A 57,671-nucleotide genomic window follows, 5' to 3' on the forward strand; every position below is an offset into this window, starting at 1 on the left:
ATAGATTTCTTCATAGCTAATCTTAGTATGTTTTTATTCCTTTACAAGCAATATTTCTATTGTTGATAGGATATATTTTATATTTGCTACCTCAAACTTTTTATAGAGATAGTATGAATAATTCTAAAATAAGTTGTTTATCCATATAAGATGATTTTAGTTTGTAGTCAGTCTCTGCACAAGCGTTTATGATGTTAAACAAACTTTCTAGTTTATAATGACGGGATTGATTGAGTGCTAGTTTTACTCTATAAGGATGTGCATTTACAGTCTTTGCAATTTGTTGCCCACTATAGCCTTTTTGACTAAGAATTTTACATTGATAATATAATCTATAATTACTAGTAATTAATGCCAGTAATTTTATAGGTTCCTCTTTCATAATAATTAAGTCATTGACTAATTGTATAGCTTTATTCTTTTTACCTTTTTGAATGTATTCAGTTAGTAGAAAAACATTTTGCTCTAAACTTCTATTAATAATTAGATCGATATCTTCTTTATTAATTATAGGTCTTTCGCCTATGAATAAAATTAACTTTTCCAATTCTTGAGAAACAATATTATAGTTAACACCAGTTAATTCAATAAATAATTCAAGAGCATCTTGCTTAATATCTTTATAATTATTGTTTAGTGTATTTTTAATCCAATGCTTTAATTCCTTCTCAGACATTTGTTCAATTTTCTTAAGTTGTGCATTTTTCTTTAATGTTTTCGTGAGTTTTTTTCGCTCATCTAGTTTAGACTGATGCACTTCAAAAATAATGAGATTTTCACCATCATATTTTTCTAAAAATTTTATAAGCTCGTCAGAATTGTGATTTAAATCTTTAGAAAATTTTTCCCCTGTAAAAACATATGAGTTTTTAACAACAATTGCTTTTTTATCCGAAAAAAAAGGCATAGTAAGTGTCTCTTCAATAATCGGAGTTAGGTCACTCTCGTACAAATTGTATTTTACATAATTAAAGTCATCTATCTCTTGTCCTAGATAATCATTAACAATTTCTTTTGTTTTTTTTTCGACTAATTCTGGTACTTCACCGTAGACAGTGAAGATATGGTTGCTCATACGTACACCTTCCTCTATATATCATACGCATGAATTATATCACTTTACGATATACTTTCTCTAGCTAAACTCTTTTGATTTAAAATATCACGGTAGACTATGTAAACTTCTTCATCTAAATTTATAGTTAATTCCCCGTTGTCTTGAGTATCAAAAACTTTACTACCATAATATTTTAATCTTTGAATAACATCCAAATTAGGTAAATGATACTTATTATTTTTACCACTAGATATAAGACTGATTTTAGGTTCAATATCTTTAATAAATAATTCCGAACTACTTGTCCTACTTCCATGATGACCAACTTTTAGAATATCTATTTTTGGTAAATTATATCTCTTCATAAGAATGTCTTCATTATTAACAGTTGCATCTCCCATCAGTAAAATATTAATATCATTATATTGAATTAATGTAACAATAGAATGTTCATTTTTATCATCACTTAATGATATAAAACTATTTAAAAAGCTTATCTTACTATTATCAATTTCTATTTTTTTAACTTGGTTTACATCTATGATCTTTATCTCTTTCTCCTTGCATTTTGTCGTAACCTCTTTAAGTAATTCTAATGGGAAACTTTCAATATTTAAAACGATATTATTCACATTAATATTATTTAAAAAATATATTAATTCACCCATATGATCAGCATGAGGATGTGTAATTACTAAATAATTTATAGTGGTAATACCCTTTTTCTTAATACTGGGTAAAATTTTATATTTGGCAATATTATTATGTTTAAAACTTACATTTTCATTTCTTTTCCCTCCTGTATCAATCAAAACATTTTTATTTGACTTTGTTTTGAATAAAATGCTATCTCCTTGGCCCACATCAAAAAGTGTTAACTCGGCATAATGTGGTCCAATTAAATGTGTAAAAATGATTAAAACAATTAAAAAACTTATTACGGATGTAACAATCCCTCTATAGACAAGTATGTAAAGAAAAATTAACGTTAGTATAATCAAAATAAGTAAACTATATTGGTTTAATTTAGGAATGTACCACTTAAAATGATTTAAATTTAAAAATAAATGAACTATCCAATCGTGAATTTTAAAAAGTATATTTATATAAGTATTTAATAGGAAGCTATGTTGAAAAATATGAATTAAAATAAAGTAGATAATGACAGAAGGAAATAATATAAAAGAGTAGAATGGAACAAATATAAAATTAGATAGCAAACCTATCCATTGAAATTGATTAAAATGATAGGTATTAATTACAATTGAACCTAATTGAGCCAAAAAGCTAATAATAAATAAACATTTAAGTGGTTTTAAACCACTTATATATGGTTTTGTCAATATAATAAATAAACTTATCAAAAAAGAGAACTGAAAACCAATATGATTAATAAATTGAGGATTTAAGACAATCATTAACACAAATATAAATGAAAGCACATGTATAGAACTTTTCCTAAAATGGATTGGCATAATAAGTATGATGATTGCAATTGAAATAGCACGCATGGCACTAGGTACAAATCCAGTATAAACAGCGTAGATTAATAATAGTAAAATAGTTACACCTTTAATGAGAACTAGAGGTATATTTAAACGTACTAACAGTTGATAAACGAGGACAATAATTGTACCAACATGTGTACCACTTATAGCTAGTAAATGGTAAATACCTATATCTCTGATGTTAGATTTGTAGTATTCATCAATTAGAGAGGTATCACCAGTTATCAACGCTAATATTCTTTCAGGATGCGTGACTCCAGATTTATGAATAATTTTGGTGATATAATTTTGATGATGATATATAGGAGTGAAAATACTGTTTTCCTGGCAAGACTTAAATTGAACTGTTGAAATATTCAACAAGAGAAACTCTTTATCGAATTTAAATTCTCCTTTAACTCGACAACTTTTATGAGTTAAATCTTGCTTCAAATTTGACTTTAATGCTTTATAAAAGTATCTATAGTCTTTATTTTTATAATTTAATATGCCAGTATAGTATGTTGATTTAGGTGTAAAAGATTTAAAACTAACAAAATCATCAATAAAAGGTTCACTAAATAAACTATTTAAGTTTTTAATTTCAGTTTGGTTATAGGAACTTATTAAAAAAATGAACTTATAGCTGAAATAAACATTAATGATAGTATTATAATATTAAGCCTTTTAATCATAATTAGTAACAAAAGCGTTAATAATAAGGAGATAGAGATTACTTTGAATTTTATCCAAAGTACCCCTACCAAAAAAGAAAGAGCAATGTAAAACATTGGTTATTCTTGTGTCAGATATTGAGCAACATATTCAGGTGAAAACGGAATTTTTTTATATTCAATTCCTGATTGCTTCAATAATTTAATGGCATAGTCATGATTATGATAATCTTGTGCATAGTAAATCGTTTTGATACCTGCTTGTATTATTGATTTCGTACAATTTAAACAAGGGAAATGAGTAACGTAAATCGTTGCACCTTCTGTTGATACACCCTGTTTTGCACATTGTAGTAGCGCGTTCATTTCTGCATGAATAGTACGTATACAATGTCCATCTTCAATCAAACATCCCTCATCAATACAGTGCACTTCTCCAGCTACTGAGCCGTTATATCCACCCGCTATTATTCTATTATCCTTTACGATTGTAGCACCAACTGATAATCTTCTACACGTTGATCTTAATGCCAGTAAATGACTCTGGGCCATGAAGTATTCTTCCCATTTAATTCGTTCCATTAACTATGCCTCCTTAAAATAAGTAGTTGTAATATTTATAGCTTAATCATTTAGATTTAATATTGCAATAAATGATGATTTAAATAGTAAAATGTTCTTTCAGTTTTTCAAATGTCTTCTTTCCAAATCCTTTTATTTTCATTAAGTCATTGATACTATTAAATCCATTATTTTTTTCTCTGTAATTTAAAATATCTTTAGCTTTACTTGGACCTATACCTGGTATGTTTTTCAATTGTTCTTCAGTAGCAGAGTTTAAATTCAAAGGTTGATTCGTGTTGATTTTTACGTCACTCGAATTCAATGCTGCTTGCTGTGAGTCTATTTTCATACTATTCTCACCCTTTTTAGGAACATAGATAAGTTTTTGGTCAACTAATTTTTCAGAAAGATTTAATTGTGATAAGTCTGCATCCTTTAATACCTCTGCTTTATTTAAAGCATCAATGACTCTATTCGAAGAAGACATTTCATATACATTCGGATGTTTAACAGCACCTTTAATATCGATAAATATTTTAGTTTCTTTTGTATTATCTTTTTGAATAGACACTTCTTTTTTATTTAACTTTTTGTTGTTTGTTATTTGCTGGTCAGATAATTTAGATTGTCCTTCCTGACTATTCTGTTTCAAATCACTATTGTTATCGTTGAACAAGTAAAAAAAGAATGTTATTAACATTATTAATATAATTAAGATGTACAATTTCCATTTCATAAAAAAATCGATATATCGCCTATTAATATTAAACACAAAAAATCACTCCTTCAGTATTATTAACGTACTGAGAAGTGATTTTACTTTTAAAAATTTATTTTTTAGCAACAAAAAATAAACGATGGGCATCTTCTTCATGACTGTGAATGTTAAAGTCTGTAAAAGTTTTAACACTATGATACCCAACATCTTGTAGTAAATTTCGATAGATTTGTTCGTCATATGTTCTTTGATAATGTGATTCGTCAAAGCGTCGATACAATCCATTTTGCTGTGATACAAAGAAAGTCATTTCATGATAAACACTTAATGGTTCTTCCCCACATATTGCATCCCAACCTACAAAAACATTATCAGATTCATCAAGATAACTTTTATTATTAAATAATGTTTTCATTTTATGAACAGTATGTACATCAAAAATAAAAACACCATTTTTATTTAAATGCTGATACACTCTTTCGAATGTCATTTTTACATCATTTAATGTTTCTAAATAATTCAGTGAATCACAAAATATTGTAATCATATTAAATTTTTTGTTCAAATTAAAGTGAGTCATATTGCCTTCGATCCACTTCACCTGATTTGTTTTTTGGCTAGCTATTGATAACATATCTACACTAATATCCATACCAGTAACTTCACCTAGTGACGTTAGTAATTGTGTTAAGTTGCCAGTACCACAACCAATATCTAACAAATCATGACTATCAGAAGGTAAGAAATGTTGAACAATATTAAACCACGAATGATACGGTTGATCTTGAGTAAGTTGGTCATAAACTAAACTCATATCTTCATATTGATTCATGACTAAAATACTGCCTGACCATATTCTTTAATAGGTGCATCTTGATACAATTTCTCTAAATTGTAGTAGCTTCTTTCATCTTTATGAAACACATGAACAACTACATTTGCTAAATCAATAAGTATCCATCGAGCTTCTTGATAGCCTTCCATACGTTTAACTTCAATATCATGTTTATGTGCCACTTCTTTAACAGATCTAGCAATGGACTGAACTTGACGTTCATTGTTACCGTGACAGACTACAAAATAATCTGTCATATCACTAATTTCATTCATATTGAGAGAAATAATATCTTCTGCTTTCTTATTCTCCGCAGCTTCGACAGCAATATTTAATAATTCTTCTGAATTCATTTAATCATCCTTTATTCTTTCATCGCTATAATTATAATAATTTAAACACGCAATTGTGGCGTCATATACAGTAATATCCTTTTCTATTAAAAATAATACAGTGCGCTTAGAAATCTCATAAATTGTCTTATCTAAGCTACCTTGATTGTATGCCATATCTCTAATTTCTTCAACTCCAGGCGTTTTTCTACCAGGCTCTATATAGTCTGCAATAAAAACAAGTTTCTCAGTTTTAGTCATTTGTTGACGTCCAGTCGTATGATATTTTATAGCAAGTAAAACTTCTTCATCATTTACACCAAATTCATGTTTCATAATTGCCGCACATACTGGTCCATGAAGAATCTCTCCACCATAACTAAGCAAATCACTTTCAAGGTCATATTGTCTAACAATTTGATACATTGTACTTAAGTCTTCGTATTTACAGTAATCATGTAATATACCTGCCAACTCAGCTTTTTTGATATCACCATCGTATATTTCTGCTAACTTAACTGCGGTATCCGCCACTCGTAATGAATGTTGATAACGTTTATCAGGCAGTTTTTCTTTTACCAGTTCTTTAGCTTTACTTATCTCCATATAACCCCTCCTCCTTTATATAATTCTCTACCCCTTTGGGTACTAAGACTTTTATAGATTGGTTCATTTTCACTCTATTTCTAATCATTGTGGAGCTTATATCTATTCGAGGTATCTTTATAGAAATCATCTCTTTACTTACATTTTGGTTATCAGTTTCTCTATTCACAACAATAAAGGTTACAAGTTTTTTTAATTCATTAATTTTATACCACTTATCCAATTGTTTATACTGATCTGTTCCAATAATAAAGTATAACTGTGCATTATGATATATTTTTCTGAGATGCAAAATGGTTTCATACGTATAGCTTGGACCTTTTCTATCTAAATCAGTAGTGCAAATTTCACCAAATCCAATCTCTTTAATAGCGAGCTGTATCATTTTTACTCGTTGTACAGAATATAATTGCGTATTATGATGCTTTAAAGGGGCCATATAACTAGGCAAAAAGAAAAATATATCTGGTTTAATAGCATGATAAACCTCACTTGCTACTGCTAAGTGAGCAGTGTGAATCGGGTTAAATTGACCGCCAAAGAGAACGATTTTTTGATTCATTATGGCAATTTGATTTCTTTATTTTCTTCAGACTCTTTATATAACACAATCATTGACCCGATTATCTGTACCAATTCACTTTGCGTTTGCTCAGCTACTAATGCTGCTAAATCTTTTTTATCATCAAAATTATTTTGTAATATATGAATCTTAATTAATTCTCTCTTTTCTAATGTTTCAGAAATTTGTTGAATCATATTTTCATTAATACCACCTTTACCTATTTGGAAAGTTGGATCAATGTTATGAGCTAAACTACGTAAATATCTTTTTTGCTTACCAGTTAACATCATAATTCTCCTTTCAATTCATGAATTACTACGTTTTTCATTGCTTCTATATCTGGTTCTAGATTAGTCCAAATTTTAAAACTTTCAGCACCTTGATGAACGAACATATCGAGACCATTATAGATTGGATTTCCTTTTTGTTCGGCTTCTATCAGTATTGGTGTTTTATATGGATTATAAACAATATCACTTACTAATGTATGAGAAGCTAAACGATTTAAAGAAATTACAGAATCTTTATTTCCGTACATACCAGCAGGTGTAGTGTTTATTATAATATCAAATTCATCTAAATGGCGTTCTGCATGGCTTAAATTTATTTTGTTAATATTTAACGACCAATTATTAAAACGAGACATCGTTCTATTTGCGATTGTTATAGTAGGACGAACGATTTTATATAATTCATTTGCTATGCCTTTACTTGCTCCACCTGCACCTAAAATTAATATATAAGCGTCTTCTATACCTTCATATATTTGCTTTAAACCATTGACATAACCAATTCCATCAGTATTATAACCAATCCACTTACCATCTTTAATTAAAACTGTATTTACCGCACCGACAGATTTCGCTTGTTCATTAATATCATCTAGGTACGGAATAATACGTTCTTTATGTGGAATAGTAACATTGAATCCATCAATGCCCTTTTCTGAAATTATTTTTTTAATGTCTTGCAATTGATTAACTGGTACATTTATCGCTTCATAAGTGCTTTCCAAATTTAAAGATTGAAAATTTGCATGATGCATCAATGGCGATAATGAATGAGAAATGGGGTTTCCAATTACTGCAAATTTCACTTTTATCACCTCATTTTAGAGAATTGAATTTCTTAAAATAACATCTACATGTTTTGGAACACGAACTATCACTTTTGCACCAGCATCAATAGTTATGAATCCTAAACCAGATATCATTATGTCACGTTTAGTTTTACCGGTTTCCAGTCTTACTGCTTTTACATCATTAAGATTAAATTGTTGTGCATCTTGAGGTGGTGAAAGCAATGCGCCTAATTGGGATTTCCATAAATCATTAGCTTTTTCGGTTTTAGTTCTATGAATATTTAAATCATTAGAAAAGAAACAAACAAGTGGTCTTTTACCACCAGATACATAATCAATGCGTGCCAATCCTCCGAAAAATAATGTCTGTTTTTCATTAAGTTGATACACACGTTGCTTTACTTCATTTTTAGGTATGATGATTTTCAACTCATTTTCAGATACATAGTTTGTCATTTGATGTGATTGAATGATACCTGGTGTATCAAACATAAATGATTTTTCGTCTAATGGAATATCTATCATATCTAAAGTTGTTCCTGGAAAGCGTGATGTAGTTACTACATCCTTTTCTCCCACACTCTGTTCAATTAATTTATTAATTAATGTAGATTTTCCAACATTTGTTGTACCTACAATGTATACGTCATCTTTATTTCTTACATGGTTTATAGATTGCAATAATTCATCAATCCCCCAACCTTTATTTGCAGAAATAAGAACGACATCTTCTGCTTCTAATCCATATTTACGAGCAGATTTTCTTAACCATTCTTTTACACGTCGATGATTAATTTGTTTAGGTAATAAATCTATTTTATTTGCCACTAATATAATTTTTTTATTACCAACAATCCGTTGTATTGCATTGATGAATGACCCTTCAAAATCAAACACATCTACTACATTGACAATAATTCCTTTTTTTTCAGATAGTCCAGTAAGTAGATTTAAAAAATCTTCACTTTCCATACCCACATCTTGAACTTCATTATAATTTTTCAATCTAAAACATCTTCTACAGATGACATCTTCTCGAAACATATTATGTTCTGGAACATAGCCGGGTGCGTCTTTATTTTCTGACTGTAGGGGTGCACCACATCCAATACATTTTAGTATTTCATTCAATCAATTTTCCTCCCATTTAATATAACCTTTTTTTCTAAAATGATTTAATAATCGTCTTTCAATTAATCGATTAAACTTTGTAATTAATCCATCAGTCCGTTTAACAGGTACTACCATAATTGTATATAAACCATTACAATTGCCACCAAACACATCAGTAAGCATTTGATCTCCTACAACAACAGTTTCTCTCGGTTGGATTTTCATTTTTTTTATAGCCATCTTAAAGGCTTTCCCCATTGGTTTACGTGCTTTGAATATATAATCTACACCTAAACTACTAGAGAAACTTGATACACGACTTTTATTATTATTTGACACAATTGTAACAGTTATTCCTAAATCTTTAGCCTTAGCAAACCACGATTTAACACCGTTAGTAGGTTCTTTAACATCCCAACCAACAAGTGTATTATCTAAATCAGTTATGATACCTTTAACACCACTATCGGCAAGTTTTTCTATATCAATTTCAAATATTGATTTCACATATGCATTTGGCATAAATAATTTTTTTATGATTCCCACTATCTTTTCACCTTTACCTTTATAATGATTCTACTAATAATGAAACTGTCTCACTAGATGATAAAGCTGCTTTATCTAAAAATTCTTCAAAAGAAATATCGGCTTTACCGTTTGCTAAGTCAGAAACAGCTCTAGTTACGATAAATGGTACTTTAAATTGGTAACATGTTTGTGCAATTGCAGTTGCCTCCATTTCGACAGCCATAGCTTCTGGAAATTGTTGCTTAATTTTTTGTCGCTGCTCTGAGCTACCTATAAAACTATCACCACTAACAATCATACCTACTTTACCATTCAGTTGTTGTTGTTCTAATACATGCATTGTTTTTTTCAACAATGTAGGATCAGTAGTATAAGTTTTAGGCATTTGAGGTATTTGTCCAAATTCATAACCAAACGCTGTAGCATTAGCATCATGATATAAAACATGGTTACTCACTAATATATCTCCAATAGATAGTGTTTGATCTAATGCACCTGCTGATCCAGTATTAATGACGACTTCAGGATTAAATTTTTCTAATAACAAAGTCGTTGAGATAGAAGCATTAACTTTACCTATACCACTTTGTGTTAAAACCACTTCTTTGTGGTTTAGCGTGCCAACATAGAATTTAACATGCGCAATATTTATTTCATTCATATCATTCAATTTACGCTTTAAAATCGTCACTTCTTCTTCCATTGCTCCAATAATTCCTATCATATATCTTTTTACACCTCATTTATAAAGCATTAGCATAAGTATTTTATCACATTTTAAATATCTCCACGATAGCTAGTTTTAAAGTATAAATGCTTAAATCGCTATGGTTAAATAATATCTATTCTTATTTATAATTAAAAACTACCCTGCAATTGATTTAAAAACAGTTGCGGGTAGTCATAGAACTTTATTATAAAATTAACCTTTCCAAAGACTTGCTAAATCTTGTAATGAAAAAATACCAGTCATTATCGTGACAATGACGGCTATAATACCAAAAACAAGCATCCATGTTGGGTGTTGGTAATCACCAACGATAGATTTTTTCCTACTTGCAATGAGAATTGCACCTAATGTGATTGGTAGAATCCAACCATTAATCGCTCCAGCTATTATAAGTAAACTCACCGGTTTACCAATAAATAAGAAAATAAAAGTTGAAATTACAATAAATATAATAACGATAAGATTATTTTTATGGAGTAACGATTTGTGTAGTGTTTTTAAAAATGTTGCGCTTGTATATGCAGAACCAATTACGGAGGACATTGCTGCTGCAAATATTACTACACCAAAAATATTTTTACCTATAGGACCTAATGCATGTTGGAAAACCGATGCTGGTGGGTTATCTGAACTAAGCGTAACGCCAGTTACAACAACACCTAGTACAGCTAAAAACAATAAGGCACGCATAACACCAGTTGTTAAAATACCTGCTATAGCAGAGCGATTTACGAAAGGAAGGTATGTCTTACCTTTTATACCAGAATCTAGAATTCTATGTGCACCTGCAAAAGTAATATAACCCCCTACTGTACCACCTACTAATGTAATAATAGGTAATATAAGTTTGAAAGGATGTTCAGGTGCAAATGTATGTACTAATGCATCTCCATAAGGGGGATTTGAAATGACCATGACATAAGCTACTACTAAAATCATTACGATACCTAGAATCATACTAATGACATCCATTATTTTCTGACCACTTCTACTAACAAAGATAAGAATCGCAAAAATAGCTGTTATTGCAGCCCCCCATTTGACATCAAGACCAAATATTGCATTTAAACCTAAACCTGCACCAGCAATATTACCTATGTTAAATGCGAGACCTCCAAATGCAATTAGAATGGAGATAATAGTACCAAGTCCAGGTAATACTTTATTAGATATTTCTTGTCCACGTAATCCAGTTACCACTAATATTCTCCAAATATTTATTTGAGCGCCTATATCTATAATAATAGAAATTAATATTGCGAATGCAAAACTAGCATAAAATTGTGCAGTAAACACTGCAGTTTGAGTAAGAAATGCTGGACCAATAGCTGATGTAGCCATTAAAAAAACTGAACCATATAATAATCGTCTATGCTTTTCTGTGAATTTAAAATTTTGTCCTTTTTGATTGAAATCTTGTTTTGTATTTTCCCCCATCTTTTGACCCCCTATAAGGATTGAATATCAATGCCTTCTTTCATTAATTCATTTCTAATTTGCGTAACAAATTCTAATGCGTGTTCACCATCTCCATGAACGCAAATTGTATCTGCTTTCAAATCGATGATTTTTCCATTTTTACTTATAACTTTATTTTCCAAAACCATTTTTAATGCTTGTTGGATTGCTTCGTCTGTATTAGTGATAGTGGCATCGGTTTTTTTTCTACTTACCAATTGTCCATCATCTTCATAACGACGGTCAGCAAATACTTCCGAAGCTACCCTAAGCCCAACTAATTCAGCTTCCGAAATAAGTAATGTATTCGCTAAGCCGACAAATATTAGATTTGAGTCGAAATCAAAAACTGCTTGAGCAATTGCATGTGCAATTTCTTTATTTCTAGCCCCCATTTGATAAAGAGCACCATGTGGTTTAACATGCTTCATTTTTACATGATTGATTTTACAAAAGCCACTTAACGCACCTAATTGATATACAACTAAGTTATAAATTTCATTTGGAGTAAGATCCATTTTACGACGACCAAAGCCTTTCAAATCAGGAAGACCTGGATGCGCTCCAATACTTATATTATTTTTTTTCGCTAATTGAACGGTTTCATTCATAACATCTTCATCACCTGCATGATAACCACAAGCAATATTAGCAGAAGTTATTAATGGTAAAATATGCTGATCTCCACCGAATGTGTAATTACCGAAAGCTTCTCCTAAATCACAATTTAAATCAATTTTCAACTTCATTTCACCTCTTTAATGATTTGATGTTTTTCAAGAAATTTAATATCTACTTTACTTGCATCGCCTTTTGCATATATTGGATAATTTAAAACCGCATATAAAAAGTCAGCTGTAGTAGTAAAACCTTCGATGACCAGTTCATCTAACGCAACTTTTAGTTTGTTAATAGCAATTTGTCTATTAGAATCCTTTACAATCACTTTAGCTACAAGTGAATCATAATAAGGAGAAACTTGATAACCTGTGTAAAGTAAAGAATCTACACGTATATTAAATCCTTGAGGTAAGTGTAATTTATTAACTTTTCCTGGAGTAGGTAAAAAATTTTTTTCAGGATTTTCAGCATTTATACGTGCCTCAATTACATGACCATTAAATAAAATATCTTTCTGAGTGAATGGTAATTCACCGTGTGTTAATAAATATAACTGAGCTTGTAATAAGTCTCTATCAGCACGCATTTCTGTAACTGTATGTTCAACTTGAATACGAGCATTCATTTCAATAAAGTAATGTGCATCTTCTGTAACTAAAAATTCTATTGTTCCAGCACTACGATATCTTGAAGCTTGAGCTACTTTAACTGCATCACTACATATTCTTGTTCTTCTTTGTTCAGTTAATGCAGCACAAGGCGCTTCCTCTATTAATTTTTGATTCTTTCGTTGAACAGAACAGTCACGTTCACCTAAGTGAACATAGTTATTTTTACCGTCTCCGATAATCTGCACTTCCACATGTTTTGCTACTGGAATGAATGCCTCTACATACACTCGATCATCATTAAAATATTTTTGTCCTTCACTTTTAGCCTCTTTCAATGCCTGATCCAATTGAGATGCTTCTTTAACAATTCTGATACCTTTCCCACCACCACCACTAGCTGCTTTTAGTACAACTGGAAATCCAATTTCTTTGGCTAATAATTTAATTTCATCTACACTTTGAACAGCATCATTAGAACCTGGTATAACAGGTACACCTGCTTGTTTCACAGTTTGTCTGGCAGTAATTTTATCTCCCATCATTTCCATAGTTGTCTTACTTGGTCCAATAAAGTGTATATGGTTGTCTTCAACGGCTTTCGCAAAATTCGTAGATTCCGATAAGAAACCATAGCCAGGGTGAATAGCGTTTGATTCTGTAACTTTTGCAGCAGATATAATACGATCAATATTTAGATAACTGTCTAATGGATTTGCTTCACCTATGCATATTGCTTGATCGGCTAAACTTACATGTAAGCTAGTTTCATCACCTTTTGCATAAATGGCAACTGTCTCAATGTTAAGCTCTCTACAAGCTCTTATAATCCTTACTGCTATTTCGCCTCTATTTGCAATCAAACATCGATACATCAATGAATTCCTCCTATTTAACTCTGACTAGTAGCTGATCATATTCAACATTGTCTCCATGTTCTACTAATATTTCTGTGACCTCACCTGAAACATCCGTAGTTACTTCATTCATAACTTTCATAGCTTCAATGTAACCGATAACATCTCCTTCAGTTACTGTATCGCCAACTTTAATCTTAGGTTCTGTTAATTCTTTACTATCTTGTAAGAAGAATGTTCCAACCATAGGAGATTTAATCTCTTGCTGGTCATTTGATATGGATTCTTGTTTTTCATCATAGGATTTAATATTATCTTGTTGAATATCTTGAGATAACTGTTGTGAATATTGTTGAGATGCTCCATTAGTAAAATCAAGTTCTATTTCATTATCAGCGTCCTTATACTTAAATTTTTTTACATCATTAGCTTTTACCAATTTAATGACTTTCTCAATTTTTTTAATATCCATTTAACTATCCTCCTTAATTATTTCTGCAATTTTATTAGAAGTATGTCTAATATGATTTAGGTTAAACAATGGTTGCTCATCAAAACGCTTTAATAATTGTTCAAATTTAGACTTAAATTCTTTAAGCCTTTTAGAAGCTTCTTCAACAGTTATCCATTCAAACTGTATAATGTCTCCAGGCTTCATCTGTGCTAATTTTCTTAAATCTAATTGTGTTACCGTTGCAATTTTTGTATAACCACCAATTGTTTGTTTATCATTTAAAAGAATAATGGGATTACCGTCGCTAGGTACTTGAATACTGCCCAAAGCGACAGGTTCAGAAATGATATCAGCACTATTTTTAGGTGCTACTGTATTACCTTTTAATCTGTATCCCATTCGATCTGATTGATCAGAAATTTTGAAATCACTATTTACGAATTTAGCTATCGTTTCTTCATCAAATTCATTGATTTGAGGTCCTTCAATGACGTGTATGTAATTATTATCAGGTATAGATGAGAAATCAATTGTTTTTCCTAAATTAGTTTTATAGTTATGATTAACTTGAGTTGCAATAACATCGTATTTCTTTAATGCACGACCTTTAAATCCGCCCATTCCACTCCTAACATGTGTAGAATAGCTTTGAGCCACTTTATTAATTTTAAGTGGGTGTCCAAAAACAATATATCCTCTTGCTCCTTCAGTGATTTGACCAATGTCTAATTGATCTCCGTTTCTTACATGATAAACGGTTAGTAAATCAATTTTGTTACCATTAAGTTTCGGTTCTGAATCACCACCGACAATGGCAAAAGTATTGTCTGTTAAAAATTCTATCTTAGGACCTGCTAACGTATATTCAATTGCTGGTCCTTGATTTCCGATAAGTTTTTGTGCAATAGAAAAACTATAGTAATCTAAAGCACCTGCTTCAGAAAATCCTAAATCCTGATACCCAATTCTACCTATATCTTGAATTGTTGAAAACAGACCAGGCTTTAAAATTTTAATACTCATCTTGATATGTCACCCACTTATCTATATCAAATTTTCCTTTATTAATATCGTTTGATATTTTTTCAAACTCTTGATAATTAATACTATAAAATTGTATGTAATCACCAGCTTCATATAACGTCATTGGTGACCTATTTAAATCGAAAACTTTTATTGGTGTGCGACCAATAATCTGCCAACCACCAGGTGAGTCCATAGGATATAAACCTGTTTGATTATTTGCTATTCCAACAGAACCAGCGTTAATTTTGATTCTAGGTTCAGATCGTCTAGGTGTGTGCAACTTAGCATCTAATCCACCTAAGTAAGGGAAACCCGGCATAAACCCAAGCATATAGATTAGATAAGGTTGTTGTGTATGTATTTGAATAACTGCTTCCTGACTTAATTTATTAACGTTAGCTACTTCTGATAAATCTGGACCAAAATCTCCACCATATAATACAGGTATATGAATGATACGCTGTTTAAAATGTGATTGTTTTCCACTGTTCAAACCTTCATCAAATTCTAAATTTTCTAATAATTCAGCTCCATTTATCTCTGAGTTATCAAAGTAAATTAGAATAGCACGATAAGAAGGTACAATGTTTGTTATTTCTGATAAATTTTTCGATTTTATGTATTGAATTGTTTGTTGTACCTTTTTGAACGTAGATTCACTAATTTCATTTTCAAAGTAAATCATAATTGTTTGTTCATTAATAAATTGTGTCCTCAAAACAAAATCCCTCCTTTTAAAAATACTAAGGAATTATTTGTTACAACAATTTTATTGTACCATTGTAATAAAGATGTTGTTTAATAATTAATTCAAATAGCTAATAATAACAAATAATAAATTGAATTAAAGTTATTAGGTTATCTTAATTATTGCAAACTTCTAAACATTAAATTTCTATTATCATTTAATCATATTGATGACAGTTTGTCATACTGTGTTGTATAAAACCTCATCAAACATATGTTTAAACTATTCTCAAATTACACAAAAAAAACCTGAGACATCAAAAATAGTCTCAGGTTTTAAAGTGCATTGAAGTGTAATCATAACTATCAAAATACAAGAATAACACTTTTTAAATGATATATTAGAATCTTATATATACAAGGTTCTACTCAAAATTTCTCTATATTACTATCCGGAATCGAGTTTAGAAAGTAATTCAATGATTTTTAAGTTTGACTTCCCGCATTTAGTAAATTATTTACTTAATTTCAACGATTTTAACGTTCATTTCGCCACCGTTAGGAAGTGGAACACGTACTTGATCATTTAATCCTTTACCAATTAATGCTATTGCCATTGGAGATTCGTTAGAAATTTTTCCTTTAAATGCGTCAGCTTCAGCAGACCCAACGATTTGATAACTTTCTTCTTCATCTCCAGGTAATTCAATAAAAGTAACTGTTTTACCAATTTGAACTACATTGTTATCACCGTTATCTTCAATGATTAAAGCATTTCTAATCATGTGTTCAATACGTTGTATATCTTGTTCAATAAAGCCTTGTTCATCTTTAGCAGCATCATACTCAGAGTTCTCAGATAGGTCTCCAAATGAACGGGCTACTTTTATTTTTTCAACTACCTCAGGTCTTTTAACCGTTTTTAATTCTTCTAATTCTTGTTCAAGTTTCTCATAACCTTCTTGAGTCATAGGATATTGTTTTTGGTTTTCCATAAATCTCATCTTCCTTTACTATAAAAATTACTATTTTTTGCTTACGAGTGATTGGATTTTAGTAGTCATAATATCTATGGCAACTTTATTGCTGCCTCCTTCAGGAATTATGATGTCAGCATGCTTTTTTGTAGGTTCAATAAATTGCTCATGCATAGGTCTAACTACATTAAGATATTGATTAATTACTGATTCCATTGTACGACCACGCTCTTTAGTATCTCTAGTAAGTCTGCGTAAAATTCGTAAATCAGCATCAGTATCAACATAAATTTTCACATCCATCATGTCTCGTAATGTCTTGTTTTCTAAAGCAAAGATACCTTCTACGATAATAACATCTTTTGGATCAAATGCAATTGTTTCTTTACTACGTGTATGTTGAGAATAATCATACGTAGGTACCTCAACTGGTTTGCCATTTCTTAAATCTTTTAAGTTATGAATAAGTAAATCATTATCAAATGCAAACGGGTGGTCATAATTTGTTTCAAGCCGTTCTTCAAATGTTAAATGTGATTGATCTTTATAGTAATAATCTTGTGCTAAGAGTGCGACACTATGACCTTCTAAATTCTTCATAATTGCATTTGTAACTGTAGTTTTTCCAGAGCCCGAACCCCCTGCAATGCCAATAATCGTTGTCTGATTCATTAGCCAATTTCCTTTCTCATCATGTTGTTAGAATAAATAGGCTTATCTACTTTAATTTGTACAATTTGTAATGGATGACGTGCTGCATCTAAAGAATTACCTTCTTCGTCGTAAATCGCTTCAACAACTTGTTTAAAACTATCAATTTCTGGGCCGAAGAACTCAATTTCTTGTCCTGGTTTAAAATGATTTCTCTGTTGTATTGTTGCTAATTGTGTTTCATGGTCATAATCTAGCACGAGGCCACAAAAATCATAAGATGACTTTTTAGACTGTTCTTCACCAAACATTTGCTCTTCATAACCAGGTGTACCTTGAAAGAAAGCTGGTGCTGTGTCACGATTTGCACATTTATTTAATTCCATTAACCATTCCGGTTTTATTTTAAAGTTTTCGGGGTCCTCAGCATATGCATCAATGACTTTACGATATACAGAAACAACTGTAGCAATGTAATGTATAGATTTCATGCGTCCCTCAATTTTTAACGAATCGATGCCTAATTCCATCATTTGAGGTATAGATTCTATTAATTTTAAATCTTTAGGACTCATTGCAAAAGGAGTAACATCACTGTTGTCATAATATAAATCTAGGTCTCCATCACTATCAACTTCAAGTAAATCATAGTCCCATCGACAACTCTGACAACAACCACCTCGATTAGAATCTCGAGCTGTCATATGATTACTTAAAGTACAACGACCAGAATATGCGATACACATTGCGCCATGTATAAACGCTTCTATTTCAATATCGATTTTTTCTTTCATTTCACTCATTTCCATTGCACCAGTTTCACGTGCAAGTACAACTCGGTCTAATCCTTCTTGTTTCCAAAATTCAACAGCTTTATAATTTGAAAGAGATTGTTGCGTTGATAAATGAATTTCTAGTCTAGGCGCAACTTTTTTACAAGTTTCTATGATAAGAGGATCCGCTACTATAATACCTGTAGCACCTGTAGATTCAAGGTTTTGCAAGTACTCTTCTAGTCCCTCCATATTTTCATCATGTGCAATAATATTCGTTGTAACATAAATTTTAGCGCCATAATGATTAGCGAAGTCTACACCTTCAGCAATCTCTTCCATAGTAAAATTATCAGCATTAGAACGTAATCCATATTCTTGGCCACCTAAAAACACTGCATCTGCACCATAGTGAACAGCAATCTTAAGTTTCTCTAAGTTACCAGCTGGTGCAAGTAGTTCAGGCTTTTTCATTATCTTTTGGGTCTTGGATTTAACTTCTTCTAAAGTTTTCATTTTAATGATAAGCCTCCTTAATATACTGTTTGTTTATACAAGAAACCTTCGTCGAATGGACGATGTTCAGGTTGTATTTCTTCTATAGGATCAACGAGCATAAATTTTTCATCTTCATATGCATCCGGATCTTCATTAAATAAATCTATAGCTTCTCGATATTGCTCTGTGACTACATTTATATATTCTTCACTTTGTAAAATACCATCTATTTTAAACGCGTCTATCCCTGCCTCAAAAAAAGGCTCTAATTCTTCTATTAAACAGATATCATTTGGAGACATGATATGCGTACCATTATAATCTTCGAAAACTGGATATTTATTATCTCTTTCTTCATCGTATAATAATAAGTCTCCATGATCATGTTGACGTTCTATCTTCATTTGTCGCTCTTGGAAAGTATAATAATTTCCTAATAGCATTCTTTTGGATTGAAACATACAAGTCATACCATGAACTTGAACTTCTATCTCTACATCAGCATGCTCTTTAATATGAATTATTTCATCTAAACTAAGTTCTCGAGCTAATACTGCTCTATTTGCACCTTTTTTCCCCCAGTAATTACACTGAAAATAATTCGTTACAAGAGTTTCAGCATCCCAATTTAATGGAATTGGATGCTCGTGTTGTTTAACATACATAACGACAGCTGGATCACCAAATATAATGCGATCTACTTGAATATCATGTAAAAAGTTAATATAGTCTTCCAAAGCGTCTAAGTGGTAATTATGGAAAATACCATTCACAGCAGCGTATACTTTTTTGTTATTTTTATGGGCTAATGCTACAGCTTCTTGCATAGCATCACGATTAAATTCTCCCGGCAGTCTTAAACCAAATTTTTGTTCACCAATAACAAATGCGTCTGCACCTTTATCTATTAGTGTTTCCATATGAGTTATTGACTTAGGAGTAACTAATAATTCAACCATAGTCATTCTCCTTTTATAGATATTGCTAATCCATCATCCATATTTATAAAGTTTGTTGTAAATTGAGATTGCTCCATCAACCATTCATTGTACTGTTGCACTTTCTTAACCATTTGTTTCACATTTCTAGAACGAACAACGTCTATATTTGAAACAAATCCATGATATAAAACATTATCAGTAACTACAATTCCACCTTTTTTTAATAACGGTGTATATAGTTGGAAGAATTTCTTTGATTGTGCTTTAGCTGCGTCGATAAATATCATATCATATTGTTTGTCATTGACTTGTTCAAATGCATTCAAAGCATCATATTCAATTATGCGGATTTGATTCTGGTATCGATACTTTTTTATGAACTTTTTTGCAAGATGAATCATGTCCTCATTTCGTTCAATTGTTGTTACATTTATATCTTTAGAAATATTAGCGAATTGCATTGAACTATAACCAATGGCTGTACCAATTTCTAAAATATTTTTAGTTCTATTCATTCGAATGAGTTGTCTTATCAAATCAAGTGTCAATTTATCAACAATAGGAACTTGATTTTCTTCGGCATAAACTCTTAGTTCTTCGATTTCAGTATCAATTGATTGATGTAATTGTGTTAAATATTTTTGATTTGAATCCATATCATTAAAACTTCCTTCATCATTAACAATTGCAAAAACAAAATAAATCAGCCCATGTATTGATTATGTTGATAGTTAATCAATGAAAATGACTGATTATGATAGTAATTCTTCTATACTTTTATATTAGAAGTAAATATGAGTATTCATAGAAATTAACTTTAGACATTTTACCATAATTAAAAGATTTTTATAAGAGGCAATTATACGAATATGTCTTTGCGCACTATTATTAGTAGGGTAAATTCAGATAATTCTAATATTAAAATGCCTGGGACAGCTTTGATTGTCTCAGGCATTTTGAATGTAATTTAAGATGGTAACTAAGTTAAAAATTTAATAATATTAAACTTTCCCTCTCAATATAATTCCATGATAGAGAAGACCTAGAAACTCAATTACACTTCTCACACAACATCTTATAAAGATTATTCGTTAATCTCAGTATTTACAACTTCTTCAATCATATCCCACTCTTCATCTGTTTCAATAGGGACTAATTTCCCTCCATCACCAGACTCATCAGGTTCATTTATCATTGGTACAAGTTCAATCATGTCTTCGTCATCTGATTGTGCACCTTCTTCTGCAAGAACGACATATTCTTTTTTGAATTCTGGATGATAAAATTCTAACATTTTACGGTATAAAACTTCATTTCCGTTTTCATCATATAACGTAAGTAATTCCTCTTCATTATTTATTGTTAATTCAGCATCGTGATTATGTTCTGTCATTTTCATTTTCTCCTTTATTGAATAGAATCTAAATAGCCTTGTAAAATAAATACAGCTGCCATTTTATCTATTACCTTTTTTCTTTTTTGTCTTGAAACATCTGCTTCAAGTAAAGATCTTTCAGCAGCCATTGTACTTAAACGTTCGTCCCACATAACAATATCAATAGAAGGGACAGACTCTTGTAACTTTTCTTTATATTTTATTGAAGCCTCTCCACGAAAACCTATTGAATTGTTCATATTCTTGGGTAAGCCAATAACAACAGTTCCAACTTGATTATCTTTAATAATCTTCACGAGTTGATCAATTCCTAAATCATCTTGTTCTTCATTGATACGGAGTGTGTCTAACCCTTGAGCAGTCCAACCCATAAGGTCACTTATAGCAATGCCAACAGTTTTACTTCCAACATCTAGTCCTAAAATTTTATGCTTTAGCATATTAATTCTTAGACTCTTTTAAATAGTTTGAAACGAGTTCTTCCATAATTACATCACGGTCTATATGGCGTATTTGGTTTCTTGCTTCATTTTGACGTGGAATATATGCAGGGTCTCCAGATAATAAATAACCCACAATTTGATTAACTGCATTATATCCACGTTCTTCTAATGTACGATGGACATTCTGAAGAACTGATTTGACATCTTCCTTAGGAATTTCTTCATAACTAAATTTCATTGTTTTATCAAAATTTTCCATATACGACACTCCTTCATAAGCGTATTCTGACTCACTTTAATTTTACACCATTATTCATTGGAGTTATAGATTTTTAATGTAATCTTTAATAAAGCGTAATGCTTCTGTTATCTTTTCAGGTTGGGTTCCGCCTCCTTGAGCCATATCAGGACGGCCTCCACCTTTTCCACCAATAATTGGTGTCATGTTTTTGATGAGATCTCCAGCTTTCACTTGATTTGTAAGTGATTTTGGTACAGTAGCAATTACAGAAACCTTTCCATCAACTTGTCCGACTAACACTATAATAGTATCTTGAAGTTTAGATTTAAAGTCATCCATAGTTGAACGTATCGCTTTTGGATCTGGAATTTCTACTTCTGTTGCTAAAACTTTCACATTATTAATCAATTCAACCTGTTCTTCAATGTTCCCCATCTTTAGTGATGTAATTTCTTTGTTGCGTTGTTCTAATTGTTTAAGCAGTCCTTTTTCTTCATCTTGAAGTTGTTTAACTTTTTCAACTACTTGGTTATCAGATTTAACTTTTAAATGATTTTTAATAGTATTAAATTGAGTTTCAATTTCTTCAAGGTGTAAGAATGCACCTTTACCTGTTAAAGCTTCTATTCTTCTAACACCAGCGCCTGTCCCAGATTCACTCACAATCTTAAAGAGACCGATTTCCGCAGTATTATTCACATGTATTCCACCGCACAATTCTATTGAAAATGGTGCCATATTGACAACACGAACAATATCTCCATATTTTTCACCAAATAAAGCCATAGCGCCTATTGATTTGGCTTCTTCAATACTCATTTCTTGAATACGGACATCGATAGCTCTCCAAATTTCTTCATTTACTCTACGTTCTACTAAATTAATTTCTTCTTGTGTCATAGGACCAAAATGTGAAAAATCAAAACGTAGTCTTTCAGGTTCAACTAACGATCCAGCCTGATTAACATGATCTCCTAATACTTCTTTTAAAGCAGCATGTAGTAAATGTGTAGCACTATGATTTTTTTGAATAAGTCGTCTATCTTCTTTGTTAACACGTGCTTCTACTTTCGCGTTTTGTGTTGCTTCGCCAAATTGCACAATACCTTTATGTAAGTTTTGGCCATTAGGCGCTTTAGTTACGTCAGTTACATTTATTTCAAAGCTCTCATTACCAACTGTTCCCTTATCTGCAACCTGTCCACCACTTACTGCATAGAATGGCGTTTCTCTTAAAATAAAGTAAATTGTTTCTCCTGCTTCAGCATGTTTAACTTCTTCACCATTGTATATGATGTGAGTTATTAATGATTGATAGTCCGTAGTTTCATACCCAACAAATTGACTATCATCTTGAATATTTTTTAGTACTTCACTTTGAACTTGCATTGATTGAGAATTCTGTCGAGCTTGTCTAGCTCGATCTCTCTGTTGTTGCATTTCCTGCTCAAAAGTAGACATATCAACAGACAAGTTTTCTTGAGTTGCTAATTCTTCAGTTAATTCTATTGGGAATCCATAAGTATCATATAACTTAAAAGCATCATGACCTTTAATAACCTGATCACTATTCTTCGCTTCTTTTATCAGTTCATTTAAAATCGTAAGACCTTCCTCAAGCGTTTCATGGAAGCGTTCTTCCTCTGATTTAATGACACGTTTAATAAAGTGGGACTTGTCTTTGACATTTGGATAATATGGTTCCATGATATCAGCGACTATATCAACAAGTTTATACATAAATGGTTCATTAATTCCCAATGATTGGCTAAAGCGTACTGCTCTACGTAATAATCTTCTTAATACATATCCTCGACCCTCATTAGCTGGTAATGCGCCATCAGCAATTGCGAATGAAATTGTTCTAATGTGGTCTGCGATAACTTTAAATGCAACATCTTGTGCATCATCAATTAAATATTTTTTTCCTGAAACATGTTCTACTTCCTTAATTATAGGCATAAATAAGTCTGTTTCATAATTTGTTCTTACATTTTGTGAGATAGAAGTCATACGTTCTAATCCCATGCCAGTATCAATATTTTTGTTTGGTAGTGGTGTGTAAGTATTGTCTTTATTGTGATTAAACTCACTAAACACTAGATTCCAGACTTCTAAATATCTTTCGTTTTCACCACCAGGATACATTTCTTCAGCAGGATCATCTTTTCCATAAGCCAATCCACGATCATAGAAAATTTCTGTATTCGGTCCAGATGGTCCTTCCCCGATATCCCAAAAATTGCCCTCTATTCGAATAATACGACTTTCCTCTAAACCAATGTCTTCATGCCAAATTCTATAAGCTTCAGTATCTTCAGGATGAATAGTCACATATAGCTTCTCAGGTTCCATGCCCATCCATTTATCACTTGTTAGAAATTCCCAAGCAAATTCAATCGCTTCATGTTTAAAGTAGTCACCGATTGAAAAATTACCTAGCATCTCAAAAAAAGTATGGTGGCGAGCAGTAAAACCGACGTTTTCTATATCGTTTGTTCGTATAGCTTTTTGAGAATTGACAATTCTTGGTTTTTTAGGAGTTTCACGCCCGTCAAAGTATTTTTTTAAGGTAGCTACACCAGAATTGATCCACAATAATGAATCATCATCGATAGGTACAAGTGGTGCAGATGGTTCAATCATATGGCCCTTTTCTACAAAGAAATCCAAATATTTTTGCCTAATTTCACTAGCTTTCATTTTTTTCATAAATAAAAACTCTCCTTCATACGTTTTTGTTAGCTCAGTTAGATAGTCATAGTTGAGTATTATTCAAGAATATAAAAACGTTCATCCACAAAGGGACGAACGTTATCGCGGTACCACCCTAGTTATAAGAATTGTGACCTATTTACATACTTGAATTTTGTTTGTCTACTATTTCTTATCACTTTGTATACTTTATTTACCTAATATAGAGTAGCATTCAATAATTTTGTTTGTACTTTTCACCAACCAGTACATCTCTATAATTCAAAAGTTATTTACTCGTCTCTATACTTACTTAGTTTTATTTTATTTTCTTTACATTGATTTGTCAATGTTCAACGAAGTCATATGGCGTCATTTCCCCCATATTAATCATTGGATCAATTTGGAAAATTGTCGACTCGTTTAATTGGATATCATTTTCTTTTTCATTATTCAAATCCAGTTGATTTTCATTTTGTTTTTGCTCGTTAATAGTTTGTTTATTTGTATTTAAATTATTTTTGTTTTGTCCAAAATACGATTTTAACAAATCATTTAATTGTGTTAATCGTGTTTGTCCATTTGTTTTTAAACCTATATCAAACGCTTCTTGTTCACCAAGCAAAACAAGTGATTGTTTAGCTCTAGTTAATCCTGTATAAAGAATGGGACGTTGTAACATCCTATAATATTGTCTAACAATAGGCATAATAACAATAGGAAATTCTGAACCTTGTGATTTATGGATAGATGTACAATATGCATGTGTTAGTTCCATTAAATCTTGTTTAGTAAATGTAATTTCATTACCTTCAAAATCTACAACTAACACATCTTTATTTAGAGCATTTTCTTTGGCCCAAAATATACCTACTATTATACCTATATCCCCATTAAATATATTATCATTAGGTCGATTAACTAACTGAAGTACTTTATCTCCTTTTCTATACACCGCTTCACCAAATTCTATTTCACGATCATCTTGTTGTTTCGGATTAAGAATAGATTGTAGAACTTGGTTAAGTCTCTTAATACCAGCGTTACCTTTATACATAGGAGCCAAAACTTGTATATCACTCATATCATAGCCTTTAGCTACAGCGCTTTTAACTACTTTATCAACAACGTCTGGTATTTGATTCGTACCACAACGAATAAAACTACGATCATGATAACGTTTAGTAATATCGATAGGTTCATTTAATTTCATACGGTGAGCTAAGTCAATAATACTGGAACCATCTTGCTGACGATATACTTCGGTAAGATTAACACGCGGTATTATTTCAGAATCAATAAGGTCTTTAAATACCTGTCCTGGACCTACTGATGGTAACTGATCTTCATCTCCGACAAATACAATTTGTGCTTCTAAAGGCACAGCACTTAAAAATTGATGGAACAACCAAGTATCTACCATTGACATTTCATCGATGATAATGAGTCTTGCATTAATCTCATTTTCTAAAATATCCTGTGGTTGTGTATCTTGGTTCCAACCGATTAAACGATGTATTGTCATTGCCTCTAAACCTGTCGATTCGTGAAGGCGCTTAGAAGCACGACCAGTGGGTGCGGCTAACACTACTGGATAATCATCTTCATTGTAATCATCATAATCGAGCGAGAGGCCATGTATTTCTGCATATAATTCAACTATACCTTTAATGACTGTGGTTTTACCGGTGCCCGGACCGCCAGTTAAAAGCATAATTTTAGAATTTATTGCTGTTTCAAGCGCTTCTTTTTGAGAGGCAGAGTAATTAACCTCATTTTGTGACTCAATATCACCAATATGTATTTGTAAATCAGACTGTTCTATTTCTTTTAATTTAGATGTGTTTGTTTTAATTCGGTATAAGTTTTGCACACTTTTCAATTCTGAATAGTATAAACTTGGAATTGATACCTGATCAGCTTCAGATATTAATTTTTTCTCTTCTGATAAAACGTCAATTATTTCTAGTAATTGCTCTATTTCAACTGGTTTCTCAATATCTTCATTGAGTAAATTTTGTGTTGTTTCTATAACAATGGTACGAGGTAGATATGTATGTCCTTGTTTAATACATTCTTCTTCTAATGTAAATAATAATGCTGCTTTTAATCTTTCAGGTGAATGTGGCTCAATACCGACGTTTCGAGCGAGTTGATCAGCCTTATTAAATCCAATACCTTTAATGTCATATACTAATTGGTAAGGGTTTTTATCTAAAACATTTAAAGTATCACCCATATAGAACTGATATATAGCCATTGATAATTTCGGTCCAAACCCAAGGTCGTGTAAACGTATCATAATTTTCTCAGATTCTTGGTTTGCATTAATCTGATCAGCAATTTGTTTTTGTTTCTTCTTTGGTAAACTAGGTACATTTTCTAAGATTTCTGGGCGAGTTAAAATATCATTTATAGCATTTTCACCTAGTGTATTTACAATGTTTTGAGCCGTTTTTTTACCGATGCCTTTAAATAAATCACTTGATAAGTAACTAATAATAGCATCTTTAGTTTGAGGTAACTCTTTTTCAAATCTTTCAGCCTTTAATTGCTTACCATAACGTGGATGTTGTACGACTTGACCCTTAAAAGTATAAACATCGCCTTCAACTACATTGGGAAGAAACCCTACCACAGTTGGCATACTATCAAATTTCTCATTTGACTCGATAGTATCTACTTTTAGAACAGTATAAAAATTATCCGTATTTTGAAATAAAATAGCATCAACTGTACCTTTGATCATTGAATAATCAAAAAGTGTAGGGTCAGACATATTATTCCTCCTCTTTCATTGTTTTGAATGTCTTTAATGCATGTTGGCTAAGTAAATGTTTTTCATCTATTGATATTGCTTGTTCAAAATATGCAATTGCTTCATCTAAATCTTCATTTTTCATATATGTTGCTAAACCAAGATTATATATACCATCTACATGTTGTGAATCGATAGAAAGAACCTTATTTAATTGTTTAATTGCTTCATCAAACATTTCGAGTTGACATAGTACTAACCCATATTGAAATTGTACTTCTAAATCTCTATCATCGTCCAATTCAGCTGCAGTCATTAAAAACGGTAAAGCTTCTTTAAAAGCACTTAGTTGATTAAATGACATACCAATCATATAATTACAATCTTTTTTCGCAACTTCATATTGTAGTGAAGTTTGATATAGCTTTATTGCTTCGTTATAACGTTCTTCATTATAATAAATATTCGCCAAGTTGTAGTAAACAGCACCATTTTCAGGTTCAATAGTTAATGCCTTTTGAAAAAAACGTTCTGCTTTTTCAATTTCTCCAACATCTGATAATACAATACCTGCGTTAATATAATTTTCAACAATGGCTGGATTTTCTTCTATATTTTCAAACAAGTCTTTCAAGGCGGTATCTAATTTACCATCTTTAATGTTTTGGTATATCTTACTTTGTTCGTGCATCTTTTCTCCCTCATTTCTACACGATTATAACATGATTATTGAAATATGTATTTTCAGGACATTTAAGTCAATATTTCTTTATTTATATATTTTTTATTAAAAAACAAGTCATAAAAAAACCGTTAATACAAGAATTTCTCATGAATTAACGGTATAAACAATTTATACGACGTAACTTAATTGACCTTCGTTTTTATAAACATCATCAATTGTAGCGCCACCTAAACATACTTCTTGATTATAGAAGACAACTGCTTGACCAGGTGTGATTGCTCTTACTGGTTCAGCAAAAGTTACTCTAATGGAATTCTCGTTTTCGCGTTGAACATAAACTTTAGTATCTTTTTGGCGATAACGGAATTTAGCTGTACATTCAAAACCTTTTTCCAAATCAATTTCACTTGGATTAACAAATGAAAAATCAGAAGCTATAAGATAATCACTATAAAGTGCATCATGGTGGAATCCTTGTTCAACATATAATATGTTATCATTTAAATTTTTACCTACAACAAACCATGGATCTCCATCTCCACCGATGCCTAAGCCGTGACGTTGACCAATTGTATAATACATCAATCCGCTATGCTGTCCCATTTTTTTTCCGTTCAATGTCAACATTTCACCAGATTGAGCGGGTAAGTACTGTGATAAAAATTCTTTAAAGTTTCTTTCACCGATAAAACAAATACCTGTTGAGTCTTTTTTCTTGGCAGTAGCTAAATTTTGCTCTTCTGCAATACGTCTTACTTCACTTTTTTCAATATCTCCAATTGGGAACATGACTTTGGATAGTTGTTCTTGGGATAATTGATTTAAAAAGTAAGTTTGATCTTTATTATTATCAACACCTCTTAGCATTTCAACATGCCCATCTTCATGACGACGTATACGTGCATAATGACCTGTAGCGACATAATCAGCACCTAATTTTAAAGCATGTTCTAAAAATGCTTTAAATTTAATTTCTTTATTACACATTACATCAGGGTTAGGTGTACGACCTTTTTTATATTCATCAAGAAAATAAGTAAATACTTTATCCCAATACTGTTCTTCAAAATTAACAGCGTAGTATGGGATGCCAATTTGATTACATACTGCAATCACGTCATTATAATCCTCAGTGGCTGTACACACTCCATTTTCATCAGTATCGTCCCAATTTTTCATAAATATACCTATTACATCATAACCTTGTTCTTTCAACAAGTATGCAGTAACAGAGCTATCCACTCCACCAGACATGCCCACAACTACGCGTATATCTTTGTTAGACACTATGATTCCTCCTTAAATTTATGATAGATTTTATGAATTTCAGCTACTATATATTTAATTTCTTGTGTTGTTGTTTGTTCATTAAAGCTAAAACGTACTGAATGTTTTGCTCGTTCTTCATCTTCAAACATAGCTGCGAGTACATGAGATGGTGTCGTAGAACCTGCTGTACAAGCAGAACCTGAAGATACATATACATGGGCTAAATCTAGTAATGTTAACATTGTTTCAACATCTATAAATGGAAAATAAATATTTAAAATATGCCCCGTTGAATCTGTCATCGAACCGTTTAATTCAAACGGAATTGCCCTTTCCTGTAACTGAACTAAAAATAATTCTTTTAAATTCATTAAATGAACATTATTTGCATCTTGATTAGTTATAGCTAATTCAAGTGCCTTTGTTAATCCTACAATTTGAGGTAAATTTTCTGTACCTGCTCGACGTTTGGTTTCTTGTTCACCACCAAGTTGATTATATGCTATTGGTGTATGCTCTTTTACTAATAGCAAACCAACACCTTTAGGACCACCAAATTTGTGTGCTGAAATACTCATCGTATCAATTTTAAAATTATGAAAATCTAAATCTAAATGTCCAATGGCTTGAACAGCATCAACATGGAATAATGCATGAGTGTCTGTAATAATATCTTCAATATCATAAATATTTTGTACTGTTCCAATCTCATTATTTACAAACATAATTGATACTAAAATTGTTCTATCATTAATTGTTTCTTTTAATTGGTCTAAATCAACTGCACCAGTATCATCTACATCTAGATACGTAACATCATAACCTTCTTTTTCAAGTTGCTCATATACATGTAATACTGAGTGGTGTTCAATTTTCGTAGTAATAATATGATTACCTAATTGTTCATTCGCTTTCACTAATCCTTTTATAGCAGTATTATTTGATTCTGTTGCACCACTTGTAAATATTACTTCATTTGGATTCGCTCCCAACAATTGTGCAACTGTACGACGTGACTGGTCAAGATATTTACGCGCATCTCTACCAATAGAATGTATTGACGATGGATTACCAAAATGAGATTGATATATTTCCATCATAGCATCTATTACTTCTTGTTTTACTGGCGTAGTCGCAGCATAATCTGCGTATACTTCCATGTTTGGACACTCCTTGTCAAATTATCAATGTTCCTATAATAGCACCATTATTTATTTATTTCTACTTTTCTGTTTTTCCAATGAAAGAAAATGTAAGTCATTTAAATTTTAACATCTAACCTACCAATTTATCGAATAACATTTTTGTAAATAAAGTTAAAATAATTTGAGCAATTCAATATTGAAAATCGAAAATGATTGTTATACTTCAACTATTATTAATAATGGAAAGGAAGCATTTTGTATGAAAAATATAAAATTATCTGCATTAAACTTAGTACCTATACGTGAAGGTCAAGAAGATAAAGATGCAATTAACGACATGGTTACACTCGCTCAAGCATTAGATGACTTAGATTATGAGCGCTACTGGATTGCAGAGCATCATAATGCTCCAAATTTAGTTAGTTCAGCTACTTCTCTATTAATTCAACATACATTAGAACATACTCATTCTATCAAAGTAGGTTCTGGAGGCATAATGTTACCGAATCATGCACCATTAGTCGTAGCAGAACAATTTGGGACATTAGAAACATTATTCCCTCAACGTGTGGACTTAGGATTAGGACGTGCTCCTGGTACAGATATGATGACTGCGAGCGCATTAAGAAGAGATCAGCATAATGGTGTTTATCAATTTCCTGAAGAAGTTGAACAACTGCAACAATATTTTGGACCGGGTCATCAACAAGCATATGTACGTGCTTATCCTGCGGTAAATAAAAATGTACCAATGTATATTTTAGGTTCATCTACAGATTCTGCACATTTAGCTGCACGTAAAGGGTTACCATATGTTTTTGCAGGACATTTTGCTCCACAACAAATGAAGGAAGCACTACAAATTTATAGAGAATTATTTGAACCTTCAGAAGTACTAGATAAACCTTATGTAATTGTTTGTTTAAATACAATTGTGTCAGACTCTGATGAACAAGCAGAATATTTAGCAACTACGATGTCTCAAATAATGGTAAGTATAACACGAGGAAAAATGCAACCTGTCCAACCACCAACAGATGATTTAAAGGCCCTATTAACACCGCGCGAATATGAATTAGCGCAACAACGTATAAAAGGGTCACTTATAGGATCTGAAGATACAGTTAAACAAAAACTTGAATCGTTCATAAAAGAATACGGCGATATCGATGAACTCATGGCAATTAGTTATATCTATGATCAAGACAAACAAATAGAATCATATCGAAGATTAGAACGTGCAATTAAATCATAGTAAAATGTTAACACCTTACCAATGTTTACTGAGGGTTAGACATTCAATATTGTCTCACTCTTTTGATGAATTTTAATAAGTTAAATATGATTTTCATAACTTTATATATATATCATTTTGTATTAAAAAATTAATAGCTACCAACACAGTTTCAAACTGTGTTGGTAGCTATTTAACCTTTTAAAATCATTTAGGGGCTTTTTTTATTTATCCTTTTTGTCGTTTTTATCTTTGTTGTCTTCGCCACCTGTATATTCATTTATTTTATCTTTTACTTTGTTAACTTGTTCGTTATCACTATCTTTAAATTTTTCAGCAGCTTCTTTAGCTTTATCCATAAAACCCATAAAATTTACTCCTCTCAGTTATAAAAGTTTATTTATAGCAACAACAAAATGGATTAAAAATGTGAATCCATGATTGCTATGTTTTGTTATAACCTCAAAAAATATTAGTTAAACATTGTAGGCAAAATTTTTACGAGTAAATAATAAATGGTCTATCTATGTATCTATTTAACCACTATAAAAATTTAAATATAGAACATATAACCATCTAAGTCTTCATTCGCATCTTTGTAATCTGCAAGATATTTTAATGTAGTATGATCTAAAACATCTCTTACAGCGTCTCTCATTCTAATCCATAGTTGTTTTTGTGCAGGCGGTTCTGAATCAATACTCTCTACAAACGTAATCGGTCCTTCTAGTAATCGGATAATATCTCCTGCAGTAATTTCTTCTGATGGAACTCTAAGTTGATAACCACCTTTAGCACCTCGAACGCTTCGAATTAATCCAGCATTTCTTAAAGGGCCTACTAATTGTTCAAGATATAAATCACTTAGTTTATTTTCTTCAGCAATAGTTTTTAGTGATACACAACCTTGACCTTCTCTTTTAGCAAGAGATATCATCAATGTTAATCCGTATCTCCCTTTTGTTGATATTTTCATTGTATAACCTCACTTAATTCGAATAGTATCTGTTACCATTCTATCATTTTTTACGTTAATATAATATTAGAAAGGTGTGAAAAATGTGAGTACAGAACCATTAGCCTCTCGAATGAGGCCGAAAAATATAGATGAAATTATATCTCAACAGCACCTGGTTGGTCCGAAAGGTATAATAAGAAGGATGGTAGATACTAAACGTCTTTCTTCTATGATTTTTTATGGTCCACCTGGAATTGGTAAAACAAGTATTGCAAAAGCAATTTCAGGAAGTACACAATTTAAATTCAGACAATTAAATGCCGTAACTAATACAAAGAAAGATATGCAGTTAGTTGTCGAAGAAGCGAAGATGTCAGGACAAGTTATCTTACTATTAGATGAAATTCATCGTTTAGACAAAGCTAAACAAGATTTTTTATTACCTCATCTTGAAAATGGTAAAATTGTATTAATCGGTGCAACAACTTCAAATCCTTATCATGCGATAAATCCAGCGATACGATCTAGAGCACAAATATTTGAGCTTTACCCATTAAATCAAGATGATATAAGATTGGCATTAGATAGAGCTATAAATGATAAGGAAAGGGGTTTAAGTACTTATCATCCTATTGTAGATGAAGATGCTATCGAATATTTTTCAACGCAAAGCCAAGGCGATGTTAGGAGTGCATTAAACGCTTTGGAATTAGCTGTACTAAGTGCTCATATTGATGAACAAAACGAAAGACATATTACTTTAGATGACGCAAAAGATTGCTTACAAAAAGGTGCTTTTGTAAGCGATAAAGATGGCGACATGCATTACGATGTCATGAGTGCTTTTCAAAAATCAATTAGAGGTAGTGATGTCAATGCAGCACTCCACTACTTAGCACGTCTAATTGAAGCTGGTGACTTACCTACAATCGTACGTCGATTACTTGTAATTAGTTATGAAGATGTTGGGTTAGCATCACCTAATGCAGGTCAGAGGACTTTAGCAGCGATACAATCAGCTGAACGTCTAGGTTTTCCAGAAGCACGAATTCCCCTTAGTCAAGCGGTAATAGAATTATGCTTATCACCTAAATCAAATTCTGGTATCACAGCAATAGATAAAGCTCTTGGAGATATAAGAAATGGACATATAGGTCAAATACCGGATTATCTGAAAGACGGTCATTATTCAGGCGCTAAAAAGTTAGGACGGGCTATAGGTTACAAATATCCTCATAACTATGAAAATGGTCATGTTGTACAACAATACTTACCAGAAAAATTAAAAAACAGAGTGTATTATGAACCAAAAACCACATCAAAAAGTGAACAACAATTTAAAACAATTTACGATAATTTACGAAATAAAACATAATTATATTCATTGAAAATATGTAGCGAAGATTAATATGTTAGTTGCAAAAAACCTGGGACAATGGTGATGTCCCAGGTTTTTACAATGAGTTATTGTAGATTTATTTAAACTATGAATCAAATTTTACAAAAAATAGAAGATAGTATTTTTCTTGCAATGAGATAGATGACTTTAATTTAGTCCTTTATCTTTAATTCGCCTTACAGGTATATCTTTTAAAATATCATTGACAACGTAGCTTGCACAAATAAGGCCTACTACACTTGGAACAAATGCATTAGAAGATGGAGGCATTTGCCCTTTTCTATTGATTGCATTCTTATCTCCTACTGTTTCTTTTACGTCCTCGCGTATAACAATAGGACTTTCATCAGAAAATACTACTTTAACACCCTTACGAATACCAAGACGTTTCAAACGATTTCTAATTACTTTAGCCATAGGATCAGTATGTGTCTTTGAAATATCTGCAATTTCAAAACGTGTCGGATCAGTCTTATTTGCTGCACCCATACTTGAAATTAACTCAATTCCTCTTTCTAAACACTCTTTCATGAGATGAACTTTATAAATGATTGTATCGCTCGCATCAATAAAATAATCAATATCATAATTATTAAAAATATCTTTGTATGTTTCCTCAGTATAAAACATATGCAAAGAAGTAACTTTACAATCAGGATTTATTAATTTGATTCTTTCTTCCATTAGCGTGACTTTACTTTGACCAATAGTTGATGTCAGTGCATGGATTTGCCTGTTCACATTTGTAATATCGACATCATCTTTATCTATAAGTATGATGTGCCCAATATTAGTCCGAGCTAATGCTTCAGCTGCAAATGACCCGACGCCGCCAACACCTAAAACTGCAACAGTCTTATTTTTTAGTAAGTCCAGCCCTTCTTGTCCTATTGCTAATTCGTTCCTTGAAAATTGATGTTTCATCTTTAGCTCCTTTAATTCCAATTCATTATATCTATGCCTCTTTATAATTATTTACACAAAAATACGCAAGACAAAAGTCTTGCGTACCGATAGAGTCCGTTGATGCCGTAGTTATAAATAGCTTGATCATTCGGCCTGCTATATACAGGTGGGTGCCCTGTTTCTCGTTTTGCAAGTCCTCCTATAGAGGCGTGTGCGCTGCGAGAAAACCTATTGGGCTCCCTGATCAAAGAGTGTTAGGCCCAAATAAAAAGCAAACTTACGAACACCACAGATGACTATCTTATGAAATTATCATACCACAATTTAAAAAGAGAAGTAAATTTTAAAGACTTATCATTTAGCTCAAATGTGTATTAATTTTTCATGAATTCTAAACTAGTTCCAAAATTAGAATATAATGTCTGATTAATTATTTTACTCATCGTTGTTTTACATTCATTTCTTACGATTGACCTCTCTGTGCCAATCTCTTAAGAACCATTAAATTAAGGCCCTAGTCCCAACTTGCTTTGTCCGTTGAATTTCTTTGTGAAATTCTCTTTGTTGGGGCCCTAGTCTCTGATTCTTAGTGAGAGTTCTTGGAGTTGTTTATCAGATACTTCTCCTGGAGCGTCAGTTAAAAGACATGTAGCTGATGCTGTTTTAGGGAATGCAATTGTATCTCTTAAGTTTGTTCTATTTGTTAATAACATCACAAGTCTATCTAGACCTAACGCAATACCACCATGAGGTGGAGCACCGTATTTAAAGGCATCTAATAAGAAACCAAATTGCTCTTGAGCTTGTTCATTAGTAAATCCTAAAACTTCAAACATTTTTTGTTGCAATTCACCATCGTGTATTCTTATAGAACCACCACCAAGTTCATAACCATTTAGAACAATATCATAAGCGTTAGCTTGTACATTTTCAGGTTCTGTGTCTAGCTTTTCGATATCTTCTCTTTTAGGAGAAGTAAATGGATGATGTGCAGCTACATAACGTTTTGCATCTTCATCATACTCTAATAACGGCCAATCAGTTACCCATAAGAAATTTAATTTTGATTCATCAATTAAACCTAATTCTTTTGCTAATTTAATTCTTAAAGCCCCTAAACTTTGAGCAACAACATTAGGTTTATCAGCTACAAACATTACTAAATCTCCAGGTTTAGCTTCTGTTAATTGTTTAAGTGTTTCAACATTAGCATCTTCGAAAAATCTAGCAATTGGGCCACTTAAACCATCATCTACAACTTTAACCCAAGCTAATCCTTTTGCACCATATATATTTACAAACTCTGTTAATGCATCCATGTCTTTACGTGTATATTTATCTGCAGCGTCTTTTGCGACAATTGCTTTAATTTCGCCGTTGTTGTCTACAGTATCTTTAAAAACTTTAAAATTCATTTCTTTACCAAGCTGTGACACATTGATAAGTTCCATACCGAAACGAGTGTCAGGTTTATCTGAACCATAACGATCCATAGCCTCAGCATATGTCATACGTGGGAAAGGCCCACTAACGTCTATTCCTTTTACATCTTTAACAACTTTACGTAACATATCTTCACCCATGGCTATGATATCTTCTTGATCGACAAAACTCATTTCAATATCAACTTGAGTGAATTCTGGTTGGCGATCTGCACGTAAGTCTTCATCGCGGAAACATTTAACAATTTGATAATATTTGTCAAAACCACTTATCATTAATAGTTGTTTAAATAATTGTGGTGATTGTGGCAACGCGTAAAATTCACCCTCGTGTACACGGGAAGGTACTAAATAATCTCGCGCACCCTCAGGTGTTGATTTTGTTAATACTGGTGTTTCAATATCGAAGAACCCATTATTATCTAAGTATTGACGGATAGAACGCGTAGTTTGATGTCTCATTTTAAAAGTTTGTGCTAATTCTTGTCTACGCAAATCTAAATATCTATATTTTAATCGAATATTTTCATCAACGTTTACATTTTCTTCATTAATTGAAAATGGAGGTGTTTCTGATTTGTTAATAATCTCAATATTTGAAACTTGAACCTCAACTTGGCCTGTTTTGATTTTTGGATTAATAGTTTCAGCATCACGTTTTGTTACTACACCTTGAACTTCGACTACATATTCTGAGCGTACTGTTTCAGCAACTTGCAATGCTTCTTCTGAAAAGTCAGGATTAAAAACTATTTGGACAATACCTTCACGATCTCTTAAATCAACAAAAATTAATCCACCTAAATCGCGTCTGTTATGAACCCAACCTTTTAATGTTACTTTTTCGTTTAAAAATTCTTCTGTGACTAAACCACAATACGTTGTTCTTTTATTCATTTTTAGACTTCCTTTCTATTTTTAAAATAGTTAATTAATTCATCTAATTGCACATTTTCTGTTTCACCTGAAATCATGTTTTTCACACCAATTTCATTATTTTCAAGTTCTTGATCTCCAATTACTACAGTATATTTAGCATTAAGACGATCAGCTTGTTTCATTTGTCCTTTAATTTTTCTGTTTAGGTAATCCTTATCTACCTTTATTCCATTTCTTCTTAAATCATTGATTAACTTAACAGCATAACGATCGGCATCTTCTCCCATTGTCACAACAAATAAATCAAAATCTTCACTTACATCTAATGAAATACCTTCTTCATCAAGTGCCATTAATAATCTTTCAATACTTAGTGCAAATCCAATACCTGTTTCATCTGGACCATCTAATAATTGTAACAATCCATTATATCGACCGCCACCACATAATGTAGTGATAGCTCCATCGTATTCTGGATTATCAATCATTAATTCAAAGGCAGTATGAGTATAATAATCTAATCCACGAACTAAGTTAGGATCTTCAACATAAGATATGTTCAAATTATCAAGATGTAATTTAACTTGTTCATAATAAGATTTAGAATCATTATTGAGATAATCTGTGATACGGGGTGCATTTTTTACTGCTTCTTTATCTCTATCGATTTTACAATCTAAAATTCTCATAGGATTAGTGTGTAATCTTGATTGACAATCTGAACAAAATGTATCAATTACAGGTTCAAAATGTTTTACTAATGCTTCGTTATATTCTTTACGTGACTCACTATCTCCAATACTATTGATAACTAACTTTAAGTGTTTTAATCCGAAAGACTCATAAATATGCATAACCATAGCGAGTATTTCAGCATCAATACTAGGGTTTTCCGCTCCTATTGCTTCGACACCAAATTGGTTAAATTGGCGATATCTTCCTTTTTGTTTACGTTCATATCTAAACATAGGACCATTGTAGTAAAGTTTGATAGGTTGATTGGGGTCACCTTGCATTTTATGTTCAATATATGAACGTACAACGGCTGCAGTTCCTTCAGGACGTAATGTTAAACTACGATCCCCTTTATCTTTAAATGTATACATTTCCTTTTGAACAACGTCAGTAGAATCCCCCACGCCTCTTGCAAAAAGTTCAGTACTTTCAAAAATTGGCGTTCTTATTTCTTTATAATTATACAATTCCATTAATGTGTGTAATCGATTTTCAATGTAACGCCATTTAGCAGAATCTTGCGGCAAGATATCTTGAGTACCTCTTGGCATCTTAATCATAAAACTCTCTCCTTTATTATTAAAAAAGATCAAAATAGTCTTTTATTTTCATATGGGTTGTAAAAAATTAAAAAGTCCCTTGTATAGTGCAAAACTATACAAGGGACGATTCACCGTGTTGCCACCCTATTTGATTATACTGATAAAAGCATAATCCACTCTAAACGCTTAACGTGCGCCATCCGACTTTTAATTAAAAGTACCTCTTCTTGCGTTCAAATTTTTAAATTACTAAGTACAATCTTACAGCCAAGGATTGTATTTCTACGCATTAAATGCTACCTACTTCATTTAAAATTTCAAGAATCATATCGGTTTTATTTATAAAGTTCAACAATAATAATAACGATTTTTAGAATAATTTGCAAGGTCTAGGATGAGAAATATTGTTTTAGACCATCAACAATAGCTTGTTCAACCACCTGTCTATGTAATTGATCATTAATCATAGATTCGTCAGTAGGGTTACTTATATAGCCTAACTCTAACAGTACTGCTGGTATATCTGTCTGTCTCAACACTTGATAATTTTGTTGTCTAGAACCTCGATTTGTCAATAATGCCTTCTTTTGAATTGCAGAATTTAAAGTTTGTGCAAGTGATTCTTGCTTGTCTTTAAACCAATAAACAGTTACTCCATTGGCATTTGAAGAATCAAGCGCATCATTATGTATACTAATAAATGCGTCACCCTTTATATTTCTATCATCCAGGGACACATATTTATCATTGGAACGAGTCATTTTTACATGAGCACCTTCCTTGTTTAATAACTTTTTCAATTCTTTAGCAGTTTTAAGCGTGTAATTTTTTTCGAGACTTTTAGATGGCGTACTACTTGAGGCACCCTGGTCACTTCCACCGTGACCAGGGTCAAGTACAATTGTTTTTCCTTTTAGAGGGTTTGACGAAAGTGATTGATCAGCAGGAATGTTCAAATTCGTGTACCAACCAGCAACCCAGCCTTTCTCAGTGCCAGCGTGGTTTTGAACTTCAATCCATTTCCCTTTTCGATCTATTTTCTTAAAACTTTCGCCTTTTTCTATTTTATAAATAACAGGATAGGCAGCATTAGGTCCTGTTCTTAACTCAGCATTCTCAGTTATAGTAATTTGACCTGTATCTTCATCACTTAAATTAACAAACATAAAAAGTAATATTAAAAATATAATAAAAATTACAATTACTGCGAGCGTAAGTCGATTTTTTAGACCATGTTTAGTTAGCCATGAATCTATTTTCTTCATATTATTTTCCCATCCTGCGATTCATAAATCAATGTGACAGGTCCATCGTTATGAATTTCAACATTCATATGTGTTCCAAACTCACCTGTTTTGACACTTAAACCATAATTCTCTAATTCTTTATTAAATTTTTGATATAAGTCTTTAGCTTGTTCTGGAGGTTTAGAATTTGAGAATCCAGGTCTATTCCCCTTTTTAACATCAGCGTATATAGTAAATTGGGAAACTGAAAGAATTTCTCCTTCGACTTGTTGAATATTTAAATTCAATTTGTCATTTTCATCTTCAAAGAGACGTGCATGAGCAATCTTTCTTGCGATGACTTTTACATCCTCTTCGGTAGAACTTTGACCTACTCCTACAAGTAAACAATACCCTTTATTAATTTGGTTATCAATTGTATCATTCGTAACTCTAGCATTTTTAACTCTTTGTACAATTATCTTCATTTCTTTTGCACCTCTAGTTCCAAACTCTAGATACTGTATAAACGTCACCTAGTTGTTTAATTTTTTCAACGACACGGTACACATCATTGACATTTTTTACCATCACGCTAATATTAATTACAGCATTTTTATCAATGTCTGAACGCCCAGAAACTTTAATCAAGCTTCCAGCAGTAGAATTCACAGCTTGTAATACTTCGTTGAGCAAGCCATTTCTATCATATGCAGTAACCTCTAAATCGACTTGATATTGTTGTGTTGAATCTTTAGATTTTACCCACTCTACCGAAATCAATCGATCTGTTTCATTTTTTATATTTGGACAATCTGTACGATGAACTTTAATCCCGTGTCCTTTAGTGATATAACCAACAATATCATCACCTGGTATAGGATTACAACATTTTGATAACTTGATTAAGACGTTTTCTAATCCCTCAACGTATACACCACTGTCTGTGGTAATATCTTTTTTTATAGGTACAGATTTTGTAACTTCCTGCGCCTCATTTAATGCCTTTTGTTTATCTAATATTCTTTGTCGTTCAGTTAATTTATTGACGATTTGTATTGATGTAACACCACCGAATCCAACAGCTGCGTACAAATCTTCATCATTTGCAAAATGATATTTTTCATTAACGACTTCTAAATTTTTCTCAGTTAAAATATCCTCAACACGGAATCCTTGTTCTTTAATCTCCGCTTCTACCATAAATTTACCTTTTTCTATATTAGAAGAACGATCTTGTTTTTTAAAGAAACTTTTGATTTTACTTTTAGCACTAGAAGATTTTACAATTTTCAACCAGTCTCTACTTGGACCGTAAGAGTGTTTACTTGTACGAATCTCTATAATATCACCAGTTTGTAGAACATAATCTATAGGTACGATTTTACCATTAACCTTAGCCCCAATCATTTTATTTCCTACTTCACTGTGTATTGCATAAGCAAAATCAATTGGTACTGCACCATAAGGTAACTCTATAACATCACTAGCTGGTGTAAATGCATATACCTTATCGCTCTGTAAATCATATTTTAAGGATTCCATAAATTCTTGCGCATCTGCAGAAGTATGGTCAGTTTCAGCAAGTTCTTTTAACCAATTAAGCTTATTTTGAAAATCCTGTGTTTTTTGATTAACTGTCTTACCTTCTTTATAAGCCCAATGTGCAGCAACACCATGTTCAGCGATTTCATGCATTTCGTGTGTTCGAATTTGTATTTCTAAAGGGTCGCCATTGGGTCCAACTACAGTGGTATGTAGTGATTGATACATATTTTGTTTAGGCATAGCTATATAATCTTTAAAACGTCCAGGCATTGGTTTCCATAATGTATGAACTAAACCAAGCGTCGCATAACAATCGTTTATCGAATTAACTATAATACGTATAGCAAGCAAATCAAATATTTGATCAAATTGCTTTTTTTGTTTAATCATTTTGCGATATATACTGTAAATATGTTTTGGTCTACCGTTAATTTCGCCCGAAAGATTCATTTTAGTCATTTCGTTTTTAATTTTATTGATTGCATTTGTAATGTAAGCTTCGCGTTCACTACGTTTTTTCTTCATAAGATTAACGATGCGGAAATATTGGACACTGTCAATATATCTCAGCGCTGTATCTTCAAGTTCCCACTTTATCGTGTTGATTCCAAGTCGATGTGCTAGCGGAGCATAGATTTCTAAGGTTTCCTTAGAGATTCTTACCTGCTTCTCTCTTGGCATTGCCTTTAAAGTTCTCATATTATGAAGCCGATCTGCTAACTTCACTAAAATTACACGTACATCTTTAGCAATAGCAATAAATAGTTTACGATGGTTTTCTGCTTGTTGTTCTTCCTTAGAACGATACTTAACCTTTTTAAGTTTAGTTACCCCGTCTACGATTCGTGCAATTTCTTCATTAAACATATCTTTAACATCTTCAAATGTATAAGAAGTATCTTCAATCACATCATGTAGAAATCCAGCGACAATAGTGGGTCCGTCTAAACGCATCTCTGTTAAAATCCCTGCAACTTGAATAGGATGCATAATATATGGTAAGCCATTTTTTCTAAATTGACCCTTATGTGCCTCATAAGCTATATGATAACTTTTGAGAACATATTCATATTCACTTGTTGATAAATATGATTTAGCTTTATAAAGCACCTCATCCGCGCTATATGGATACTCGTTATTCACTTTAATGACACCCCACTCAATTCATTACTTTCGTTTAGTACTCATGTTGCAAAGATGTTTAACATACCACATGAAAGTACTTATTCATTGTTATTGTATTCATTTTACCATAAATCATTTATAGCTTAAGAAAGTAGAAAGGTTCTACATATATCAAATTATCATGTTCAACTATATAATTGAAACTCATTTATTAATTTTCTAAATAATAGTTTCATGATACTACAATATGACTTACAAATAAATAAATGATGTTAAACTTTAATCACACATTTAAATTTACATTTAAGTTGTCGGTTCCAATTAAAAAATTAAAACACATAATTTTATTTAATATCGATTTAAAACAATGTCCAATTATAAATAGAGATGAATACTTAGCTGATGTTCATAGCAGTTATAAAATAAACTAATATAAAATTGATAATCATTTTAATACATTAAGCTTTTCAAAAAGATTAATGAGCCTGATATTATTTTTTCAGGCTCATAAAAATCTAAATTTTATTATTTTTATTCATCATATGAAATCAAACTCATCACATCATAATCTTTTATTTTATCAATTCCATTCAAATATTTAAGTTCAATAATAAACGCAATACCTACAACTATACCACCTAATTGTTCAACAAGTTTTATTGCAGCTTCAATTGTTCCACCTGTAGCTAGTAAATCATCAGTAATTAAAACTCGTTGTCCAGGTTTAATCGCATCTTTATGCATAGTTAATACGTTAGTTCCATATTCTAAATTATATTCATAACGAATAACTTCTCGAGGTAGTTTTCCTTCTTTACGTACTGGAGCAAAACCAATACCCATTGAGTAAGCAACTGGACACCCTATTATAAACCCTCTGGCTTCAGGACCAACTACTATATCTATATTTTTTTCTTTTGCATATTCAACAATTTGATCCGTAGCATAGCCATAAGCTTCACCATTATCCATTATAGTTGTTATATCCTTAAAGCTTACACCTGCTGAAGGCCAATCTTTTACTTCTGAAACATATTGTTTTAAATCCATTGTTTTTCCTCCTGAAAGCTATGTTAACTTTGATATTATCCATTCTTTTATATTTAAAAAATCATCATAGAGAAGGCGTTCTTCTACTTCCATACGTGCTTGTCTCATTTGGTAAATACGACTATTTTCTATATCTTGTTTATTTGGCGTCGGATTTATCTTAATCAATCCCTTTTCGTCGTAAATAAACTCCAATTCTTTAAAGACTTTAAGCATGAATGTTAATATTTCGGGCTTAATATTTAAGTACTCACAAAGCAACATACCTTCTTTAATTAAGTCAGTTTCTTTTTTGTTTATTAAAGCTTTGTAACACTTTTTAAAAAGCGACTTGCTAGGGATACCTTCAAAATATATTGACTTATCATGCTGCAGAACTAAATATAGTTGAGAAATTTGTGAATGTTCTAAAGTTTGTTCAATTTCAACCATAGTATTAGGTAAGTCTCTAAACACTATTTTATCATAAGGTCTATCAATAGCCTCACCATAATGATAGTAATGTGAATTGCTTTTTTTGAGTTTCGGATGAATGACATAGGCAACATTTGATTCAGTTTCTTTAAATTGTATATTTTTACGTTTACTACGATAATCCAAAATTTGTAATTGGTCTATAGCAATATCTTTGATGATAAATTGAGGTGTTTGATTACCATTCCATTCATTAATTTGCAATGTTCCTATTATATGAATCGGTTGACCTGCTTCGAGTTCACTTGCTAAATGTCCATGATTCCAAAATAAAGCAGTTAAACCTGAATGACCAAGCGTTAACTTAAGATGTTTATTATCCTGTCCGATTCCTTTTGTTGACTTGACAATTAAATCTCTAACCATAAAAAGAGGACTATTAAAGTCCGTACCAAAAGGCCTTAATTGAAATATATCTTTAATATTTTTAATGTTAATTTCTGTTTCTTCAAGTTGCGCATCCACCTTTATTGAAGGCTCTAATGAAGTGGTAACTGTAAGTTCCTTCATCCACACATTTAGCTCTTTATGTAAACGTTCAATATTATCGATAGGCATCGTCATTCCTGCAGCCATGTGATGACCACCAAACTTATCAATTAACTGTTGATGATCATTTAAAATATCAAACATGGAAACTTGTTCAATCGACCTCGCAGAACCCTTGGCATGATTTTGATTTTTATCAATATTTAAAATTAATGTTGGTAATGCATATGTTTCTACAATTTTAGATGCAACAATACCTAATACACCCTCATGCCAACCCTCTTTGGCAAGTAAAAGAAACAAATGTCCTTGTTTGATTTGTTCCTCTGCTAATATCAATGCTTCATCAGTAATTTTAGATACTATATCTTTACGTTCTTGATTAAAATGTTCAACTTGTTCAGCTAAAAATTCCGCCTCTTCAAATTCATCGGACAATAAAAGTTCAGCAGCTAATGATGCATCTTCTAGTCTACCAACAGCATTTAATCGAGGTCCAATAATAAAACCAATCGTTTCTTCTGTTATTTCATCATTAAAACCCGCTTGATTTAAGATAGCCTTTATGGACGAGGGTGTATGACTGTTTAATATCTTTAATCCTTGCTTTACAATATATCTATTCTCATCTGTTAATGATACTAAATCTGCAATCGTACCTATGGCAGCTAATGCTATGAAATGTTGAGGTGGATGCTTTATCAATCCTTGGGCCAATTTATAAGCAACACCCGCACCACATAAATATTTAAAAGGATATTCAAAATTAGGATGCATCGGATGTACAATTGCAAAAGCATCAGGTAAAGTTTCTCCTATTTCATGATGATCTGTCACTATAACATCTACACCTAATTCTTGTATGGTACTTATTTCATGATGTCCTTGTATACCATTATCTACAGTTATTATTAAGGAGATCCCTTCGTCATAAGCATTTTTAAATGCTAATTCATTAGGTCCATATCCTTCTGTAAATCTATTGGGAATATACCACCCCACCTGAGCGCCAAGTAGACGTAAAGTAGACACTAGAATTGTAGTAGATGTAACACCATCTGCATCATAGTCACCATATACTAGTATTCGTTCATTATGATCGATAGCTAATTTAATGCGATCAATCGCTTTTTGCATATCACTTAATAACATATAATCATGACTAATGTTAGTGTCTTTAAATAGATTTTGAATCTCCTGATTATCCACAATATTTTTACTCTCTAATACCTTTTTTACTATGGGTGAAAGTTTAAATTGATCACTACTACTCTCACTTATAAAGGTGTCGGGTTGAGTTATATCCCAATTATATTTTGATTTAATCATTATAATCGTCCTCATTTCCACAGGTCATTATACCGAAATTTTAATGAAATAAAAAGTACTTGCATTTTTTAAAAGAATATAAAGTTACAATTCTTCACAAAACTTTTATCGTTCAGTTTTTTCATTAACTGCTAACTTAATGATTAAACGCTAATACATGAAATCAAGCCAACCAAAGTAGATAATTCACCTTGGTTGGCTTGTAAACTTTTAAAATTATAAAAATGTGAAGAAGTTAAACTAAGATTTTTTCATCGTTAGATTTCTTCTCTTTGTGCACTATTAATTTATTATTTTTTGTCTTTTTAAACTGTCGTTTCTTAAACATGCCCCATAATGGTACAGCAATGAAAATTGATGAGAATACACCAGATAATAATCCAATTAGCAATGCTAAAGAGAAGTTAAATATTGTTGGTGCACCTAAAATTAAAATTGAAACTACCACTACAACTACAGTTAACACTGTATTAATAGAACGTGTCATAGTTTGTCTAATAGAGCGGTTGACTATATCATCAATTTGATCAGTATGCGTAATGACTTTAACTTTATGCAGATTTTCTCGAACACGGTCGAAAGTTACGATTGTATCATTGATTGAATAACCAACGATAGTTAATACTGCTGCAATAAACGTTAAATCTACTTCTATTCTAAACAAACTAAAGATTGCAATGATGATAAATACATCATGTAATAATGCAAGTACAGAAGATAGACCCATACGCCATTCAAATCTTAGTGAAACATAGATAATAATACCTATAGAAGCAAGTATTAATGCAGTTACAGCATTTTTAGCAAGTTCTTGGCCAATGAGAGGTGAAACGGTATTAATTTGTGGATTATCTCCAAATTCAGATTTTACCTTAGCACTTAATTTATTGTCTTCCTCACGTGATAAATCTTTTTTAAACTGAACTGTGGCATTTTTATTTCCACTACCATTAATCTGTATTTGATCTGGTTCTAATCCAGCTGATTTTACAGTTTTCTCAACCTGTGCTTGTGTTATAGCATTTTTAGATTGAATATCTGCTCTTGTTCCGGATGAGAAATCAATACCTAAGTTTAATTTAAATATCGAAATGATAATCAATCCAATAATTACAATTAAAATACTAAGTGAAATAAGTGGCTTAGCTAATTTAACAAAGTTTAACTTTTCATATGATGTTTTTAAATCATGTACATCTTTACCTTCATTAATATCATGTCTATTCTTCTTCTTAATACCAAATAACCAGTATTGTTTTTTAAAGAAGTTTGAAGATACCAGTAATGATAACAACCCTCTTGATAAGAATACTGCGGTTACAAATATCATTAAGATACCTAAGAGTAACATCGTTGCGAAGCCTTTGACTGAACTTTCTCCAAAGAAGAAAAGCACAGCCGCAGCAATGACAGTTGTTAAATTGGAATCAAATATAGTTAAGAATGAACTTTTATTTGCTTTAGAATACGCTTGTTTAAGCGTGCGTCCAATTCTTAGTTCATCTTTAATACGTTCATACATAATGATATTGGCATCGACAGCCATACCTACACCTAAAACTAATGCCGCCAATCCAGGTAGAGTTAATACACCTGATATGAAATTGAATGCGACTAAAGTTAAATAAATATAAGTGGTTAGCGCAATGATTGCAACTAAACCAGGCAAACGATAGAAACCAAGCATAAATAAATAAATTAATGCTATACCTACAATTGATGCAAACATGGTCTTATCTAAAGCATCTTGACCAAATTGTGCACCAACAGAGTTAGAGTAAATTTCTTTTAAATCAACTGGTAATGAGCCGGCATTTAATAACTCAGCTATTTGTTTCGCTTCTTCAACACCTTTTTTACCATTGAAGCCACCTGAAATTTCAACACTACTAGAATTAATAGGTTGGTCTACACTCGCTGCAGATATAAATTTAGGCTTTTTACCTTCTTGTTGCTTTTTAGCTTCTTTCTTGTAACTATCGCCTTTTTCGAAATCTAACCAAACTACCATAACATTGTCACGTTTTTTAGAAATCTTTTCAGTTACTTTCTTAAATTTATCTTTACTTTTTACTTTAAATGTAACTGTTGGTTGATTAGTTTCTTGTTTAAATTCTTGTTTAGCAGAGCCTTGTTTAATGTCTGAACCAGACATTAAAACATGATCTTCAGCATCTCTAATTGTTAAATTAGCTTGTGTCGATAATAATTTACGCGCTTGTGCTTGATCCTTAATACCTGCTAATTGTACACGAATTCGATTAGGATCTTCGATTTGTATTTTCGGTTCTGATACACCTAGAACATTTACACGATTTTCTAATGTTTGAGATGTAGCCTGAAGTGCTTTTTTATCAATTTTATCTCCTTTATTTAAAGGATCTACTTGGAAGAGGACTTCAAAACCACCTTGCAAATCTAGACCTAAATTAACATTTTTAACTACATTCTTATACGTCATACCCATTCCAGTGAATAGTAGAGCTACGAGGAGTATGAATGCAATTATTCTACTCGTTTTCTTCACATGAACACCTCATTATTTACTTATGTATCTAGAATACTCGATGAATAAATTATCGTGCAAGTTAAAATGATATTACGTTCACTTTAACGGACTTACTTATATTAACATACTCATAGAAATAGTGAAATTATTGTCTAAAAATGCAACAAATTTATAATATTTTTTCTATTTAAACAATGCTAAAAAAACCTGAGACAGAAATTGTCCCAGGCATTCTTAACATTATAATAATCAATACAGAAGTTAAAATGAATTTATCTTATTCATTTAAGACTAAAATACCATTACAGTAGAAAGATAAAATATTCCATAAGCTATTTATCCCCTACATTTAGGTATCAATCTGTATTTATGAAGGGTCTACTTGTTTTATAGCTGGTTTTTCAAAAGTCATTTCTGTTCCATTACTATTTACAGTAATGATTACAGAAGTTTCATCTACAGCTTTAATAGTTCCTTTAATACCACCGATTGTAGTAATCCTTTGACCCGCTTCTACACGGTTAATCATTGCACGATGTTCTTTTGCACGTTTTTGTTGTGGTCTTATTAATAAGAAATACATTACAACCAATAATAAAATTGGTATAATCAATGAAGTTAATTCCATTTTAGTTACTCCTCTTTAAAAGTTTTTAGGTTTTTCTACATTTAATCCATATTGTTCAAAGAATTCATCTTTAAAATCTAAAAGACGGTCTTCTCGAATGGCTTGTCTAATATCTTCCATTAATTTTAGCAGAAAATGTAAATTATGAATAGTAGTAAGACGGATACCAAAAGTCTCTTCCGCTTTAACTAGATGTCTAATATAAGCTCTTGTGTAATGTTGACATGTATAACAGTCACATTTTTCATCAAGTGGTCTTAAATCATCTGCATATTTAGCGTTTTTAACAACTAATCGGCCATTTGATGTCATACAAGTACCATTTCTAGCAATTCTAGTAGGCAATACACAATCAAACATATCCATACCCCTAATGCTACATTCAATCAAAGCATCAGGAGAACCTACTCCCATTAAATATCTAGGTTTATCTTTCGGCATAAATTGTTCTGTATGTTCAACCATGTCATACATAACAGGTTTTGGCTCACCTACAGACAGCCCTCCTATTGCATACCCTGGAAAATCAAGATTGACAAGTTCTTTAGCACTTTGTTCTCTTAAGTCTTTGTATTCTCCACCTTGAATAATGCCGAACAGTGCTTGATCTTCAGGGCGTTGATGTGCTTTTAAACATCTGGCTGCCCATCGAGTTGTACGTTCGATTGAATCTTTGACGTACTCATATTCAGCTGGCATTGGTGGACATTCATCAAATGCCATCATAATATCAGAACCTAAATCATTCTGTATTTGCATAGACTTTTCAGGACTCAAAAATAGTTTTGAGCCATTAGTATGATGTCTAAATTCTACACCTTCTTCAGAAATTTTACGCAAATTACTTAAACTAAATACTTGGAAACCACCAGAATCTGTTAAAATTGGACCGTCCCAATTCATGAATTTGTGTAATCCCCCAGCGTGCTTGATAATATCATTTCCTGGTTGTAACCACAAATGATATGTGTTTCCTAATATAATCTTTGCTTCTATGTCTCTTAATTCTTCCGGGCTCATTGTTTTAACTGTTGCTTTTGTCCCAACCGGCATAAACATTGGTGTTTCAAAAGATCCATGCGGTGTATGTACAATTCCTAATCTGGCACCGGATTGTTTACATGTTTTTATATGCTCATATGTCACTGCAGGCATATGTTAAACCTCACATTCTTTTATATAATTAACATTGCATCTCCAAAGCTAAAGAATCGATACTCCATTTCAACAGCTTTATGATAAGCATTTAAAATATATTTTTTACTGCTAAATGCTGAAACTAGCATGACTAACGTTGATTTGGGTAAGTGGAAATTAGTAATTAACCCATCTATCGCTTTAAACTCAAAGCCAGGATAAATAAAGATATCAGTCCATCCACTTGTAGCAACAAATTGAGGATGATCACGACGTATCGTTTCTAATGTACGCGTTGATGTTGTCCCAACTGATATCACACGCTTACCATTTTCTTTTGTTTGATTTAATAAATCAGCCGTTTCTTGTGTCATTTGATAATACTCACTATGCATTTCGTGATCATCGATATTATCAACACTTACGGGTCTAAAGGTTCCTAATCCAACATGTAATGTAATAAAGGCAATATGAACCCCTTTTTGTTCAATTTTATTTAATAAATCATCAGTAAAATGTAAACCTGCTGTTGGTGCAGCTGCTGATCCACTCTCTTTAGCATAAACCGTTTGATACCTATCAGGATCATCTAATCTTTCTTTAATATATGGAGGTAATGGCATCTCACCTAATTCATCTAAGCGTTCTTGAAGTATACCCTCATAATGTAGACGCATAATACGCCCGCCCTGTTCGAGTTCCTCAATACACTCAGCAACGATTTTACCATCTCCAAAATTTAGACGATGACCTTTTTTAATTCTCTTTGCAGGTTTAAGTAAAACTTCCCAATCATTACCTTCAATTTGGGTGAGCATTAGCATTTCAACTTTAGCACCAGTTTCTTCTTTTAGGCCAAATAATCTAGCAGGCATAACACGTGTATCATTAAGAACTAATGTATCACCTGGCTCAAAATAATGGATGACATCTCTAAAATGTAAGTGTGTCATCTCACCAGTATCTTTTCTAAGAACTAACAATCTACTTTGGTCTCTGTTTTTTAGTGGTGTTTGTGCAATGAGAGACTCTGGCAAATGATAATCGAAATCTTCGATATTCAAATTATTTCCTCTTTTCGTTAGTAGTATTAAAGTGTTCAAAGGCTAAAGCAGTTGCTTTTCTCCCACGTGGAGTCCTTTCCAAGAAACCTTTTTGGATTAAGAAAGGTTCATATACATCTTCTATAGTCACTCGTTCTTCACCTATTGAAACTGCAATTGTATCTAATCCAACAGGACCACCGTTGTACTGATTAATAATACAATTCATCATTTTATGGTCGATGTAATCTAAACCTTGTTGATCGACCTGCAATAATTGTAATGCTCGTTTAGTCGTTTCAATATATATCTGATCATCTTCATTTACTTGTTGGAAGTCTCTTACACGTTTTAGTAACCTATTCGCTATCCTAGGTGTACCTCTAGAGCGACGAGCTAATTCTAAAGCACTTTCCTTATCGATGTCCGTTCCAAGCACCTCTGCAGTTCGCGTGATTATTTCCTTTAAATCATTTTCATTATAGTACTCTAATCTAAGATGCACACCAAAACGATCTCTTAACGGGCCCGTCAAACTACCGGCTCTTGTCGTTGCTCCAACTAATGTAAAAGGCGGCAAATCTATTCGAATGCTTCTTGCTTCATCGCCTTTACCAATAATGATATCTAAGAAAAAGTCCTCCATAGCAGGGTACAGAACTTCTTCAACAACACTACTTAATCTATGAATTTCATCGATAAATAACACATCACCTGGCTGTAACCCAGATAATATCGCTGCTAAGTCACCTGGTCTTTCTAAAGATGGTCCTGAAATAGTACGAATATTTACATCCATCTCATTAGCAATGATATTTGATAGAGTCGTTTTACCTAGTCCTGGAGGACCAAATAACAAGACATGATCGAGAGGCTCTTGTCTAAGTTTGGCAGCCTTGATAAAGACTTCTAAATTACTTTTTATAGAGGATTGACCTATATACTGCTTTAATTGTGTTGGTCTTAGTGATAATTCCAAGTCAGTATCTTCATTATGAAATTCTTGATCGACCATTCTTTTATCCATTTGACTTCCTCCATTAAGAAACTAGTGTTTGTAGTCCTATTTTAACGGCTTCATCCACACTATTCACATTATGTTTGTTGAGTGATTTTTCTACTTTACTTAATTCTCGTTTAGAATAGCCCAGTGCTTGTAAAGCTAATAGTGCTTCAGATATAATTTGATTTTGCTCATTACCATTAACTTGAGTTTGTAATAAATCGTCACTATTTTCTTCAGTAATTGTAACCTTCCCTTTTAAATCTAACACAATTTGTCTTGCAGTTTTCTTTCCTATCCCAGGAAATTGTGTTAAATAAGCATCATTTTCATTTTCGATAGCTAATTTAACTTCATGTGGTGTACTTGAAGCAAGTATCGCCAAAGCGGATTTAGGTCCTATACCAGTCACTTTTATTAAGCTAAGAAACATTTCTTTTTCCTCTTCATTGATAAAGCCATATAGTAATTGGGCATCTTCTCGTACAATTAGTGAAGTATAAATTTGGACTTCTTTTTCAAGATATTTTTGAAAACGATACGAATTAGGCGTTTGTATTTCATAACCTATGCCACATGTCTCAACTACTACATGTGTAGGGAACAATTGAGATAATGTTCCTTTAATATATGCATACATGTCAGTACTCCTTTACATAGTCATACTTATTAAGTCTACTTTAGTTACATGATTTATCTCTCTTAATGATTCAATGACCTCGTCAATGGATAAATTAGAATTTCTCGCATTCAAAGATAATGTGATTGTCGCTTTATCTTCAATTGGAACACTTTGATGTATTGTCAAAACTGATAATTTAAGTTGCGAGATTGCATTAAGAACTTGGGCTAACATTCCAACAATATCATTTACATATAAAATCAAAGTAAATTCTCTTTGATCTAATATTTTTTCATCTACTGGAAATATTGTCTCTCTGTATTTGTAAAATGCACTTCTAGAGAGATTGAATTGTTTTACAGCATCATAAATGGACAAATTCGAATTATTTTTTAAAGCATCCTTAACTTTTAAAGTTTTGATGACAGATTCTGGTAGTACATCTTCTCTAATTAAATAAAATTTTCGATTGTCTTTATTGTCCAATTTAGACACCCCTATTCGACAAATTCAAATTCTCCACCTAAGATTCTAACAATATCACCATTGCTACAACCTCTCTCTCTTAAAGCATCATCAATACCCATTGACCGCATTTGTCTTGCAAACCTTCTTACAGCTGGATCACTATTGAAATCAGTCATTTTAAACATTCTTTCAATAGCATTGCCACTCACTACATATGCGCCGTCATCATCTCTAGAAATAGTAAATTTATCTGCTGATGGTGTGTGTTTATATAATACACGATTAACACCTAAATTCTCATCTTCTTCAACCGAGAAGTCAACATCTTTAACCTCCTCGAGCTTATCAGCAATTTGATATAATAATTGATCAATATTGTCTCTCGTAATAGTTGAAACAGGAACGACTGTCACATCATTATCTAATTGTTCCTTAAAAAGTGACAAATTCCCTTGTGAATCAGGTAAATCCATTTTATTTGCTACTATAATTTGCGGACGATCTTCTAAGCGTTGTTTATAATTTATTAATTCTTGATTTATAATTTTATAATCATCTAATGGGTCTCGACCTTCTGACCCACTCATATCAATCATATGGACTATCACTTTAGTTCGTTCAACATGTCTTAAGAATTGATGTCCAAGGCCGACACCATCAGAAGCGCCCTCAATTAATCCTGGTAAATCTGCCATAACAAAACTTCTATGATCAGGCGTTGAAACGACACCTAGATTAGGTTTTATTGTCGTAAAATGATAAGCACCTATCTTAGGTTTCGCTTTAGAAACTATTGAAAGCAATGTGGATTTACCTACACTAGGAAAACCTACTAATCCAACATCTGCTAACAATTTCAACTCTAAAGTTACTTCTAATTCTTCGCCTGGCTCACCATTTTCACTAAAATCAGGTGCAGGATTTCTAGGGGTAGCAAATCTTGAGTTACCACGCCCTCCACGTCCTCCTCTAGCGACAATAGCACGTTGGCCATCTTCAACCAAATCTGCAAGAACTTCTTCACTTTCAACACTTTTAATAATTGTACCTGGTGGTACTTTTAACACTAAGTCTTCCGCATTTTTACCATGCATGTTACTACTTTGACCATTTTCGCCTTTTTTAGCTTTAAAATGTCTTTGATATCTGAAATCTAATAAAGTTCTCAATCCTTCATCCACCTCAAATATCACAGAAGCACCTTTACCACCGTCGCCACCAGCTGGACCACCAAAAGGTACATATTTTTCTCTTCTATAAGCAGTGATGCCATTACCTCCATCACCAGCTTTTAGAGATATTTTCACTTGATCGACGAACATATATCTCACCTCTTTTACTCCGAAATTTTCATCTTATTAATTATATCACTATACATAATGATATAAAAACTATAGTCAATAAGTATTTTTACCTAAACAAAATAAAACACCAGAAGTATTCACTTCTGGTGTTTACTAGACAAAATTATTCAGCAACTGCGTATACAGAAACTTGCTTTTTGTCGCGACCTTTGCGTTCAAACTTAACAACGCCGTCGATTTTAGCGAATAATGTATCATCGCCACCACGACCTACATTTTCACCAGGGTAGATTTTAGTACCACGTTGGCGATAAAGAATAGAACCACCTGATACATATTGACCATCAGCACGTTTTGCACCTAAACGTTTAGACTCAGAGTCACGTCCGTTTTTTGTAGAACTTACCCCTTTTTTAGATGCGAAGAATTGTAAGTTTAATTTTAACATCGGGATACACCTCACTTATAATTTAATTTGATATTTTCATTATATTCTTCTTCTATCGTTTGTAAAGAAACTAACATTGCTTGAAGAATTAATTGAGCTTCTTTGTTATTCGTATCAACACTTCTTATATGAAAATATCCGCCGTCATCTTCATAGTTGATATCTGGCTTCTCTGATGTTAATCCCATTATAGCATTAACACTTCCAAATAAGACTGCTGATGCTCCTGCACAGACAATATCATGACCATATTCACCATGATTTGCATGACCATCCATGACTACATCTGTGACCTTACCTTCGTCATTAACCGTAATATCAACAGTAATCATACGATTATGCGTTGATTTTATCGATAGTTAATTTAGTATATGGTTGACGATGGCCTTTTTTACGTTTAGAGTCTTTACGACGTTTGTAAGTGAAGACAGTAATTTTTTTACCGCGTCCTTGTTTATTAACTGTCGCAGTTACTGATGCACCTTCAACTGTTGGAGCACCAACTTTAACTGAGTCGCCACCTACAAATAAAACTTTATCAAAAGTGAAAGAGTCACCTTCGTTAGCATTTAATTTTTCAACGTAGATTTCTTGACCTTCTTCTACTTTGATTTGTTTTCCACCTGTTTCAATAATAGCAAACATACTTTGCACCTCCTATATAATAAGTCACGCCATATACAGGTGACAATATGATTGTACTTCAACCTGTATGTGAGCGGTTGTATGTAGCTTGAAACTACTCAACTACTGCATCTTACCATCACTAAGCCTTACTGTCAATTGTGTTTTTTATTTTTTTAGTAAATTTAATAATGATAGGAAATAACATAATTAGTAGTAAAAAATTAATGATGAGAGTTGGAATAAGTCTTAATAATACAAACTCTATTAAATTAAATTCAATGAAACCTATTACTCCATAAATCATAGCCACATATATTTCTAAAAATACTGTGGATAATAAAATGATAAAAAATAATACAGAATAATCACGATAAAAGATCTTAAAAAATTTATCAACTATAACAACTAAAATGATATATCCAAACATATATAAACCATATATACTTCCGAAATATAAATCAGTTACTATTCCGAAGAAGAAAGCTAAAGACATAGCAACGCCAAAACCTCGGTAAACAGTCATGATAAGAATGTACATGATAGTTAAATGTGGTACAAAAATAATATCAATTTTTCCGAAATGCATGGGGATGGTAAGCCCTATAATGGTATCAATATAAAATAGAAGTATTCCTATTAGAAAGTAATAAAAAGTACGCATTAATTATCACTACCTTCATTAGGAATAGTACTAACATCACGTTTAGCAACATATACATGAGTTAAATCTGTCATATCAGCTCCAGTTTTGACCCGTACTTGTTTTGCAAGCCCGTATTGATCATTTTCGACTTTTGTTACTTCACCTATATACAAGCCACTAGGTAATTGATCTGCTAATCCACTTGTTACTACTTTATCTCCTTTTTTAACGCTATCTTTGTTATTAATATCACTTATGATCAATTCTTCGTTTTTATTGTCGTATCGATCAATTAAACCAAAAATATTCTTAGTACCGTGGTGAATATTAACAGATAATTTTCCTGCCCGAGTATGAGTGGAAATAAGGTCTACTTGTGATGAAAATTGATTAACTTTGGTTACTCTTCCCACTAATCCTTCTGATGTCATAACGGCCATATTATTTTTTATACCTGCTTTAGAGCCCTTATCTATTAATATCGTATTCATCCATTGATCTGGGTTTCTCGCAATAACTGTAGTAGAAATAGGTTCATATTTTGATAAATCTTTGATATCAAGTTCTTTTTTATATTTCTTATTTTCTGATTCTAACTCTTCATTTTTAGCTTCAAGTTGTTTGATTTTATTTTTATCCTTTTTTGAGCTTCCTTTTTCAAATAAATCACCAATAGATCCAGTAACAAATTGAATTGGATAACTAATAACTCTTTGTCCAAATGATACAGAGTCCCCTACGTATTGTTCAGGTGGAGATTGGGTCTGAGAACGTATCGATAACCCTATTAATGCAATAAAAATAATCATTGCACACAAAACGACAATGAGCTTGTTATTTCTAAAAAACTTAAGCACCCAGAACACCTCTATATGACTAAAATTAGTATCTTAATATATTTTATATTACTCATTCAGTTAAATAAAGCACTAACTTTACGAAATTGATTCTATTTTATTATTTGCTACTTTAGAACTAACATTAACTAATCTAATTAATAAAATAGATAGATTAAACGAGCTTTGGAAAACGGCACTAAATCTTGATATAACTAGACTTCAAATAATTTTTCAATATAATCATTAGCTGTCAGAACATAAAAGTGCCTGGAACAAAATTCATCGTCCCAGGCTTAACACAAAGATCAAGATTTTATTTTTATTAAAATGATAAAAATATTTATATCATTCTAAAATGAGCAATTTTACTTACTGTATTACACTTACTGATTCACTTTACTTTGATAAGCTATTCTTTATCTTTCTTATTTGAAGACTTCTCTTTCTTTTCATCCTCACTATAAAGTGTTTCTTCTTTTCTCCAGCGAGCAAAAAGATTTTGAGCTTTTGCTTGTTCATTAGCTTGTTTTTCTTTCGATTGTTCAGCCATTTTGAATCACACCAACCTTTATAAATAATCTATATAAACCCT

General features: G+C 31.9%; 56 protein-coding genes, 1 other RNA gene, 3 pseudogenes and 1 other annotated feature. Of the genes and pseudogenes, 2 read left to right on the forward strand and 58 right to left on the reverse strand.

Going from position 1 to position 57,671, the window contains the following annotated elements:
- Positions 1 to 100: 100 nt before the first annotated feature.
- The 33 genes and pseudogenes from holA to HMPREF3058_RS10545 all read right to left on the reverse strand — a co-directional run bounded on the left by holA (position 101) and on the right by HMPREF3058_RS10545 (position 30,487).
- Entirely contained in the window at positions 101 to 1,075 is a 975-nt protein-coding gene (holA, locus tag HMPREF3058_RS10390) for a DNA polymerase III subunit delta (protein ID WP_002491150.1), read from the reverse strand.
- A 44-nt stretch (positions 1,076 to 1,119) separates the two neighbouring features.
- Positions 1,120 to 3,335 (reverse strand): annotated as a pseudogene (locus HMPREF3058_RS10395) (DNA internalization-related competence protein ComEC/Rec2).
- A gap of 3 nt (positions 3,336 to 3,338) precedes the next feature.
- Positions 3,339 to 3,800 (reverse strand): ComE operon protein 2, encoded by a 462-nt coding sequence (locus HMPREF3058_RS10400; RefSeq protein ID WP_002446577.1) that lies wholly within the window; start codon positions 3,798 to 3,800, stop codon positions 3,339 to 3,341.
- A 79-nt stretch (positions 3,801 to 3,879) separates the two neighbouring features.
- Entirely contained in the window at positions 3,880 to 4,554 is a 675-nt protein-coding gene (locus HMPREF3058_RS10405; protein WP_002475690.1) for a helix-hairpin-helix domain-containing protein, read from the reverse strand.
- Positions 4,555 to 4,612: 58 nt separating this feature from the next.
- Complete coding sequence (locus HMPREF3058_RS10410; protein WP_002491138.1) at positions 4,613 to 5,332, reverse strand: class I SAM-dependent DNA methyltransferase; 720 nt, start codon at positions 5,330 to 5,332, stop codon at positions 4,613 to 4,615.
- Between the two features lie 2 nt (positions 5,333 to 5,334).
- Positions 5,335 to 5,688 (reverse strand): ribosome silencing factor, encoded by a 354-nt coding sequence (rsfS, locus tag HMPREF3058_RS10415; protein WP_002457756.1) that lies wholly within the window; start codon positions 5,686 to 5,688, stop codon positions 5,335 to 5,337.
- Positions 5,689 to 6,273, reverse strand: a complete 585-nt coding sequence (gene yqeK / locus HMPREF3058_RS10420) for a bis(5'-nucleosyl)-tetraphosphatase (symmetrical) YqeK (protein WP_002475691.1) — start codon at positions 6,271 to 6,273, stop codon at positions 5,689 to 5,691.
- Positions 6,260 to 6,835 carry a nicotinate-nucleotide adenylyltransferase gene (locus tag HMPREF3058_RS10425; RefSeq protein WP_002446583.1) on the reverse strand — a complete coding sequence of 192 codons (576 nt, stop codon included), beginning with the start codon at positions 6,833 to 6,835 and terminating at the stop codon, positions 6,260 to 6,262. Before HMPREF3058_RS10425 ends, yqeK begins: the two co-directional genes overlap by 14 nt.
- On the reverse strand, positions 6,835 to 7,125 hold the full coding sequence (gene yhbY / locus HMPREF3058_RS10430) for a ribosome assembly RNA-binding protein YhbY (protein ID WP_002475687.1): 291 nt from the start codon (positions 7,123 to 7,125) through the stop codon (positions 6,835 to 6,837). Before yhbY ends, HMPREF3058_RS10425 begins: the two co-directional genes overlap by 1 nt.
- The gene (aroE, locus tag HMPREF3058_RS10435) at positions 7,125 to 7,934 is read right to left on the reverse strand and encodes a shikimate dehydrogenase (protein ID WP_002446585.1); all 810 of its coding nucleotides are present in this window, start codon (positions 7,932 to 7,934) and stop codon (positions 7,125 to 7,127) included. Before aroE ends, yhbY begins: the two co-directional genes overlap by 1 nt.
- A 15-nt stretch (positions 7,935 to 7,949) precedes the next feature.
- Positions 7,950 to 9,050, reverse strand: a complete 1,101-nt coding sequence (gene yqeH / locus HMPREF3058_RS10440; protein ID WP_002446586.1) for a ribosome biogenesis GTPase YqeH — start codon at positions 9,048 to 9,050, stop codon at positions 7,950 to 7,952.
- Complete coding sequence (locus HMPREF3058_RS10445; protein ID WP_202595933.1) at positions 9,051 to 9,554, reverse strand: YqeG family HAD IIIA-type phosphatase; 504 nt, start codon at positions 9,552 to 9,554, stop codon at positions 9,051 to 9,053.
- A gap of 43 nt (positions 9,555 to 9,597) precedes the next feature.
- Positions 9,598 to 10,284 carry a 5'-methylthioadenosine/adenosylhomocysteine nucleosidase gene (locus HMPREF3058_RS10450; protein WP_002475168.1) on the reverse strand — a complete coding sequence of 229 codons (687 nt, stop codon included), beginning with the start codon at positions 10,282 to 10,284 and terminating at the stop codon, positions 9,598 to 9,600.
- A gap of 198 nt (positions 10,285 to 10,482) precedes the next feature.
- The gene (locus tag HMPREF3058_RS10455; RefSeq protein WP_002491152.1) at positions 10,483 to 11,727 is read right to left on the reverse strand and encodes an NRAMP family divalent metal transporter; all 1,245 of its coding nucleotides are present in this window, start codon (positions 11,725 to 11,727) and stop codon (positions 10,483 to 10,485) included.
- Positions 11,728 to 11,738: 11 nt separating this feature from the next.
- Positions 11,739 to 12,491 carry a 5-oxoprolinase subunit PxpA gene (pxpA, locus tag HMPREF3058_RS10460; protein WP_002490285.1) on the reverse strand — a complete coding sequence of 251 codons (753 nt, stop codon included), beginning with the start codon at positions 12,489 to 12,491 and terminating at the stop codon, positions 11,739 to 11,741.
- 2 nt (positions 12,492 to 12,493) lie between these two features.
- Entirely contained in the window at positions 12,494 to 13,852 is a 1,359-nt protein-coding gene (locus tag HMPREF3058_RS10465; protein WP_002499441.1) for an acetyl-CoA carboxylase biotin carboxylase subunit, read from the reverse strand.
- 13 nt (positions 13,853 to 13,865) lie between these two features.
- Positions 13,866 to 14,108 (reverse strand): annotated as a pseudogene (locus HMPREF3058_RS12535) (acetyl-CoA carboxylase biotin carboxyl carrier protein subunit); the annotation flags it as partial.
- Positions 14,109 to 14,197: 89 nt separating this feature from the next.
- A pseudogene (locus HMPREF3058_RS12540) lies at positions 14,198 to 14,306 on the reverse strand (acetyl-CoA carboxylase biotin carboxyl carrier protein subunit); the annotation flags it as partial.
- Positions 14,307 to 15,311: a 5-oxoprolinase subunit C family protein gene (locus tag HMPREF3058_RS10475; protein ID WP_002491153.1), complete on the reverse strand. Its 1,005-nt coding sequence runs from the start codon at positions 15,309 to 15,311 to the stop codon at positions 14,307 to 14,309. It abuts the pseudogene before it with no gap.
- Complete coding sequence (pxpB, locus tag HMPREF3058_RS10480) at positions 15,301 to 16,032, reverse strand: 5-oxoprolinase subunit PxpB (protein ID WP_002446594.1); 732 nt, start codon at positions 16,030 to 16,032, stop codon at positions 15,301 to 15,303. Before pxpB ends, HMPREF3058_RS10475 begins: the two co-directional genes overlap by 11 nt.
- A 487-nt stretch (positions 16,033 to 16,519) precedes the next feature.
- Entirely contained in the window at positions 16,520 to 16,996 is a 477-nt protein-coding gene (gene greA, locus HMPREF3058_RS10485) for a transcription elongation factor GreA (RefSeq protein ID WP_002457767.1), read from the reverse strand.
- A 30-nt stretch (positions 16,997 to 17,026) separates the two neighbouring features.
- Positions 17,027 to 17,650: a uridine kinase gene (gene udk, locus HMPREF3058_RS10490; protein ID WP_002446596.1), complete on the reverse strand. Its 624-nt coding sequence runs from the start codon at positions 17,648 to 17,650 to the stop codon at positions 17,027 to 17,029.
- Positions 17,650 to 18,918 carry a peptidase U32 family protein gene (locus tag HMPREF3058_RS10495; RefSeq protein ID WP_002491146.1) on the reverse strand — a complete coding sequence of 423 codons (1,269 nt, stop codon included), beginning with the start codon at positions 18,916 to 18,918 and terminating at the stop codon, positions 17,650 to 17,652. The genes udk and HMPREF3058_RS10495 overlap by 1 nt, the downstream gene beginning before the upstream one ends.
- Before the next feature lie 17 nt (positions 18,919 to 18,935).
- Complete coding sequence (locus HMPREF3058_RS10500; protein WP_002456168.1) at positions 18,936 to 19,859, reverse strand: peptidase U32 family protein; 924 nt, start codon at positions 19,857 to 19,859, stop codon at positions 18,936 to 18,938.
- Between the two features lie 2 nt (positions 19,860 to 19,861).
- Positions 19,862 to 20,497 (reverse strand): O-methyltransferase, encoded by a 636-nt coding sequence (locus HMPREF3058_RS10505; RefSeq protein WP_002457769.1) that lies wholly within the window; start codon positions 20,495 to 20,497, stop codon positions 19,862 to 19,864.
- Positions 20,498 to 20,925: 428 nt separating this feature from the next.
- Entirely contained in the window at positions 20,926 to 21,234 is a 309-nt protein-coding gene (locus tag HMPREF3058_RS10510; protein ID WP_001830855.1) for a DUF1292 domain-containing protein, read from the reverse strand.
- Positions 21,235 to 21,248: 14 nt separating this feature from the next.
- A complete protein-coding gene (gene ruvX, locus HMPREF3058_RS10515) occupies positions 21,249 to 21,677 on the reverse strand; it encodes a Holliday junction resolvase RuvX (RefSeq protein WP_002491136.1) in 429 nt (142 codons plus the stop codon).
- Between the two features lies 1 nt (position 21,678).
- Positions 21,679 to 21,939 (reverse strand): IreB family regulatory phosphoprotein, encoded by a 261-nt coding sequence (locus HMPREF3058_RS10520; RefSeq protein ID WP_001830883.1) that lies wholly within the window; start codon positions 21,937 to 21,939, stop codon positions 21,679 to 21,681.
- A gap of 63 nt (positions 21,940 to 22,002) precedes the next feature.
- Complete coding sequence (gene alaS / locus HMPREF3058_RS10525; protein WP_002491134.1) at positions 22,003 to 24,633, reverse strand: alanine--tRNA ligase; 2,631 nt, start codon at positions 24,631 to 24,633, stop codon at positions 22,003 to 22,005.
- A gap of 328 nt (positions 24,634 to 24,961) precedes the next feature.
- A complete protein-coding gene (locus tag HMPREF3058_RS10530; protein WP_002499442.1) occupies positions 24,962 to 27,394 on the reverse strand; it encodes an SF1B family DNA helicase RecD2 in 2,433 nt (810 codons plus the stop codon).
- Position 27,395: 1 nt separating this feature from the next.
- The gene (locus HMPREF3058_RS10535) at positions 27,396 to 28,064 is read right to left on the reverse strand and encodes a tetratricopeptide repeat protein (RefSeq protein ID WP_002487461.1); all 669 of its coding nucleotides are present in this window, start codon (positions 28,062 to 28,064) and stop codon (positions 27,396 to 27,398) included.
- A 162-nt stretch (positions 28,065 to 28,226) separates the two neighbouring features.
- The gene (gene mnmA, locus HMPREF3058_RS10540; RefSeq protein WP_002475161.1) at positions 28,227 to 29,345 is read right to left on the reverse strand and encodes a tRNA 2-thiouridine(34) synthase MnmA; all 1,119 of its coding nucleotides are present in this window, start codon (positions 29,343 to 29,345) and stop codon (positions 28,227 to 28,229) included.
- Positions 29,345 to 30,487: a cysteine desulfurase family protein gene (locus HMPREF3058_RS10545; protein ID WP_002491148.1), complete on the reverse strand. Its 1,143-nt coding sequence runs from the start codon at positions 30,485 to 30,487 to the stop codon at positions 29,345 to 29,347. The genes mnmA and HMPREF3058_RS10545 overlap by 1 nt, the downstream gene beginning before the upstream one ends.
- A gap of 244 nt (positions 30,488 to 30,731) precedes the next feature.
- Here HMPREF3058_RS10545 and HMPREF3058_RS10550 point away from each other — a divergent pair, with 244 nt between their 5' ends.
- Positions 30,732 to 31,727, forward strand: a complete 996-nt coding sequence (locus tag HMPREF3058_RS10550) for an LLM class flavin-dependent oxidoreductase (protein WP_002457776.1) — start codon at positions 30,732 to 30,734, stop codon at positions 31,725 to 31,727.
- Between the two features lie 203 nt (positions 31,728 to 31,930).
- On the opposite strand, the gene HMPREF3058_RS10555 is transcribed toward HMPREF3058_RS10550, so the two are convergent.
- Complete coding sequence (locus HMPREF3058_RS10555; protein WP_002446608.1) at positions 31,931 to 32,074, reverse strand: SAS049 family protein; 144 nt, start codon at positions 32,072 to 32,074, stop codon at positions 31,931 to 31,933.
- Positions 32,075 to 32,259: 185 nt separating this feature from the next.
- Positions 32,260 to 32,682 (reverse strand): cysteine metabolism transcriptional regulator CymR, encoded by a 423-nt coding sequence (cymR, locus tag HMPREF3058_RS10560; protein WP_002475149.1) that lies wholly within the window; start codon positions 32,680 to 32,682, stop codon positions 32,260 to 32,262.
- 85 nt (positions 32,683 to 32,767) lie between these two features.
- Between cymR and HMPREF3058_RS10565 the strand changes: the two genes are divergently transcribed.
- Positions 32,768 to 34,039, forward strand: a complete 1,272-nt coding sequence (locus HMPREF3058_RS10565; protein ID WP_002446610.1) for a replication-associated recombination protein A — start codon at positions 32,768 to 32,770, stop codon at positions 34,037 to 34,039.
- Between the two features lie 171 nt (positions 34,040 to 34,210).
- Here HMPREF3058_RS10565 and HMPREF3058_RS10570 read toward each other — a convergent pair whose 3' ends face one another.
- The 23 genes from HMPREF3058_RS10570 to HMPREF3058_RS10680 all read right to left on the reverse strand — a co-directional run bounded on the left by HMPREF3058_RS10570 (position 34,211) and on the right by HMPREF3058_RS10680 (position 57,629).
- On the reverse strand, positions 34,211 to 34,987 hold the full coding sequence (locus HMPREF3058_RS10570; protein WP_002475155.1) for a tRNA threonylcarbamoyladenosine dehydratase: 777 nt from the start codon (positions 34,985 to 34,987) through the stop codon (positions 34,211 to 34,213).
- Positions 34,988 to 35,076: 89 nt separating this feature from the next.
- Positions 35,077 to 35,267, reverse strand: a non-coding RNA gene (ssrS, locus tag HMPREF3058_RS10575) — 6S RNA.
- Positions 35,268 to 35,541: 274 nt separating this feature from the next.
- Positions 35,542 to 37,308, reverse strand: coding sequence for an aspartate--tRNA ligase (aspS, locus tag HMPREF3058_RS10580; RefSeq protein WP_070731400.1), 1,767 nt, complete (start codon positions 37,306 to 37,308; stop codon positions 35,542 to 35,544).
- 2 nt (positions 37,309 to 37,310) lie between these two features.
- A complete protein-coding gene (gene hisS / locus HMPREF3058_RS10585) occupies positions 37,311 to 38,585 on the reverse strand; it encodes a histidine--tRNA ligase (RefSeq protein ID WP_002491142.1) in 1,275 nt (424 codons plus the stop codon).
- Between the two features lie 371 nt (positions 38,586 to 38,956).
- Positions 38,957 to 39,832 (reverse strand): N-acetylmuramoyl-L-alanine amidase family protein, encoded by an 876-nt coding sequence (locus HMPREF3058_RS10590; protein WP_002491154.1) that lies wholly within the window; start codon positions 39,830 to 39,832, stop codon positions 38,957 to 38,959.
- Entirely contained in the window at positions 39,829 to 40,281 is a 453-nt protein-coding gene (gene dtd, locus HMPREF3058_RS10595; RefSeq protein WP_002487472.1) for a D-aminoacyl-tRNA deacylase, read from the reverse strand. Before dtd ends, HMPREF3058_RS10590 begins: the two co-directional genes overlap by 4 nt.
- Before the next feature lie 13 nt (positions 40,282 to 40,294).
- Positions 40,295 to 42,484, reverse strand: coding sequence for a RelA/SpoT family protein (locus HMPREF3058_RS10600; protein ID WP_001832683.1), 2,190 nt, complete (start codon positions 42,482 to 42,484; stop codon positions 40,295 to 40,297).
- Between the two features lie 513 nt (positions 42,485 to 42,997).
- Positions 42,998 to 43,516, reverse strand: coding sequence for an adenine phosphoribosyltransferase (locus HMPREF3058_RS10605; protein ID WP_001832698.1), 519 nt, complete (start codon positions 43,514 to 43,516; stop codon positions 42,998 to 43,000).
- Between the two features lie 18 nt (positions 43,517 to 43,534).
- Entirely contained in the window at positions 43,535 to 45,808 is a 2,274-nt protein-coding gene (gene recJ, locus HMPREF3058_RS10610; protein ID WP_002491147.1) for a single-stranded-DNA-specific exonuclease RecJ, read from the reverse strand.
- A 235-nt stretch (positions 45,809 to 46,043) separates the two neighbouring features.
- Positions 46,044 to 48,335 (reverse strand): protein translocase subunit SecDF, encoded by a 2,292-nt coding sequence (gene secDF / locus HMPREF3058_RS10615; RefSeq protein WP_002499443.1) that lies wholly within the window; start codon positions 48,333 to 48,335, stop codon positions 46,044 to 46,046.
- Between the two features lie 349 nt (positions 48,336 to 48,684).
- On the reverse strand, positions 48,685 to 48,945 hold the full coding sequence (gene yajC / locus HMPREF3058_RS10620) for a preprotein translocase subunit YajC (RefSeq protein WP_002446618.1): 261 nt from the start codon (positions 48,943 to 48,945) through the stop codon (positions 48,685 to 48,687).
- A 15-nt stretch (positions 48,946 to 48,960) separates the two neighbouring features.
- Positions 48,961 to 50,100, reverse strand: coding sequence for a tRNA guanosine(34) transglycosylase Tgt (gene tgt, locus HMPREF3058_RS10625; RefSeq protein ID WP_002491135.1), 1,140 nt, complete (start codon positions 50,098 to 50,100; stop codon positions 48,961 to 48,963).
- A gap of 20 nt (positions 50,101 to 50,120) precedes the next feature.
- The gene (queA, locus tag HMPREF3058_RS10630) at positions 50,121 to 51,146 is read right to left on the reverse strand and encodes a tRNA preQ1(34) S-adenosylmethionine ribosyltransferase-isomerase QueA (RefSeq protein ID WP_002487446.1); all 1,026 of its coding nucleotides are present in this window, start codon (positions 51,144 to 51,146) and stop codon (positions 50,121 to 50,123) included.
- Between the two features lies 1 nt (position 51,147).
- Positions 51,148 to 52,152, reverse strand: a complete 1,005-nt coding sequence (ruvB, locus tag HMPREF3058_RS10635; protein WP_002487462.1) for a Holliday junction branch migration DNA helicase RuvB — start codon at positions 52,150 to 52,152, stop codon at positions 51,148 to 51,150.
- A gap of 13 nt (positions 52,153 to 52,165) precedes the next feature.
- A complete protein-coding gene (gene ruvA, locus HMPREF3058_RS10640; protein WP_002457788.1) occupies positions 52,166 to 52,768 on the reverse strand; it encodes a Holliday junction branch migration protein RuvA in 603 nt (200 codons plus the stop codon).
- Positions 52,769 to 52,780: 12 nt separating this feature from the next.
- On the reverse strand, positions 52,781 to 53,236 hold the full coding sequence (locus tag HMPREF3058_RS10645) for an ACT domain-containing protein (protein ID WP_002457789.1): 456 nt from the start codon (positions 53,234 to 53,236) through the stop codon (positions 52,781 to 52,783).
- Positions 53,237 to 53,247: 11 nt separating this feature from the next.
- On the reverse strand, positions 53,248 to 54,540 hold the full coding sequence (obgE, locus tag HMPREF3058_RS10650) for a GTPase ObgE (RefSeq protein ID WP_002446624.1): 1,293 nt from the start codon (positions 54,538 to 54,540) through the stop codon (positions 53,248 to 53,250).
- A gap of 145 nt (positions 54,541 to 54,685) precedes the next feature.
- On the reverse strand, positions 54,686 to 54,970 hold the full coding sequence (rpmA, locus tag HMPREF3058_RS10655; protein ID WP_001830822.1) for a 50S ribosomal protein L27: 285 nt from the start codon (positions 54,968 to 54,970) through the stop codon (positions 54,686 to 54,688).
- Positions 54,971 to 54,981: 11 nt separating this feature from the next.
- Positions 54,982 to 55,302: a ribosomal-processing cysteine protease Prp gene (locus HMPREF3058_RS10660; RefSeq protein ID WP_001830797.1), complete on the reverse strand. Its 321-nt coding sequence runs from the start codon at positions 55,300 to 55,302 to the stop codon at positions 54,982 to 54,984.
- Positions 55,303 to 55,306: 4 nt separating this feature from the next.
- Positions 55,307 to 55,615, reverse strand: coding sequence for a 50S ribosomal protein L21 (gene rplU, locus HMPREF3058_RS10665; protein ID WP_001830820.1), 309 nt, complete (start codon positions 55,613 to 55,615; stop codon positions 55,307 to 55,309).
- A 12-nt stretch (positions 55,616 to 55,627) separates the two neighbouring features.
- Positions 55,628 to 55,704 (reverse strand) — a sequence feature (ribosomal protein L21 leader region).
- A gap of 32 nt (positions 55,705 to 55,736) precedes the next feature.
- Positions 55,737 to 56,258, reverse strand: a complete 522-nt coding sequence (mreD, locus tag HMPREF3058_RS10670; protein ID WP_002446625.1) for a rod shape-determining protein MreD — start codon at positions 56,256 to 56,258, stop codon at positions 55,737 to 55,739.
- Complete coding sequence (gene mreC, locus HMPREF3058_RS10675) at positions 56,258 to 57,097, reverse strand: rod shape-determining protein MreC (protein ID WP_002475153.1); 840 nt, start codon at positions 57,095 to 57,097, stop codon at positions 56,258 to 56,260. Before mreC ends, mreD begins: the two co-directional genes overlap by 1 nt.
- A 391-nt stretch (positions 57,098 to 57,488) precedes the next feature.
- Complete coding sequence (locus HMPREF3058_RS10680; protein ID WP_002446627.1) at positions 57,489 to 57,629, reverse strand: hypothetical protein; 141 nt, start codon at positions 57,627 to 57,629, stop codon at positions 57,489 to 57,491.
- Positions 57,630 to 57,671 lie beyond the last annotated feature (42 nt).

Origin of the sequence: Staphylococcus sp. HMSC068G11, assembly GCF_001815825.1 — a bacterium.
In the GTDB taxonomy this organism is placed as follows: domain Bacteria; phylum Bacillota; class Bacilli; order Staphylococcales; family Staphylococcaceae; genus Staphylococcus; species Staphylococcus epidermidis.

Coding starts and splice junctions, on each gene's coding strand:
- holA (WP_002491150.1), bottom strand. CDS start 1,075: ATGAGCAACCATATCTTCACTGTCTACGGTGAAGTACCAGAATTAGTC.
- HMPREF3058_RS10400 (WP_002446577.1), bottom strand. CDS start 3,800: ATGGAACGAATTAAATGGGAAGAATACTTCATGGCCCAGAGTCATTTA.
- HMPREF3058_RS10410 (WP_002491138.1), bottom strand. CDS start 5,332: ATGAATCAATATGAAGATATGAGTTTAGTTTATGACCAACTTACTCAA.
- rsfS (WP_002457756.1), bottom strand. CDS start 5,688: ATGAATTCAGAAGAATTATTAAATATTGCTGTCGAAGCTGCGGAGAAT.
- yqeK (WP_002475691.1), bottom strand. CDS start 6,273: ATGGAGATAAGTAAAGCTAAAGAACTGGTAAAAGAAAAACTGCCTGAT.
- HMPREF3058_RS10425 (WP_002446583.1), bottom strand. CDS start 6,835: ATGAATCAAAAAATCGTTCTCTTTGGCGGTCAATTTAACCCGATTCAC.
- yhbY (WP_002475687.1), bottom strand. CDS start 7,125: ATGTTAACTGGTAAGCAAAAAAGATATTTACGTAGTTTAGCTCATAAC.
- HMPREF3058_RS10445 (WP_202595933.1), bottom strand. CDS start 9,554: ATGCCAAATGCATATGTGAAATCAATATTTGAAATTGATATAGAAAAA.
- HMPREF3058_RS10450 (WP_002475168.1), bottom strand. CDS start 10,284: ATGATAGGAATTATTGGAGCAATGGAAGAAGAAGTGACGATTTTAAAG.
- HMPREF3058_RS10455 (WP_002491152.1), bottom strand. CDS start 11,727: ATGGGGGAAAATACAAAACAAGATTTCAATCAAAAAGGACAAAATTTT.
- HMPREF3058_RS10465 (WP_002499441.1), bottom strand. CDS start 13,852: ATGTATCGATGTTTGATTGCAAATAGAGGCGAAATAGCAGTAAGGATT.
- HMPREF3058_RS10475 (WP_002491153.1), bottom strand. CDS start 15,311: ATGAGTATTAAAATTTTAAAGCCTGGTCTGTTTTCAACAATTCAAGAT.
- greA (WP_002457767.1), bottom strand. CDS start 16,996: ATGGAAAACCAAAAACAATATCCTATGACTCAAGAAGGTTATGAGAAA.
- udk (WP_002446596.1), bottom strand. CDS start 17,650: ATGAATCAGACAACGATTATTGGCATTGCAGGGGGTTCGGGCTCTGGA.
- HMPREF3058_RS10495 (WP_002491146.1), bottom strand. CDS start 18,918: ATGAAAACTTTAGAAGAAGTTAAATCCAAGACCCAAAAGATAATGAAA.
- HMPREF3058_RS10500 (WP_002456168.1), bottom strand. CDS start 19,859: ATGGTTGAATTATTAGTTACTCCTAAGTCAATAACTCATATGGAAACA.
- HMPREF3058_RS10505 (WP_002457769.1), bottom strand. CDS start 20,497: ATGGATTCAAATCAAAAATATTTAACACAATTACATCAATCAATTGAT.
- HMPREF3058_RS10510 (WP_001830855.1), bottom strand. CDS start 21,234: ATGACAGAACATAATCACGATGCTGAATTAACAATAAATAATGAAGAG.
- ruvX (WP_002491136.1), bottom strand. CDS start 21,677: ATGCTAAAGCATAAAATTTTAGGACTAGATGTTGGAAGTAAAACTGTT.
- HMPREF3058_RS10520 (WP_001830883.1), bottom strand. CDS start 21,939: ATGGAAAATTTTGATAAAACAATGAAATTTAGTTATGAAGAAATTCCT.
- alaS (WP_002491134.1), bottom strand. CDS start 24,633: ATGAAAAAAATGAAAGCTAGTGAAATTAGGCAAAAATATTTGGATTTC.
- HMPREF3058_RS10530 (WP_002499442.1), bottom strand. CDS start 27,394: ATGTCTGACCCTACACTTTTTGATTATTCAATGATCAAAGGTACAGTT.
- HMPREF3058_RS10535 (WP_002487461.1), bottom strand. CDS start 28,064: ATGCACGAACAAAGTAAGATATACCAAAACATTAAAGATGGTAAATTA.
- HMPREF3058_RS10545 (WP_002491148.1), bottom strand. CDS start 30,487: ATGGAAGTATACGCAGATTATGCTGCGACTACGCCAGTAAAACAAGAA.
- HMPREF3058_RS10550 (WP_002457776.1), top strand. CDS start 30,732: ATGAAAAATATAAAATTATCTGCATTAAACTTAGTACCTATACGTGAA.
- HMPREF3058_RS10555 (WP_002446608.1), bottom strand. CDS start 32,074: ATGGGTTTTATGGATAAAGCTAAAGAAGCTGCTGAAAAATTTAAAGAT.
- cymR (WP_002475149.1), bottom strand. CDS start 32,682: ATGAAAATATCAACAAAAGGGAGATACGGATTAACATTGATGATATCT.
- HMPREF3058_RS10570 (WP_002475155.1), bottom strand. CDS start 34,987: ATGAAACATCAATTTTCAAGGAACGAATTAGCAATAGGACAAGAAGGG.
- aspS (WP_070731400.1), bottom strand. CDS start 37,308: ATGAATAAAAGAACAACGTATTGTGGTTTAGTCACAGAAGAATTTTTA.
- hisS (WP_002491142.1), bottom strand. CDS start 38,585: ATGATTAAGATGCCAAGAGGTACTCAAGATATCTTGCCGCAAGATTCT.
- HMPREF3058_RS10590 (WP_002491154.1), bottom strand. CDS start 39,832: ATGAAGAAAATAGATTCATGGCTAACTAAACATGGTCTAAAAAATCGA.
- dtd (WP_002487472.1), bottom strand. CDS start 40,281: ATGAAGATAATTGTACAAAGAGTTAAAAATGCTAGAGTTACGAATGAT.
- HMPREF3058_RS10605 (WP_001832698.1), bottom strand. CDS start 43,516: ATGGATTTAAAACAATATGTTTCAGAAGTAAAAGATTGGCCTTCAGCA.
- recJ (WP_002491147.1), bottom strand. CDS start 45,808: ATGATTAAATCAAAATATAATTGGGATATAACTCAACCCGACACCTTT.
- yajC (WP_002446618.1), bottom strand. CDS start 48,945: ATGGAATTAACTTCATTGATTATACCAATTTTATTATTGGTTGTAATG.
- tgt (WP_002491135.1), bottom strand. CDS start 50,100: ATGCCTGCAGTGACATATGAGCATATAAAAACATGTAAACAATCCGGT.
- ruvB (WP_002487462.1), bottom strand. CDS start 52,152: ATGGATAAAAGAATGGTCGATCAAGAATTTCATAATGAAGATACTGAC.
- ruvA (WP_002457788.1), bottom strand. CDS start 52,768: ATGTATGCATATATTAAAGGAACATTATCTCAATTGTTCCCTACACAT.
- obgE (WP_002446624.1), bottom strand. CDS start 54,540: ATGTTCGTCGATCAAGTGAAAATATCTCTAAAAGCTGGTGATGGAGGT.
- rpmA (WP_001830822.1), bottom strand. CDS start 54,970: ATGTTAAAATTAAACTTACAATTCTTCGCATCTAAAAAAGGGGTAAGT.
- HMPREF3058_RS10660 (WP_001830797.1), bottom strand. CDS start 55,302: ATGATTACTGTTGATATTACGGTTAATGACGAAGGTAAGGTCACAGAT.
- rplU (WP_001830820.1), bottom strand. CDS start 55,615: ATGTTTGCTATTATTGAAACAGGTGGAAAACAAATCAAAGTAGAAGAA.
- mreD (WP_002446625.1), bottom strand. CDS start 56,258: ATGCGTACTTTTTATTACTTTCTAATAGGAATACTTCTATTTTATATT.
- HMPREF3058_RS10680 (WP_002446627.1), bottom strand. CDS start 57,629: ATGGCTGAACAATCGAAAGAAAAACAAGCTAATGAACAAGCAAAAGCT.